Origin of the sequence: Micromonospora trifolii, assembly GCF_022229005.1 — a bacterium.
Lineage (GTDB): Bacteria > Actinomycetota > Actinomycetes > Mycobacteriales > Micromonosporaceae > Micromonospora > Micromonospora trifolii.
This window is the reverse complement of sequence record NZ_JAKKFD010000018.1, coordinates 1-40,577: the sequence shown is the minus strand read 5'-3', so window position 1 is coordinate 40,577 and position 40,577 is coordinate 1. Positions and strand designations below refer to the sequence as shown.

Here is a 40,577-nt window from a genome sequence, read left to right as displayed (position 1 = left end):
CGCAGCGTTCGAGCCAGGCGCGGCTGGTGGGGCGCTCGTCGGGCCGGCGGCGGCAGTCGCGGCGTTCGTCGTGGCGGCGGGCGTGTCCGACGTGACTGGCGGCGCGGCGGGTCGGGCCGGTGCGGTCTGCTGCGTGCGCGGTGAGCCGGACAGCGACACGCCACCGCGCTCGCCGGCCACCTCGCACCGGATCTGCCAGCGCCCGCCCAACTCCTCGTAGAGCGCGTCGGTGAGCACCGCCGCGTGGTCGGCCATCATCTTGGCCAGCACTGTGGACTTCACAGTCAGCACCAGCATGTCGCCGTCGAGTTCGCGGACGACAGCGTCCCGCATCAGGGCGGCGATCCGCTTGTTGGTGCGGTTGACCTTGCCGACCACATCGGGCCAGACGCGGCGGACCGCTACCGCGTCCAGCGCGGCGGCCGGAGCTCCCGGTCGGGGCGGCGCGGGCGTGGCCGGGTCGGGAAGCACCGCCGACGGCGGCACCACACGACGCGGGGCCGGCCCGGCGGGCGAGACGGGTGCGGCCTGGTCAGCGGTTGACGCACCGGGGGACGCCGGGATCGGCGAGTCGGCTGCCGAGACGTACGAGGCCGGTGCACCGGAGGTCGGAGCGGGTGCCTCGGTGACCGAAGCAGCCGGGGCGGGGGCACCCGCAGCGCTCCGGGTCGGGGGCGCTGCCGGGTCGACCGCCCACGGCGGTGCGGAGGTAGGGGCGTTCGCGGGTGCCGGGGTGGCGGCAGCCGGGACCGGGGTGGCTGGCTGTGGGCGTACCCCTTGGTGGTTGGTTGGCGCGGAGCCGGCGGCGGCCGACGGCGCGTCGGTGGCACCCACTGTGAGCCGGCGTTCCATCCGCTCCAGGCGCTGGAGCAGGCCGCCGGTGGAGTCGTCAGCGCCGGGCAGCAGCATCCGGGCGCAGATCAGCTCCAGCAGCAGGCGGGGCGCTGTGGTGCCGCGCATCTCGACCAGCCCGTTGTGCACGATGTCGGCGCAGCGGGACAGCGTGGCCGAGCCGAGCTGCGACGCCTGGGCTGCCATTCGCTCGATCTGGTCGGCCGGGCCGTCGATCAGACCCTTCGCGGCGGCGTCCGGCACCTGCTGGATCACGATCAGGTCGCGGAGCCGTTCCAGCAGGTCGGAAGCGAACCGGCGCATGTCGTGCCCGGCCTCGGCGACCCGGTCGACTGTGGCGTACGCAGCCGCGCCGTCCCCGGCGGCCAGCGCGTCGCACATCTCGTCGATCAGCGCCGAGTCGGTGACCCCGAGCAGCGCGACGGCCCGGGCGTAGCTGACCCCCTCCGCGCCGGCGCCGGCGATGAGCTGGTCGAGCACCGAGAGGCTGTCCCGCATGCTGCCGCCACCGGCGCGAACCACCAGCGGAAAGACCGCCGGCTCGACGGCGACACCCTCGGCCTGGGTGAGCTGCTCCAGGTACGGGCGGACCACCTTCGGCGGAAACAGCCGGAACGGGTAGTGGTGGGTCCGCGACCGGATCGTGCCGAGGACCTTCTCCGGCTCGGTGGTGGCGAAGATGAACTTGACGTACTCCGGGGGCTCCTCGACCAGCTTGAGCAGGGCGTTGAAGCCCTGGGTCGAGACCATGTGCGCCTCGTCGATGATGTAGATCTTGAAGCGGCTGCTGGCCGGCGCGAAGAAGGCGCGCTCGCGCAGCTCGCGGGCGTCGTCGACACCGCCGTGGCTGGCCGCGTCGATCTCGATCACGTCGATCGAGCCGGCACCGTCGGCGGCCAGTGAGCGGCAGGAGTCACACTTGCCGCACGGCTCGGGAGTGGGGCCCTGCTCACAGTTGAGCGAGCGGGCCATGATCCGGGCGCTGGTGGTCTTGCCGCAGCCACGGGGCCCGGAGAAGAGGTAGGCGTGGTTGAGTCGTCCGCTGCGCAGCGCCTGCGACAGCGGCTCGGTCACGTGCTCCTGACCGATGACCTCAGCGAAGGTACGCGGCCGGTACTTGCGGTAGAGCGCCAGCGTCACTCGTCCCGCCTCCTCTCGACCGAGCCATTCTGCGCCGGTCGGGCGCGGGTGACCACCCACCACCCCGGGGGCGCTTGGGCCTGCGGGCTCGGCTTCCAGGCCGCCGGGCTTGATCGACTCGGCTTCCTGGAAACCGCGGTGTCCGTGTGGCCGGGACACCGCGACATCACGGATGCCGAGTGGATCAACCGGCCCACAGACAAAAAGGCCTCCCGTGCACCCGGCAGAGCTCGCTTATCCTTGCTGCCTTCCGGCCCTGGGGAGGTTCACGAGATACCGCCGCACGGGAGGTGCCGCCCAGCCTACCCGACCGCCCGTCGATCTTCAGGGGGTGGTGGGGTGGCCCGGCCGACACGGGCCTGTATCCTGGCTCGCGGAGGATTCGCCTAGAGGCCTAGGGCGCACGCTTGGAAAGCGTGTTGGGTTTACACCCTCACGAGTTCGAATCTCGTATCCTCCGCTCGCCTGAGCAGCACCAACGACAGGGCCGGCCCCAACGGGGACCGGCCCTGAATCGTTTGTGCTGTGGCGTCAGCCCACCACCTGGACGTGCTCCGCGCCCTGCGCCGAGAACCACGCCTCCAACTCGGCACCCCCGAGAACCCTGTCGCTTCCTCGTCGACGAGGACCGGGCCGACGACGACACCCTTCGCGCCCTCGAACTGGCAGCCGAACATCCTCGCGCCGGTCAGCACCGTCGGCATGCCCGTCCCGCCGAGCGTGCACCAGCGCAGGCTGGCCCGCTCAAGATTGGCGTCGCGCAGATCGGTCCTGTAGAGCTTGGCGGAATTGAGAATCGCGTGGCGAAGATCCGCCCCTTCCAGAACGGCGTCGTCGAGCTGCACCGCGAACAACCGAGCCGACCGGAACAACGCCTTACCGGCCGAGCAACCGACCATTTCCGCCTTGGCCAGATCGGCGAAGGAGAAATCCGCGCCGCGTTGGTCAGGTTGGCGTCGAACACCACCTTGCCGTCCCACTCCGGTCGATCAGCGACCCGCGCCCTGAGGTCGGCCAACGCACTCGGCGACAGGCTCCGGGTGTTGCGAATGACGTTCTGTCCACCAGCGACCTCATCGGCGAGTTTCTGCTCGAACTCCTCGCCATCGTAGCGGCCCTTCATAACCTCGGGCATCGGCTCACCAGCCCGCCGTCCGGCGGGGAACAAATCATTCGGCGACTTGACGTCCCAGTTCTCCCCGTTGGAATCGAGGAACTCACCCTGGAACTTCTGGAATGCGGGATCGGAGTTGTCGAGTTCGGCCCGGCGATCTTCCCGTCCGCCTCGACCGCGAGCCCTACCTCGGCCTCGATCCGGGACTTCGCGCTGATGTTGCCGTTGTGGGCCGGGTCGGCGGCGAGTTCCTCCAGCCGCCGGTCGTACTCCGGGGTGCCGGGCCTGGGGGTCTGGTATCCGTCGTCCCCGCCGGACGGGCGGCCCGGCGGGTCGCCGGAGTCGCCGCCGGGCCGACCGAGCTTGAACTCCGCGTCGGCGAAGTCCTGCCCCTCAACTCGGTCGAGATCTTGGACAGTTTCCGTTCGCGCTGAACGGAAACTGTCCAAGATCTGAGGGCTTGACCGGCCGACGGGCCGCGCACGGCCGGTGTTCGCACAAACGCCCGGCCGGTCCACTACAGACCGACCGGGCGTTGCTGGGCACCACTTAGAAAATCGTGCCGCCACTCTGCGGCCCAGCGATCCGGAGACCGTAACGCTGGGGCCAGACGATCCCCGTCCGGTCGGCCAGACCGCTCCACGTCTTGTTCTGCGGCACCAGCCCGCCGGCGGAGCCGTAGAACGGGTTGATGACCCCGGACGGATATCCGCCGAAGTCACCCTTCACCTCTTCACCGGGGGACGCCACGACGGCGTCGAGCCCGCTGGCGCGGCTGAGGTTCAGCAGGGCGATGGCCGTACCGAACTTGTCGCCGTTCTCGGACCCGTCCGGGACGGCCGAGTGGTTCTGGTCGAACGCCTGCGCACCGGCCCCCGTCAGCCCGGCGGCGGAGCCCTTGAGCAGGGTGATCATGCCGGCGTCGACCCGCGAGCCGATGTCCTCGCCGGGGGTACCGACCAGCACGTCCGCTCTGCCGTCACCGGTCACGTCGCCCACCGCCAGCACGCCACCGAAGCGGTCTTCATCCTCGGGGTTGTCCGGCACGCCGGCCGTACGCTGGGTGATGATCTGCACCGCGCTGCTGGACAGGCCTGCGGAGCGGCCGGCGAAGGCCGCGATGAGGCCACCGTTGATGTGCGGGGTCTGCGCGCCGGGGGCGCCGACGACCACCTCGCCCAGCCCGTCGCCGTTCAGGTCGCCGATTGCCAGCGCATCGCCCAGGTACCAGGCGACGGTGCCGGTCCCATCGGTGGGTTCGATCGCCGCACCGGTGACCGAGGTGGCACCGGTGGATGACACACCACCCGCCGAGCCCCACATCAGGGTGACCATGCCGGTGCCGCCCCAGCTCGCGCCGTCATTTTCCCGAGGGGCGCCAATGACCAGGTCCTGGTACCGGTTGTTGTCGACCTTGCCGATCGCGAGCGTGAAGCCGAACTGGTCGTTGCTCTCGGCCCCTCCGGGTACCGCGGCCTGGTCCTGCTGAAGGTGCTGAGCCCCGGTGGCCGTGAGGCCGGCCGGCGCACCGAAGAGGACGGTGACCGCGCCGGCGATCGCCTTGCTTCCGATCGACTCTCCCCAGGCGCCGATGGCGAGATCGTCCCGGCCATCCCCGTTGATGTCACCGGCCGCGAGCGAACCCCCGAACTGGTCGAATTCCTCCGGGCTATCTGGAACGCCCGGCGAGTCCTGGTTGAAGTGGATTGCTGAATTGACCACCAGGCCGCGGTAACTGCCCGGAATGACCCAGACCCCGCCGGCGTGTGTCTTGTTCCGGGGGTCCGGCTCGTCAGGGTTGCCGATCGCCAGGTCGTCGTAGCGGTCGCCGTTGAAGTCCCCCGCGACGAGAGTCATGCCGAAGGCGAGGGCGCCGCCGTCCCCCGGAATGGCGCCCAAGAGGTAGTCGACCTTCGCTGCCGAGGAGTACCGCACCGTGACAACACCAGCCGGGACCAGCGGCAAGTTGTATTCGAACGGGTCGCCAGTGACCGCGATGTCGTCGATGCCGTCGCCGTCGAAGTCGGATTGGCCGACACCTGTGCCCCGCACCCGGGGCGTCGCCTTGGGAAAGGACACCTCGTGGTGCTGGAGAACGACGCCGTCCCGGGTGATGGTCCGGACGCCTTCCGCAGCCCTTGCGGGGGCACTGATTGCCAGGCTGGCCAGAACAGTTGGGAGAACTAGAAAGGATGCGCTTCGCTGCATAGATACCCCGTTTCGATGGGCGCCTGGACACCATAGGCAGCCAACTCGATCATCGAAATACGACGAACGGGCAGTGCGGGTGACGGACCATCGGCAGTGGGCAACTGAGCGTGGACGGCGGGTACCGTCCGGGGGCGACCCGGCGGACCTGGAACCGTCGTACACATGTTCTATCCACAGGCTGTGGACGGTGGAGGGCTCAATGGCGTACCAGCTCAGCGCGGTGGTCGCGGACGTTGAGCTGCTGCGCGAGCAGACCGCCGAGCTGGATCACGCGGTCCTCGGCGAGCTGCGCCAGGACTTCGCGTTGCTGCCGATCACCCCACAGTTGGTGAACGAGCTGACCGGGTCGTTGCCGGATTTCGCGACAGACGACCGGAGCGCCGCGCGCCCGTTCGGCCTGGTGTTGTCGACGGCGCTGGTCGAGGCGCTGACCCGCTGGTCACAGTCGGGGCCGGTGGCCTATGTGGAGGCGGAGTTCGGTGGTGGCGTCGGCTACCAGTCGGCAGCGGTGTGGTTGGGCGGAGCGCCATCCTGGGGCCCGTGCTTCGACGACGAGTTGAGCGCGCCGCGCGAGCAGTGGCCGATCAACGGTGCGTTGAGCCAGCTTGGCGTGGAGCCCGGCTCCTGGATCGACGCGTTCGCCGAACTGGGGTTGCACCTGGAGCGGAGCACCGAGGGTTGGCTGGCGCACGGGCGGCGCCGACTCAGCGCCGACTACTGGGACGAGCTGGTCGAACAGTGGGAAAACCAGTAATCCTGCGATCGGCAGCAACCTGAACGCTCCCATTCCGTTGGGGACTGGGGGATTACATGAAATTGCGACAATTTGCGTTTATCGCCACGCTCTTGACGGCTGCCTCGATCGCGGGCAGCGGCGTACCGCCAACCGGGTCGATTCCGAACGGCCGACCCGCCGGCAGCGTGGAGATCATCGACCTGAACGGCCTGCAGAACATCGAGTTCGGCGCCACCGAGGACGAGCTGACCCGACGCGGCATCCTGCGCACCAGCCTGGACGCCTGCGGGCCGATGCTCGCCGGCCACGACACGGTCAGCCCGGTCTTCGTGGAGGACAAACTCGTGCTGCTCTGGGTCGGCGACCCGATGCGGACACCGGAGGGCATAACGGCAGGCTCGCCCGTCGACCAGGTCTGGGACCGCTACCCGGAGGTCAGTCGGCTGCGCGCTCCACAGGGGACGCATCGCCTCGACGGGTTACTCGCCCGCAGCGGTGACCGCGCGTACCTGTTCCTGCACGACGGGCGCACTGTCCGAAAAACCATCGCCGGGTACGCGGACTGGGCCCGCCGCCTCTTCGACGAGGGTGCGGGCCCGTGCTGACCGGCGTGGACTGATCAGGACGACGTACGGCTGGCGCAGTCGAGGTCTCTGGCCGGCAACTGTACGTCGGCGAGGTAGGCGACGACCGCATCGTCCACGCAGACGTTGCCGTAGTTGCCGAAGACACCGTGAATCCGAGCGTCGTGCAGGGTGACCAGCCGGGAGCCGGTGAGCGCCCGGTGCATGGCCTGCCCATGCCGGTAGATCGCGCGAGTGTCCCCGGTGGACTGCACGATCAGTGCCGGCACCGAATTCTGCACGACTGTCGGTCGCTCCCGGGGTTGCTGAGGCCAGAACGCACACGGGCTGATCGCCCTGGTCAACTCACCGAAACGGGGTTCAGCGGTCTGATGCTGGCGGATATCGCGCCAGTAGTGCCGAGCATCACGGCGTACCGGTACGTCCCCGCAGAGGATCGCGGCCTGCACGCTGCCGGTTGCCGACTCGGCACCGGTCAACAAAAACGACAGAGTGTCCGCCAGAGACGCGGTCGCCGTCGCGGAGCCCGACACCACGGCCTGCCAGAGCACCCGAACCGTCTCCGCGAGGTCGGCCTGGGTTTCGTCCCGATCGTCGCCGAGCCGATTGAGCAGCAGGTACGGCACCACCTGCCGGTCCACCTGATAGCCACCCATACGTAGCGGGCGGCGGGTCGCGGCGGCGAGGACCCCGTCCACCACTGCCAGCACCTGCTGACCGGTGCTGCCCAGGCCGTATCGCTCGTGGTGGCGGGCCGTCCAGTCCGCCCAGTCGCGCAGGCCCGCCTCGTTGGCGGGCCCGGCCTCGCGCAGCACCCTCGCGCCGTAGCTGGCGGGGTCGACAGCGCTGTCCAGGACGACCCGATCAGCACGCTCCGGGAACATCTGGGTGTAGACCGCGCCCAGATAGGTGCCGTAGGAGTAGCCCAGGTAGGAGAGCTTCTGCTCGCCGAGCGCGGCCCGGAGCAGATCCATGTCGCGGGCCGTGTTCCGGGTGGTGACGTGCGGCAGCAGGTCGGCGTGCCGGCGGGCACATCGGGAGGCCAGGTCCCGTTCAAACGCGATCAGCCGGTCGAACGTGGCGCGGTCCGGCCCGGCGGAGCGAGTCCAGGTGCCCGTTGGCCAGTCGCAGTCCAGTGGGGTGCTGCGACCGACGAACCGAGGGTCCAGCCCGATGAGGTCGAACCTCGCCCCGACCTTGCCCAGCCACTGTCGGATCGGCAGAACGTCCGACCTCCCCGGCGCACCGGGACCGCCGGTGTTCAGCAGCAGGACGCCGAGCCGGTGCGCTGTGTCGGTCGCCGGCAGCCGGGACAGTGCCAGGGTGATGGTGCGGCCGTCCGGGCGGGCGTAGTCCAGCGGGACGGCCAGCTCGGTGCAGGAAGCGCCGGCCTGGTCCAGCTCGGCGCCAGCCGGGTCGGCCGAGCCCCGCTGGCAGGTGTGCCAGTCGAGCCGTTGCCGTTGGAGACCGGCCAGGTCGGCGGCGGCGGCCGGCACCGGCCCGGCGGCAGTGGCGGTGATCGCCAGCACGGTCAGCGCGGCCACCAATCTCAGCGCGGTCGCGGTCCATCTGCTCCAGGTCATCGTCATCTCCTCGGTTGAGAAATCGGCCCGGCGGCGGATCACCGGGCCTCACACAGGGCGGTGTGCAGGGTCGTGGACAGCGCCTGCCAGCTCTCGTACGACGCCGGCTCGTCGTTCACCACCAACTGCGCCCGGCGACCGTCGGCGGTGACCCCGCCCAGGGTGCGAAAGCCCGGCGTCGTGCCACCGTGGCCCCAGTACAGGGCCCCGCCGCAGCCGGCCAACGGCGTCGAGATGATCCCGAGCCCGTATCGGGCGTCGGGCCACAGCCGGTCCGGATCGGTCGGCACGGTGTGGGTCATCTCGGCGAGGCGGACCGGGTCCAGCAGTCGACCGTCGAGCAGCGCGGCGAAGAACCGGTTCTGGTCGGCGAGGGTCGAGACCAGCGCACCACCAGCGCCGCCGTACGACATGTCGAACTCGGTGACGTCCCGCCGCCCCTCGGCGCCGGCCAACGCGTAGCCGCGCGGATGGGGGCCCCGGATCCGCACCGAGTCGCCCGGCCAGTAGGTATCGCGCAGGCCCAACGGCCCGATGATCCGCCGGGTGATCTCCACGCTGATGTCGCGGCCGGTGACCTGCTCGACGATCAGGCCGGCGAGGACGTAGTTGGTGGTCGAGTAGTGCCAGTTGGTCGTCGGCGGTGGCTGGGCCAGCGCCATCGCGATCAGCTCCGCTGGCGCGAAGTGCCGATACCGCCAACGATCCACCCGGTCCCAGTCGAGCGCGTCGACGTGGTCGGGCAGGCCGCTGGTGTGCCGCAGCAGATCGCGGACGGTGATCCGTCGGCCGTCGTACCCGTTGCCACGGACCCGGCCTGGCAGGTACCTCTCGATCGCAGCGTCCAGGACCAGTTGGCCCTCCGCGACGAGTTGCAGCACCACTGTCGCGGTGAACGCCTTCGTCGAACTGCCGATCCGGATCCGTTCGTCGACACGCATCGGCCGACCCGTTCGCAGGTCGGCCCGGCCGCTGGCAGCAGACCACCGGCCGCACCCGGGTCCGCTCACCTCGATGGCCGCGCCGACCAACCGGTGGGTGCCGGTCAGGTCGTGCAGCGCGGCGGTCGTCGCCGGTCGGTCGGAGCACGCCGGCCCCGGTTGACCGGCCGCGGCTGGTGCTCCCACGCCGGCAAGGGTGAGCAGGACAACTCCGGCGAGCACGCCGAATGTGTGCCGTCGTCGTGTCGGTCTTCTCATGTCGTCGACGCTAGGGACGGCCACGCGGGGGCACGAGGGAGCAGAGACCCGGATCAATGGTGTAGCTGGCTACACTGCCCCGGCCGCCCCCGTGGACGGAGAATGTGACGATGCGGCGGGCTTGGTTCGCGACGACGTACCTGGTGACCGGCGGGGCCACTGCGGTGGCGTCGGCGGTCGCGGTCGGCGCGCTCGCCGGGGCACTCGGCTTGAGCATCGTCCTGGTCGGCATCGCGCTGCTGCCGCCCGCCGTGCGTGTCCTCCGGTCGATCGCTCGCCTGGAGCGGCGCCGCGCAGACCGGTTGCTGGGCCTGGCGATTCCGGCCGGGTCCCAGGTGCTGTGCGCCAGTCAGGCCGCGTGGCTACGCGCCTCCGCGGGCGATCCGGCCACCTACCGAGGTGCGCTCTGGCTGACCGTTCACGCCATCGCCGGTGTGCCGCTGGCTGCCGGTGTGCTGCTGCTCTGGCTACTCGCGCTGGGCGGGTTGATCGTGCCGCTGATGTGGTGGGCCGTGCCGGTCGAGGCGCCGCTCACCTTCGTCGTGCCGATCCGGAGCTGGGCCCAGGCATTGCTGGTGCCACCCCTGCTCGGGCTCGCCGCGCTGGCACTTCTCCGGTGGGCTGTCCCGGCCTGCGCCGTGGCGTACGCCCGGGCGGCGCGAGTGTCGTTCGCGCCGTCCTCGCGGAGCCGGTTGGAGCGGCGGGTCACTGAGCTCACCGCCACCCGGGCCGGCGCGCTCGACGCCCACGCGGGGGAGCTGCGGCGGATCGAGCGCGACCTGCACGACGGCACCCAGGCCCGGTTGGTGGCGATCGCCATCCAGCTCGGCGTCGCGCAACGTCAACGGGCAGCCGACCCGGCGCTGGCGGACCAGCTGATCGAGCGGGCACGGACCAGCGTCGAGGCAGCGCTGACCGAGCTGCGCGCCGTGGTGCGGGGCATCTACCCACCGATTCTGGTCGACCGAGGGCTGCCGGGCGCGGTGCACGCGCTCGCCGCCGACTGTCCGGTGCCGCTCACGGTCCGGGTCGCCCCACTGCGACGACTACCGGCGGCGTTGGAGAGCGCCGCCTACTTCGTCGTGGCGGAAGCGTTGGCCAACATCACTCGGCACAGCAGGGCGACCGGGGGTGACCTGCGGGTGGAGCACCAGGCGGGTCAGCTGGTGGTGAACGTGACCGACGACGGCATCGGCGGCGCACAATCGTCGACCGGCACCGGCCTGACCGGCATCCGGCGCCGGGTCGCGGCACTGGACGGCACTGTCGAGCTGAGCAGCCCGATCGGCGGGCCGACGGTGCTACGGGTGGAGTTGCCGTGCGCGTCCTGATCGCCGAAGACAACGTCCTGCTCCAGGAAGGGCTCAACCTGCTGCTCAGCACCGCCGGCTTCACGGTGACGGCAGCGGTGGACACACCGGACGACATCATCGCGGCGATCGACCGGCAGCGGCCCGACGTCGCCATCCTGGACATCCGACTGCCGCCGACGTTCCGCGACGAGGGGTTGCGCACCGCGCTGGCCGCGCGCCGGCTACACCCCGGGCTGCCGGTGCTGCTGTTGTCCCAGTATGTCGAGCGCGCGTACGCGACCGAGCTGCTCGTCGACGGGCAGGGCGGGGTCGGCTACCTGCTCAAGGACCGGGTGTCCCGGGTCGAGGAGTTCCTTGACGCCTTACGTCGGGTCGCCGCCGGAGGCACCGTGCTGGACCCGCAGGTCGTGGCCCAACTCGTCACCGCCCGGCGCAACCCGCTCACCGATCTCACCGCACGGGAACGCGAGGTGCTCGCGCTGATGGCCGGAGGCAGCACCAACACGGGCATCGCCGCCCAGCTCGTGATCACCGAGCGCGCGGTGAGCAAGCACATCGGGAACATCTTCACCAAGCTCGACCTGCCACCCGACGGTGACGTGCATCGCCGGGTCGCCGCCGTGCTGACCTTCCTCAAGGATCCGGGCCGGTGAGCGGGCCGGATCCCCCGGGACCCGGCCCACTGGCATCAGCGGCGCAGCGACCGCCAGAAGTCGTACGAGTGGGCCGCCGCGAAGTCCGTCCTGCCCGGCGGGCGAGTTTCCGCATCTGGCCCGACTCAGCCGCACGGCGGTCGACCTCAATGTCGAGAGTCTCTTCGAATTCGGCCTTCACCGTCTGCTTGATGGCATGGCGGCGCTGCTCGAACGGTGACCGCTCAGACCGGGCGGGTGGCCTGCTCCGGCAGTCGTGCCCCGGATGCGGCGGCGAAACCGGCAAGCGCGATCTCCGCGGCCTGTCGCAGGTCTTCCCTGCTGACGCCGGCGGCGGCATGCACCGCCTGCCCCTCGGTCACGATCATGATGAAGCGGGCGAGCGCGACCGGATCGGCGTGCGCGGGTAGGTCACCCTCGGCGACGGCGCGGGCGAGCCGGTCGGCAAGGGCGCCTTCACCGCCCAGGCGACTGGCGGCGAGGAACCCGGCGATGGGCGCGTTGTCGGTGGAGCAGCTGGTGCCGCCCTGGATCGACAGGCACCCGGCCGGCCGGTCGGTCCGGGTCACGGCGATCACGTTCTCGCGCAGCAGGGTGGCGACCACCTCGTAAGCGGTCGGTTGGGCAAAGGCGTCCCGCGCGTACCCCATGTCCTTTTCGGCGTAGCGGGCCACGGCCTTGCGGAACAGCTCCTCCTTGCCGCCGAAGGCCGCGTAGAGGCTGGGCTTGTTGATCCCCATCGCCTCGGTGAGGTCGGTCACCGAGGCTCCTTCGTACCCCTGACGCCAGAACACCTCGACCGCGCGCTCCAGCGCCTCGTCGACGTCGAAGCCCCGTGGTCGCCCTCGCTGCGGCACAGCCCACCACCCCTTCCCCGCCCATCCTACCGGCAGCGAAAACCGATCGGTACAGAAATTTGCGCCCCCCGCCGACGGTTGCTACGGTCGGATACGTACCGCTCGGTACAGAATGCTTGAGGCCCGGCCGGCCGCACACGACCACACCCCAACAGAGGAGATCCATCGTGGGACAGCTCGACGGCAAGACCGCTCTCGTCACCGGGGGCACCACGGGCATCGGCCTGGCCACCGCCCGCCGCTTCGCGGCCGAAGGCGCGTACGTCTTCGTCACCGGCCGTCGCAAGGGCCCGGTGGACGAGGCCGTGGCCAGCATCGGCGCGAACGTCACCGGCATCGCCAGCGATGTCAGCAAGCTCGACGACCTGGACCGGGTCATGCGGGCGATCGAGGAGCGCGGCGCCGGACTGGACGTGGTGTTCGCCAACGCCGGCGGCGGTGAGTTCCGTTCGCTCGACTCGATCACCGCCGAGCACGTGGCCAAAACCTTCGACACCAACATCTACGGCACCATCTTCACTGTGCAGAAGGCCCTGCCCCTGCTCAACGAGGGCGCGTCGATCGTGCTCACCGGCTCGACGGCCGCCAGCAACGGCACGCCGGCGTTCAGCGTCTACGCCGCGTCCAAGGCGGCCATCCGCTCGTTCGGTCGCACCTGGGCCGGCGAGCTGATCGGCCGGAAGATCCGGGTGAACACCCTGGTGCCCGGCTCGACCGAAACCCCCGGGCTCGCCGGCCTCGCGCCCAGCCCCGCGGAGGCCCCGGGGTTGCTGAAGGCCATCGCCTCGGGCGTGCCCATGCAGCGCATGGCACACCCGGACGAGATCGCCAACGCCGCGCTCTTCCTCGCCTCCGACCAGAGCAGCTTCATGACCGGCGGCGAGCTGTTCGTCGACGGTGGCGAGCAGCAGCTCTGACGCGAAACGCCCGGTCGATCCTCGCGGATCGACCGGGCGTTTCTGCACTACAGAGCGGTGGCGGAGGGATTTGAACCCTCGGAGGGCGTTAACCCTCACACGCTTTCGAGGCGTGCTCCTTAGGCCGCTCGGACACGCCACCGCCGACGAGGGTACAGGACCGCCGGTTCCGACGCCGAACCGGTATCGCCCGGGCCGGCCTGGCAGGATCTTTGCCATGAGTACGCACATCGGCGCGAAGCCGGGCGAGATCGCCGAGCGGGTCCTGATGCCGGGTGACCCCCTGCGGGCCAAGTGGATCGCGGAGACCTACCTCGAGGGCGCTACCTGCTACTCGACGGTTCGGGGCATGCTGGGCTTCACCGGCCGCTGGAACGGCGTCGAGGTTTCCGTCCAGGGCTCCGGCATGGGCATGCCGTCGGCCTCCATCTACGCCCACGAGTTGATCAACGAGTACGGCGTGAAGACGCTGATCCGGGTCGGCTCCTGTGGCGCCCTCAGCACGGACCTGCAACTGCGGGACGTGGTGGCGGCGATCGGGTCGTCCACCGACTCGAACATGAACCGGATGCGGTTCGACGGGCTGATCGACTACGCCCCGGTGGCCGATTTCGGGCTGCTGCGTACGTCGGTCGAGGTGGCCGAGCGGCGCGGCATCACCATGCACGTCGGGCCGATCCTGGCGGCGGACGCCTTCTACACCGACCGGCCGGACCTCTACGACACCCTCGCCGACTACGGCGTGCTGGCGGTGGAGATGGAGTCGGCGGCGCTCTACACGATCGCCGCCCGGTTCAAGGCCCGCGCGCTGACCGTGTTGACGGTCAGCGACCACATCAAGACCGGTGAGAAGACCACCTCGGAGGAGCGCGAGCAGACCTTCAGCCAGATGGTCGAGATCGCCCTCGACACGATCATCGCCTGAGCCGTCTGACCGGGCGGGCAACACCGCGGAGAGCGTGATGACTGTGGGGCATCAAGATGCCGCACAGTCATCACGCTCTTTCGCGTCCGACCCGCCCGACCCGTCCGCCCCGCCCGCCCGCAAAAGGCCGCACAAGTCAGACGGCCGCCGACGGCCCGGCCTCAGCGGAAGAACGCGCGCAGGACGGTGGCGGTCTCGGCCTCCAGCACCCCGCCGTAGACCTCGGGGCGGTGGTTGAGCCGACGGTCCCGCAACACGTCCCAGAGCGAACCGGCCGCGCCGGTCTTGGGTTCCCACGCGCCGAACACGACTGTGGAGACCCGGGCCAGCACCAGCGCCCCGGCGCACATGGTGCACGGTTCGAGGGTGACCACCAGGGTGCAGCCGTCCAGCCGCCACCGGCCCGTGCGCTCGGCGCCCCGGCGTAGGGCCAGCACCTCGGCGTGGGCGGTGGGGTCGCCGGTCAGCTCGCGCTCGTTGCGTCCGGTGGCCAGCTCGGTGCCGTCCGGCCCGTAGAGCACCGCCCCCACCGGCACGTCGTCGACGTCGGTGCTGACCGTGTCGTCGACCTGTGGACCGGCGACGGCGACCTCCAGGGCGCGGCGCATCCACAGCTCGTGCCGCTGCCGTCGGCCGACCTCGCCCAGGTCGGCCAGACCCTCGTGGGCGCCGGGCCCGGCGCGGCCCACCGCGCCGGGGGTCGGCTGGCCCGGTCGGATCGACTCCAAAGACGGATCGGTGGCGTCGGCCGGCTCAGACCTCACGCAGCTCCTCGACCTCGTCGGCACAGCCGAGCACCTGGCAGATCTCGGAGGTGACGTCCGCCGGCATCATCCCCTCGTGGGTGCAGAGGGTCAGCAGCTTCTGCGCGGAGATGCCCAGGTTGGCCAGCAGGTCGGCGTCACCGACCGGGTCGGCCTCCGGGTCGACGACGGGCTGTTCGCTCTCCTCGTCACCGGTGCTCACCGGGCGTGGCTCGTCGTCACCGTCGAGCCCGGTGACCGAGGTCTTCAGGTCACCGACCAGCAGCGACCCGAGCTGCGACTCCTCGGCGTACGCGGAGTCCGAACCGAACACCCGCAGGTCCTCGCCCTCGTCGAGGCGCAGGATCACCAGATACGCGTCGTCGGCCTCGACGAAGAGCAGCGACACGTCGGCCTCCAGGTCGACGTCACGCAGCCGGTCGGCAACCTCGTCGATGTCGGTGGCGCCACGCAGGCTGACCTCGGCGGCGGTCCAGCCACTGTCGTCGCGCACCACGGCCGCAGCGAAGTACGACACGGTCCCCCCAATAGCCCTCGACACAGCGTCGACTCGTTACGCGTGCACGTTAGCCGGTCGGGTCGGCAGGCGACCCGTCAACGCCCCGAAGGGCGGGTCATTCCTGACAAAGTCGGATCAGCCGACGACTCGACGGCGGGTGGCGATGAGCTGGCGCAGACGCTCGGTGCGCTGCCGCTGCGGTCGGCTGCGCTGACGGACCGCCCGGGCGCCCGCCAACTCGGCCAGCAACTGCAGTCGACGGCGATTGCGATCGGGATCCTGCCGGGGAGTGGTCCAGGCCATAGTCCCGAGCGTGCCGAGTCTCGGCGGCCACGTCAAGACGGCGTTCGCTACGCAGCCAACCGGGCACACGGTGCAGTCACCGAGCGCCGTCTCGGGGCCCCTCCGTGCCGGTCACCACAGCGGCCAGTCAGCACTGGTCGCCCAGCGGACCGCCACCACGGCGGCGGCGATGCTCCAGCCACCCGCCGTGACGATGGCGACCCCGGTGGCCACCCCTCGGTCGCCGTAGCGGACCAGCACCAGGGCGGTGACCCAGGCCAGCAGGCCGGCGATCACCGTCCACCACGCGTAGCTGGCCACGTCGGTGCCGAGCAGGCCGAACAGCAGCAGCCAACCGGCCGCCGCGCCGGCGCCGGCGGCGACACCACCGCCGGTGACCGGGTGCGGCTCGCGGTAGGTGGGCCGGGTCGGCGGCCCGGAGGGGAAGAGGCCCGACGGGGTACGCGGCACCGGGCGGACGGCACCGAAATCCGGGCCACTGTCGGGTCGGGCAATGGTCACCGTCGCTGCCCTCCCTCACGCGTGCCGCTCGTGCCCACGGTACCGGCTCTGCCAGGATGACCGGATGTCCTCGCCGACGATCAGCCGCCGGGCTCGTCCGGCGTACCCGATCCTGCTGCTGCTCGCCCCGGTGCTGGCCGCCGGCTGCGCGACCACCCGGCCGGGGGTGCCCGACGGCGCCGCGCCGACGCCGCCGGCGGTCTGGGCGACCGCCGAGCAGCCGGCGTCGCAGCCGCCCACGCCGACGGCGACCGAGCCGAGCGCCCCGGCGCCGTCGTCGGCCAGGCCGTCGGCGACGGCACCCCGCACCGGCCTGAAGCATGTCTTTCCGGTACGCGCCGACGACGTCGACTACCACCCGACGCACGGGGCGTACCCGGCGACGGACCTCTTCGCCGACTGCGGCGAGCCGTTCGTGGCGGTGACCGACGGGACCGTGCTGGAGGTGAGCCGCGTCGACAAATACCGCAAGCGTGGGCCACAGGGCCCGGACAACGGCGGCCTGTCGGTCTCCCTGCTCGGCGACGACGGGGTGCGCTACTACGGCTCGCACCTGAGCGTCGTGAGCAGCGGCGTCGACGCCGGGGTGCGGGTCCGCGCCGGGCAGCAACTCGGCAAGGTGGGCCGCACCGGCAACGCGAACAACGTGTGTCACGTGCACTTCGGCATCTCGCCGTCGTGCGCGGGCAAGGACGGTTGGTGGATCCGGCGCGGGGTGATCTGGCCGGCGCGTTACCTGGACTCCTGGCGGGGCGGTGGCAACCGGGAGCCGGCCGCCGAGGTTACGGCGTGGCAACGCCGGCGCGGCTGCCCGAAGGCGCCCTGACATGGCTCGCGCGAGAGATCCCATCGTCGATCTGCGCCGGATCGCGTTCCTGTTGGAGCGGGCGAACGAGGCCACCTACCGGGTGCGTGCGTTCCGGTCGGCGGCGAAGGCGCTGGCCGGCCTGCCTGCGGCGGAGCTGACCGAACGGGCCGGCAACGGCACGCTCACCGAACTGGCCGGGGTCGGTGATGTCACGGCCCGCTGCGTGGCGGAGTCCCTCGCCGGTGAGGAACCGGTCTACCTCCGCCGGCTGGTGGCGACCGAGGGCAGCGACCTGGACGCCGAGGCCACGGCGCTGCGCGCCGCCCTGCGCGGCGACTGCCACACCCACTCGGACTGGTCCGACGGCGGTTCGCCCATCGAGGAGATGGCGCTGGCCGCTGTGGAGTTGGGCCACGAGTACCTGGTGCTGACCGACCACTCGCCCCGGCTGACTGTGGCCCGGGGGCTGACCGCTGAGCGGCTGCGCCGGCAGCTCGACCACGTGGCGCAGGTCAACGCGGCGCTGCCCGAGGGTTTCCGGATCCTCACCGGGATCGAGGTGGACATCCTCGCCGACGGCTCCCTGGACCAGGACGACGACCTGCTGGCGCGGCTCGACGTGGTGGTCGGGTCGGTGCACAGCGGGCTGAAGGACGAGCGGTCGAAGATGACCCGGCGCATGGTGAAGGCGGTCGCCAACCCGCACCTGGACATCCTCGGTCACGTCACCGGCCGGATGGTGTCGTCCCGCCCGGCCGGCGTGACCGGGCCGGGCGATCGGGGGCACCGGGCGCGTACCCGGGCGGAGAGCGACTTCGACGCGGATGCCGTCTTCGCCGCCTGCGCCGAGCACGACACCGCCGTCGAGATCAACTCTCGGCCGGAGCGGCAGGACCCGCCGAAGCGCCTGATCCGCCGCGCCCTGGAGGCTGGCTGCCGGTTCGCCATCAACACCGACGCGCACGCGCCCGGCCAACTCGACTGGCAACGATTCGGCTGTGAACGCGCCGCCCTCTGCGGCGTCCCCGCCGACCGCGTGATCAACACCTGGTCGGCAGAGCAACTGGTGGCCTGGACGCACGACCGCGCCTGACCAGCCCTCGGCGTTGATCTGTCAGCGGCGGGCGGGTTCGGCGGCGGGTATGGCGGGTGCGCCGACGCCGACGACCGGGCTGCTCCGGCGGCGACCGAACATCCCCTGCGAGACCGCGACCCCGAGCAGCACGATCAGCGCGCCGACCGGTTGGTGCCAGTTGAGTCGTTCGCCGAGCGCCAGAGCGCCGATCAGCACCGCGAAGATCGGGATCAGGTACGTGACGGTGGACGCGGTGCTCGCCCCGGCCACCCGGATGTTGCGCATGTTGATCACGAAGGCGAGCCCGGTGCCGAGCGCGCCGAGGGTCAGCACACTTGCCACCACCCCTGCCGACAGCTCGGTGGGCAGCGGCGGCAGGCCGGCGACGAAGGGGGTCACGATGGCCAGCTGCGCGGCGGCGAGCAGCAGTTGCGCGGTGGACAGCGACAGACCCGAGTACGCGCTGCCGGCGACGAACCGCTTCTGGTACGGGATGGCCACGCCGTAGCAGGCCGCCGCACCGAAGCACATGAGCTGCCCGGTGAAGTGCGCCCCGCCGATGCCCTCCCAGACCCCGAGCACCACCAGCACCCCCACGAAGCCCAGCCCGAGCCCGACCGCACGGCGCACTGTGAGCCGCTCGGTGCGGAAGACCAGCACCGCCAGCGGCAGCACGATCAACGGCGTGGTGGCGTTCCAGATGCCGGCCAGCATCGACTCGACCCGCTGTTCGCCGTAGCCGAAGAGGGTGAACGGCACTGCCACGCCGAAGGCGGCGACCACTGTCAGGTGCGCCCAGACCCGCGGCTCGCGGGGCAGCCGGTCGCGCAGCACGGCGAGGACCACCAGGAGTGTCAACGCGCCGGCGACGACCCGGTAGAGGGTGAGTTGGACCGGGTGCAGCTCGGCCACCCCGACCTTGATGAAGAGGAAGCTGGAACCCCAGATCGCGGCGAGGGCGACGAAGCCGGGCAGCCAGGCGCGGACCGGCGCTTTGTCAGGAGTGGTATCGGTGGTCACCCCTGACACTCTGCCGCAACCGTGCGACAAAGTCGCGCGCCTTTCGGCCGTCACGCCGTGCCTGAACCCGCAGCTCCAACACGACAAACGTCGGCGACATGCGGGTGGGATGGTCACGTAGGGTCGCAGCGTGGGACGAATTGATGAACTCGCCAACCGCTACGTGGCCGAGTGGGCGCCGTTGAGCCCCACCGGCGCGACCTTCGTCGGCATCGCCGGCCACGACGACCAGCTCGACGACCTCTCGCCCGACGGCTACGCGGCGCGCGCGGACCTCACCCGGCGGACGCTCGCCGAGCTGGAGGTGACCGAGCCGGAGACCGAAGCAGAACGGACCGCCAAGGAGGCCATGCAGGAACGGCTCGGCCTGGACCTCGCCCGGTACGACGCCGGCGAGGTGACCAGCGAGGTCAGCGTGATCGCCAGCGGGCTGCACGAGATCCGCATGGTGTTCGACCTGATGCCGACCGCGACCAGTGACGAGCAGGCCAACATCGCCGCCCGGCTCAACGGCTTCGGCGCCGCCCTGGAGGGCTACAAGACCACGCTGCGGGAGGCGCTCGCCGCCGGTGAGGTCAGCTCGAAGGTGCAGCTGGTCGAGGTGGCCAAGCAGTGCGACATCTGGGTCGACCCGACCGGTGACAACTTCTTCCACGGGCTGGTCGAGCGGCTCGGGGCGGAGGGGACGCTCGGCTCGGAGCTGCGTCGGGGTGCGGCGGCGGCGACCGCGGCGACAGCCGAGTTCGGCCAGTTCCTGCGTACCGAGATGGCCCCGCACGGGCGGGACAAGCAGGCCGCCGGCCGGGAGCGCTACGAACTCGCCTCACAGTACTTCCTCGGTGCCAAGATCGACCTGGACGAGACGTACGCCTGGGGCTTCGCGGAGCTGGCCCGCCTGGAGGCGGAGATGCGGGTCGTGGCGGGGCGCATCGCCGGCTCCGGTGCCAGCATCGACGAGGCCGTGACCAAGTTGGACGCCGACCCGGCCCGCACCATCCGGGGCAAGGAGGCATTCCGGGACTGGATGCAGGCGCTGGCCGACAAGGCGATCACCGAGCTGCACGGCACCCACTTCGACATCCCGGAGCAGGTCCGCCGCATCGAGTGCTGCCTCGCCCCGACCAGCGACGGCGCCATCTACTACACCGGCCCGAGTGAGGACTTCTCCCGCCCGGGTCGGATGTGGTGGGCGGTGCCGCAGGGCATTAGTGACTTCTCCACCTGGCGGGAGGTGACCACGGTCTACCACGAGGGCGTGCCAGGTCACCACCTCCAGGTGGCGCAGACCGCCGTCCGGGCCGACCTGCTCAACCGCTGGCAGCGGCTGCTCTGCTGGGTCTCCGGGCACGGTGAGGGCTGGGCGCTCTACTCGGAGCGGCTGATGGACGAGCTGGGCTACCTGGACGACCCGGGCGACAAGCTGGGCATGCTCGACGGCCAGGCGATGCGCGCGGCACGGGTCATCGTGGACATCGGCATGCACCTGGAGCTGGAGATCCCGAAGGACAATCCCTTCGGTTTCCACCCGGGCGAGCAGTGGACGCCCGAACTGGGCTGGGAGTTCATGCGGGCGCACTGCCGGGTTCCGGACGAGAACCTGCGCTTCGAGCTGAACCGCTACCTGGGCTGGCCGGGGCAGGCGCCGTCGTACAAGGTGGGTGAGCGGATCTGGCTCCAGGCCCGCGAGGACGCCAAGGCCCGCAAGGGCGCCGATTTCGACCTGCGGGAGTTCCACCGGCAGGCGCTGGACCTGGGTGCGCTGGGTCTCGACCCGCTGCGCCGGGCGCTGGCCCGGCTCTGACCGGGCACGGCTGCGCGCGCCGACGGTACGACGGGTCCGTCGCCGCGCGCAGCCACGCACCGAGCCGGTGCTGCTCCGCCCGAGTGCCGATTCCGGGGCGGTGCGCTCAGCCGAGGGTGAGTGCCAACGCCGGGCGGGCGGTCAGCGTGTCGCTGGTGACGTACGCCAGGTCGATGGCGGGGTCGGTGAACGTGATCGGGATGGGCGAGGTGATCGGAAGGCCGTCCGGTAGCGGCAGATCCGGAGTCAGTGTGATCTTGATGCCGAGCAGTCGGCCGACGAACCTGGTCGCGTAGAAGGCCACGTCTCCCCGGACGGTCAACTGGTTGGTCGCGTACCGCTGGTTGCGCCCTGCGGGGCCGTCGGCCCGCAGCAGGAAGTCGCTGGTCACCGCCTCCCGCATGCTGAACTTCAGCACCTTGAGGTCGCCCTTCACGGTGTGCAGGTCGGTGACCCCCTCGAACCGCAGCCCGGTCATCCGCACCGACGACCCGGTGAGCTTCGACGGCGCCTGGGCCACAGTCGGCAGGGTCGGATCGGCGGCGATCCGCGGTAGCGGCCTGCCCGGCTGCACGGTTCCCGGCTTGTCCGCTGCGCCGGGCTTGCCCGGGGTCGGCTTGCCCGGTGGCTGCGCCGGGCAGTCGGTGGGGCCGGGACGGGGCGTCGCCGTGCCGGTCGGCCGGGCTGTGGGGGTGGCGGTGGGGCGCACCGAGGGCGCGGGGTCCGCTCGGCCTCCGAGGCCGAGCAGATCGCCGATTCCGTCCAGGATGTCGGTGATCACGTTGCCGCCCTGTGCCGGGCTCGGGGCGGGCGTCGGCGTGGCCGCGCTGCGGCTGGGTGACGGGGTGACGGCCCGGGGCGGCGTGGGGCAGCCGGCCGAGCCTGGTCGGCTCGGCGCGGCCTGCACCGCTCGGGGCTGGCCGGCCAGCCCGACGGCCGCCAGGCCGAGGATCACGAAAGCGACGGCGAAGGCCCGCGGATCAGCGGAACCTCCCGGCCGCTCGGACGGCACATCCTCGTCGGACACCCGGAGACGACGATCGGCACGCTCGTCACCGTCCTGGTCGACACCAGCCAGGCCGACATCAGCCAGGCCGACGTCTCCCGGCCCATCGCCGTCCTGCTCGACCTCGGCCTGCGGTGGGGTGGGTGGTGCGGGGCGGATCGGGGTCCAGGCGAAGGCGAGGGCGCTGCCGACGATGCCGAGCAGCAGACCGACGAAGAAGCCGCCGAGGTTGAGCCCGATCAGCGAGTACACAGCGGTGACCGCCGCGACGACCGAGTAGAACAGCCGCTGCGCCGGGGTGAACCAGAGCAGCAGGCCACCGGTCACCAGGATGATCGGGATCAGCAGCGAGAGCAGCCCGGTCGCGCCGCTGTGGAAGCTGAGACCGTTGAGGGTCATCCGGGTGGAGGCGAACATCTCCAGCCCGGCCAGGGCGATGAGCAGTCCGCCCCAGAACGGCCGGCTGCGCTGCCAGCGACGGAAGAGCCGCCACGCCTGGGCCGGGCCACCGGGCCGGGCGTGGGACGGGTTCGCGGTTGTCACGTACTCCTCCTGGCCGAGCGGGGACGGGACCGAGCGGGGATGGGGGCATGGGCCCGGCCCGCGGCGCTGACCACCGCGGGCCTCGGCTCAGCTCAGAAGCACTCCTTGCCCTTGGCGTCGTCACCCACGTTGACCTTGAGTCGGAGGCCGACCAGGTTGAACGTGGCCGCCGTCGTGTAGCGGGACACCTGTTGCAGGTTGGTGATGGTGACGTGGTCGGAGTTCTGGCCGAACGAGCCGGCCTGCGCCGTCGGGTTCAGGTCGGTGGCATCCCGACCGATCCTGATGTTGGTGAAGGTCGCGTTGCCGTTCAACGAGTCCATCGCGATCAGCAGGTCCTTGGCGCGGGCGGGTTCCTTGCCCTCGCCGGCGTTGATGGTGAGCACCACCGGCAGTCCCGGCAGGTCGGCGCGGACGGACTGGCAGAGGCTGTACAGCTCGGCGCTGCTGATCTCGGAGAGAGCGATCGGGTGGACCTGGCCGGACTTCCCGTCCTTGCCCTTCTCGCGGACGATGCCGCCGTACTGCTTGAAGCCGTCGCCTTCCAGGCGGTCGGCACCGATTTTGAACGTCTGTCCGGAGACGGTGATGTCGGACGCGATCGCGCCGGTCGACATTCCGAAGAGGATGGCGCCGGCAGCCGCCGTGGCGGGCACCATCATGGCGGCGAACCGCCACCATCGGGTACGACCCTGACTGTCCAACCGATCCTGCACGGGTTCCTCCTCGGGTCGATGCGCGCGAGTGGCCGGTCCCGAGCGGGCGGCCGCGCTGGGAGCCCGCGTTCTGTTACCGGCTGGTAACCATCGGGCTTGATGGTGCACCTGTTGCGGTGCAGGTCACAACCCCCTGATTACCGGGCGGTAACAGTCGGGCGACCGGACGGAGGTGAGATATCACAGAAGGTGAGTGCACTCGCCGTCGCAACCCTCCTATATGTCCACAAGTCAGGCGTGCGGTGGGGGCGGGATCAGCGCATAGTTACGCTACATTGACTAATTACAATCGAATAACAAATGTAAAGCGCGCAGGTCGTGCGGGTTGCCACACGACCGAGGGGCGGACCGCTCAGCGGTCCACCCCTCAGGTCGTACGTCCGGTCGTACGCGCGTCAGCGCTGCTCCACCTCGCCCGGAGCCGGCCGCTGGGTCGGCACCGTCGGGTCCTCCGACTTCCAGTTGGTCGAAGCCGGCGGGATCTCGTCGGACAGTGGCCCGCCGACCGGCTGCGGCCTGGGCTGCTCGACGGTGTCCGTGTCGCGCACCGGCTCCTGGTCCACCCGGGTCGGAGTCGGGTCGTCGACCGCCGGCTCGGCGCGGTGCCGGGCCGTCCCACCCTCGGGCCGGGTCACCAGCCACACACCGAAGACGACAGCGATCAGACCGAGGACACCAGCGACGATCGGACCCCAGAAACTGATCAGGCCGATCTTGAAGCGGTTGTCCTTGACCGTCTCGACACTGCGGCTGACAGTGTCGTCGGTGTAGTTGAAGTCCGCGTCCAACAGCACGGTGGGGGTGCCGGTGTTGGGGCGCAACTCCTTGTGCTGCTGCTCCCGCACGTTCACGTAGGAGCCGGTGACCGGGTCCACCCAGACCGTCCGGATGTTGCTGTAGACGATCTGACCGCTGGTGGCACCGGGGGCGAACTTGCCGACCAGCGTCTGGATGCTGCTCTCCGGGGTGGCCAGCACCTCATTGTCGATCCGCTGCTCGAAGCGGTACGTCTCGATGCCCTTGATCTTTTCGGTGCCGACGAACTTCGCCGGAGTGGCCCGCTTCAGGTCACGGTCGAAAATCTGGTAGTCGCGCTTGTCGGTGCCGAACGGGAACTTGTAGATCTGGCCGGTGTACTTCACGTTGCCGACCGGAGTCCCGTCCGCCCCGGTCTCGTTGAGCCACTGGTCCTTCCAGGAGGCGGCCGCACCGGAGATCCGGTAGAGAGCGAGTTCGGTGCTGTACTGGCTGACCACGTCCTGGTTGTCGGTGCGCCGGACCGTCTGGTAGACGTCCCAGATCACCGCGTCGCCCTTGAGGTCCTCGGGCAGCCGATCCTTGGTGTCGTCGGGTTGTGGAATGACCTCCACATTGGACATCAGATCGCCCTGCGGAACCTCGATGCTCACCGAGCTCCCGGTTGCCGTGATCTTCAGGAACCTGGCGTTCTTCGCCTCGGCGACGGACGTCGTTGGCTCAAGATCGTAGGGGAGCTTGGTCACGGCGGGGGCCACGTAAAACGGCAGCCCGGCCGCGAAGACCAGCAATAAGACGCCAAGCCCGAAGAGCGCGGCGCCCACGCGAAGCTTCACTCATCCTCCTGTAACCTGCCGCCCTACGACCTGTTGTCCGGGGCACCCGATCCTTAACATGGCGGGAGGTTACTCCCCGGTCACCTTCAAAGCGACCCCCTGGATGTCCAGATGTCCACAGCCGCCGCGCCAACAGTTTCGGAGCCTTCGGTAACCGGCCGACTCCCCGCCCTCGACGCGCTGCGAGCAATCGGCGCGGTGGCGGTCGTCGGTCACCACGTCGGGTTCCAGACCGCCGTCACCATGAACACCACCTGGGGCGGCTGGCTGGCTCGACTGGACGTCGGCGTCGCCATCTTCTTCGTACTGTCCGGGTTTCTGCTGTTTCGGCCGTGGGCGCTCAGCGCTGCGACGGGCCGCGCCCGGCCCCGCGCCAAGCGGTACCTGTGGCGGCGGGCCCTACGCATCCTGCCCGCCTACTGGTTGGCGATCGCGGTCTGCCTGATCGTCCTGCCGCAGAACGGGCAGGCGTCCGTCGGCGACTGGATCCGCCACCTCACCTTCACCCAGATCTACCAGGCCGGGCAGTTGCGCGCCGGGCTCAGCCAGACCTGGAGTCTCGCCACCGAGGTCGTGTTCTACCTGATCCTGCCGCTGGTCGCCGTGCTCGCCGTCGGCCGGTCCTGGCGTCCGGTCCGAACCATCGTGATCGTCAGCGGAAGTGCGCTGCTCACCGCCGGGTGGCTCACCCTGATGGGGTTCGGCTGGCTCGACGCCGCCCTGCACACCATGTGGTTCCCCTCGTACGCCGCCTGGTTCGGCACCGGAATGGCTCTGGCGGCGGCGCACGTCGCCCTGCGCACCGGGACCGCGCCCGCGGCCTTCCGGGTCCTGGACGACCTGGCGTCGGCGCCGGTCACCTGCTGGGCCGCCGCCGTCGGCCTGATGGCGATCGCGACGACGCCCGTCGCCGGCCCCCGCGACCTCGCCGAGCCGACGGCCGCCGAGTTCGGCGTCAAGCTGGCCCTGTACCTCGTGATCGCGGCGCTGATCCTGATCCCGGTGGCCTTCGGCGGGCCCAGCCGGGCCAAGGAGGTCTTCGGCAGCTCGTCCGCGCGGTGGCTCGGCGCGGTCTCGTACGGACTGTTCCTGTGGCACCCCATGGTCATCGAACTCATCTACCTGGTCGGCGACCGACAGCTGTTCACCGGCGGACTGCTCAGCACCTTCGCCCTCACCATGGCCTTCGGCCTGGTGTACGCCGCGGTGAGCTATTACGGCGTCGAGCGCCCCCTGCAACTGCTCGGGGCGCAGGGGCGGCGCCGATCAACCGGGTGTGGGCGGACGCCCGGGACCCCCGTCACCGACGCGGCCGCACCGGCCACCACACCGCCGACTGTCGCGGCCGGCACTCCGGTGCCCACCGTCGGCGGGTAGCTCTCAGCGCTGGCCCATCGGGGCATTGCCGGCCGGCCTACCAGCCCCTAATGTGACGCGGGTCGCTAAATTACTTGAGAGTAGGGTTCGCGTGGAGCGTCGCTTCGGCATGCCCGGACACGTGTTGTTCCTCAACTGGCGAGACACCCGCAACCCCGAGGGTGGCGGTTCCGAGGTGTACGTCGAGCGGATCGCCGCCGAGCTGGTGGCGCGCGGATTCCGCGCCACTCTCTTCTGCGCCGCCCACAGCCAGGCTCCGGCCGACGAGATCAACGAGGCGGGCGTACGGCTGGTGCGGCGCGGCGGCCGACACAGCGTCTACCTCTGGGCAGCGCTCTGTTACGTCGCGGGCGCGCTGGGCATCGGCCCGCTGGCGGCCCGACGCGGCGGTCGGCCCGATGTCCTGGTCGACGTCTGCAACGGGTTGCCGTTCCTCGCCCCACTGTGGGCACGACGCCCGGTGGTCAAGCTGATCCACCACGTGCACCGCGAGCAGTGGCCAGTGGTGCTTCCACAGTGGGCGGCCCGGTTCGGCTGGTGGATCGAATCGTCGCTCGCCGTACGCCTCTACCAGCGGTGCCGGTACGTCACCGTCTCCGAGGCGACCCGCCGAGAGTTGGCAGTGCTCGGCGTGCCACCGGAGCAGGTCTCCGTTGTGCACAACGGCACCCCGACGCTGCCCCACACCGACGCCGAGCGGGCGACGTTCCCGCTGCTCGTGACGCTGAACCGGCTGGTGCCACACAAGCGGGTGGAGGTGGCGCTGCGGGCCGTCGCGGCCCTCGCCGACGAGCTGCCCCAACTACGTCTGGTCGTCGCCGGCCAGGGCTGGTGGGAGTCGCACCTGCGTGAACTCGCCGCCGAGCTGGACATCACCGAGCGGGTGGACTTCCGGGGCTTCGTGACCGAGGAGGAGAAGGCCGCACTGCTCGCCTCCGCCTGGGTGGCCCTGACCCCGTCCCTCAAGGAGGGGTGGGGGCTCACGATCGTGGAGGCGGGTTCGGCGGGCACCCCGACGGTGGCGTTCCGGGCAGCGGGCGGAGTCGCCGAAGCTGTCGTCGACGGGCGTACCGGCCTGCTGGCCGACGACATCGACGACTACCTGATGAAGGTGCGCACGCTTCTGCACCGGGATGAGCTGCGGCGGGAGATGGGCGCCCAGGCCCGGGAGCACGCGGCCAGCTTCACCTGGCAGGCTGCGGGTGGGCGCTTCGAAGCGATCCTCAAGGGTGTGGAGTCGCCCCGCCCAGTGCAGCAGCGGGGCGAGCCGTCCTACCTGTCGCCGTAAACCGCAGGGGCGTACGGGTCCTTCTTTCCGGCCCGCTTGGCCGCCTCCGAGACGAGCTTGGCCTCACTCGCGGCCTCCTCGTCGGTGGCGGTCGCGGCGGCCGAGATCCCGCCGAGAGCCAGGATCCCCAGCAACGCCGCCACCAGGCCAGACACGACCAGGGTCAGAGCTCTACGCATGCCAATCCTCCAATGGCGAGACGTGCGAGCGGACGTTACCACGCGGTAGCTCGCCGGTGTAGTGCCGAAACGGCGGCAGCGATGACCACCAGAAGGGCAACGCTGAGGGCCGCCACCACCGCCAGTCGGGCCGGCCCGGACCCGCCCGATTCCCGCACCGTCGCCGGGTTGCGGTACAGCGTGAGGAACGGTCCGTCGTGGACGCGCACCAGGCCGCCGAGCACCTGAGGATCCACCTCGCCGGAGACCTCGTGCTGCACCAGGACCCAGCGCACCCCGGTGGTCCAGACCGGCCGCCCCTCGGCCAGCGCCTGGCGCATCTCACGGACGCGTGGGTTCTCGCCGGCCACGGCGACGTCGCCGACGCGGAGCGTGTCGTCGGTCAGCACCGTCCCCGGCAGGTAGCGGGGCGCCGGGTCCAGGACGACCCGGCCCGGGTTCCACGGGTACGCCCGGTACGCGCTCAGCGGCAACGCGAGGATCTCCCCCGGCTCCTCCTCGATGTGCTCGGCCACCCGCTGCCACTCCGCCGGGTAGCTCACCGGACGAAGCCGACCGACACCGCCGAACGCGAGGTCCGGCAGGACTGCCACCGGCAGGAACAGCAACCCGACCAGGACCACCCCGGCCACCTCCCGGTCGATCCGGGCCACCAGCCGCTCGGCCCCCAACGCCGCGCAGACCACCAGCAGCAGGGCGTACGGCGCCAGGAACTTCTGGCCGTCTCGCAACAGCCCCGCGCCCGGCAGGTGCACCACCGCCCAGCGCAGCGCGGCATCCCCGCCGGGGAGCAGCCCGAAGGCGGCGAGCAGACAACCGGTCCCGGCGAGCACCGCCAGCCGCGCCGCGACACCCGGGGGCAGCCGGCGCCGCAGCAGGCCCGCACCGACACCGGCCAGGAGCAGCAGCACCACTGTCGCCAGCGGCACCAGCGGCCCGGCGCGACTGGAGGGGGTGGCCTGCGCGCTCCAGATGCCGCCGGTGCCGGCCAGCGCCACCAGCGGGCCGGCCCAGTTCTCCGAACGCGCAGCGAACGCCGCCACCCCCGCCGGGTCCGAGGAACCCCCGGCGCCGGTGACCAGGGCCGCGACCACCCAGGGGGCGTTGAGCACTCCGACCGCCGCCAACGCCTGCCGGGACCGGTGCGGATGCATCCGCTGCGACACCAGCAGCGACCGGGGCGCGCGCATCCGGTCCGACGCCAGCACCAGCACCGTGCCCAGCGCGATCAGACCACCGGTCGGCGTAATGGCGGCGGGAGCGGCGGCGAGCACCACCCGGGCGAGCGCGCCGTCGCGCCCCGCCCGCAGGTCCAGCGCCGCCCGCACCAGCCAGGGCAGCGCGGCGTACGCGAGCAGCAACCCCCACTGCCCGATCAGCAACCGCTCGGCGAGGTACGGCGTCCACGCGTACGCCAATGCGGCGAACAGACGCACCGCGCGCCGGTCGGTCGGCACCAACCGGCCGGCGCCGACCGCCGCGAGGAAGACAGCCCCGGCCAGCGCCAACCGCTGCACCAACCAGCCCGGCACGACCTGGGTGACCAGCGAGACCAGTGCGTCCATCGGCACCGCCCGGGGCAGACTCTGCGCCGGGGCGACCAGATCCCAGGTCAACGGCTGCCGGGGTACGAACACCATGTCGTACAGCAACGCGTAGCCGGGCGCCGCCAGCGGGGCCAGCACCACCACAGTGACCGCCGCCGCGAGCGCGTACAGCGACAGCGTGTCCCGCGCCCGCCGAACCGGTGCGGCCTCGACGCCGCCGGTCGGCTCAACCATTCACGATGCCGGCACCGCCCGGCCGACGGTGATCAGCTCGGTGCACACCCCGACCCCTGGCGTCCGCACTGTGACCTCGACGGCGTCCCCCGCACCCTCCAGCAGGAAGAACAGGTCGTTCAGCCCTTTACGCAGGGTGATCTCGCGCGTGGCGTCGCCGAGCCGGAACAGCGCTGTCGAGTCACCCGAGCTGAGGTAGCCGAAGTGCACCACGTACGGCCACTCCACCAGGTACCCGTCCAACGGGATCCGAGTGGGTTGGCCGCCCTGGGCCAGGTGCCCGCAGCCGTCCACCGGACCGGGCATGATCTTCCGACCCTGGACCACCACCGGACGGATCCGGCCCAGATCATCGAAAGTCGACGGTCGCGCGGCCTCCGTCACGAAGGTGGGTCGACGCTCGGCCGGGCGGAAGAAGTGCGACTGGCGATTGTCCGGCCAGAAGTAACCGGCGACGACCCGGTCCGGGACCGCTGTGTCGAAGAAGACCGTGCCCGGCGGCGCGGCGGCGAGCTCGGCCTGCGTCGTCGCGAGATAGTCCCGCCCGTACTTGGTGCTCCAGTTGTCGCCGAAACGGGCAGTGCTCCACAGGGTGCCCACGCCGATTGTCGCCAGGACGACGATCATCGAGACCAGGCCGACCGCGAAGGCACCCGGCTCCCGCAGGACCGTCGGCACCGGCCACGCCGACACCTCGTCCTCGTCGGTGTCCTTGATCCCCAGCAGGGCCGCGCCGACACAGATCGCGGCGACCAGCACCACGTCGGCCACGTACCGGGGGACGACGCCGACCAGTGGACCGAGCGGGCCACCCAACCGGGTGACGGCGAAGAGCGTGGCGACCAGGCCGAGGTAGGAGGTGAGCAGCAGCCAGGCCCGGCCGGCCGACGGACGCCGCCGGACGGTGACCACGACCAGCGTCGCCAGCACCGCCCACGACAACCACTTGGCGATGTCGTACGGGTCGGCGAGCGGGGGACCGTCACCGGCGTAGGTCCAGCGCCACGGACCGCCGAGCAGACCCGGCACCACTGTCTTGCCGACCAGGTCACCGAGGAAGTTGAGGACCGGACCGACCGAGGTCGGATCCCGCAGTTCACCGGAGGGACGGGTCAGGTAGAACGCCAGGTATCCCCCCGACAGGGCGCTGAGTATCAACCAGGCCGGCCAGTGCCGGCGGATCGCCGTCGCAAGACTGCGCCACACGCCACCGGACGTGAACAGAAAGACGGTCAGCAGGAACAGCAACGGCACGATCAGCAGGGACTTGGTGTCGAAGAACAGGCCGAACACCAGCCAGAACGCGACCGCCACGAGGTGCCGCAGGCGACCGGTCCGCACGTACCGGACCTGGGCTGCCACCGCCATGACCAGGGCCAACTGCATCGGCAGCACGAGCAGGCCGACCAACCACAGCGACGAGACCTCAAGCGTCAGCGGGCTGAACACGAACAGGCACAGCGGAATGAGCAGGCCCCAACCGGGCCGGAGCAGATCGCGCAGCAACCGGTAGACAGCGAGCCCGGTCGCCGCCTGACCAACAGCCAGCAGCAACACCCACGGCCAGGTGGCGAAGCCCGCCGCCCGCACCATCGCCCACGCCACCAACAGGCCGCCGGGCATGAGGTGGTTGTTGAACGTACGCAGGAGATAGTCCGCGTCCAGCCCGGTGTCGAGAACCTGGGCGGCGATGACGAACTCGTCCTGCGAGAACCAGCCACGGGTGGCGAGGCCGGCGCGCCAGGCGACGGACACGGCGATGAGGGCGATCGCCACGGCGCGAACGGCGTCGGCGCGAAGCCATCGGCCGATCGGCCCCGGCCCGCCGCCATCGGACGCGACGCGTTCCGGATGCGTCTCGGCCTCAGCTTCTGGCATTGACATGGTCGGCAGCCTGCCACACGCTTACACGCCGTGGGGACGGCCGTTCTCCCGATAACGCCACCGCAGCGCCCCTGGTCGCCCGTCCGTGCCCGGTCCGGATAACGTCGCGCGACAGTCGTCGGCTGCAGGTGCGCGTCCGGCCGTGAAGACAGGAGCCGACATGCGTGCAGAGGTGGCCAGTGGCGCCGCTCCGGGGTCCAGCCGGAGCCGGCACACGGCCCGACGGTTCCGGCACCTGGTCATCTGCATCGCACTCACCGCCCTCGCCTTCCAGCAGGCCCCGGGCCAGGTCGTCCCGGACACCAAGGTCGACCTGTCCGTCAACCCGGCCGGCTGGCTGCTCCGCTCGCTGCACCTGTGGGACCCCACCGGCACGTTCGGCCAACTACAGAACCAGGCGTACGGCTATCTCTGGCCGATGGGCCCGTTCTTCCTGCTCGGGTCGGAGTCCGGCCTCGCACCATGGGTGGTGCAGCGGCTGTGGTGGGCACTGCTCTTCTGTGTCGCCTACCTGGGGGCCGTGCGCCTGGCGGGCAGGCTCACCATCGGAACGCCCGCCGGCCGCATGATCGCCGGCGTCGCCTTCGCGCTGTCACCGCGCATCCTCACCCAGCTGGGCTGGTCCTCGGTGGAAGCCTGGCCCAGCGCCGTCGCCCCCTGGGTGCTCATTCCACTTGTCGGTCTCGCCGCCGGCACGCGACTGCGACGCGCCGTCGCCGCGTCGGCCATCGCCGTCGCCTGCGCCGGTGGGGTGAACGCCACTGCCGTGTTCGCCGTGGTGCCACTGGCAGTGCTCTGGCTCGCCACCCTCCAGCCAGTACGCCGCCGGGTCACCGCCATCGCCGCCTGGTGTGCCGCTGTGGCCCTGGCCACCGCGTGGTGGCTGGTTCCGCTGCTGGTCCTCGGGCGGTACAGCCCACCCTTCCTGGACTACATCGAGACCGCCCGGAACACCACGAGCGTCACCGACGCGGCGACGACGCTGCGCGGCGCCTCGTACTGGGTCGCCTACCTGGCCTCCCCGTTCGGGCCGACAATCCCGTCCGGGGCGCGGCTCGCCAACGAGGCGGTGCTGGTCGCCGCCACCCTGGCTGTCGCCGCCCTCGGTGTGCTCGGGCTGTCCCGACGAGGGATGCCGCACCGCCGGTTCCTCATCACCGGTCTGATTCTCGGCGTCGCGCTCGTCGGGCTCGGGCACGTCGGCGACCTGCCGAACATCCTCGCCGGACCACAGCGGGAGTTCCTCGACGGCGTCGGCGCACCCCTGCGCAACGTGCACAAGTTCGACGTCCTGCTCCGCCTACCCCTGTGCCTGGGCATGGCGCACCTGATCGGGCTGGCCGTCCGGGCGGCGCGCACCGCGCCCGCCCGGCACCGCCCGCGAACCGTCGCCCGCGCCTGGCTGACCGCCGGCGCCGCCATCGTCGCCGTCACGGCGGTCGCCACACCCGCCCTCGCGGGCGGTCTCGCCACCCCGGGCAGCGTCAAGGAGGTGCCCGGTTACTGGCACGACGCCACCGACTGGCTCGACGCGAACACGGGGCGCGGGCGGGTGCTCGTCGTGCCCGGGGCACGCTTCCCGTCGTACGACTGGGGCAACACCACCGACGAGATCACCCAGCCGCTGCTCAACAGCCGGTGGGCGGTACGCAACGCCATCCCCTTCACCCCGCCGACGACGATCCGGCTGCTGGACGCGATCGAGTCGACGCTCGCCACCGGCGCCGGGTCGACCGGACTGGCGGACCTGCTGGCCCGATCCGGGATCAGTCACGTCCTGTTCCGCGCCGACCTCGACCACGGCCGCTCCGACACGGCCCGCCCAGCGGTGGTCCGGCAGGCGCTGGAACGCTCACCCGGGCTGACCCGCGTCACGTCCTTCGGCCCCCTTCGCGGCGGGCCCTCGTCTCCCGACGAGTTCCGCGACCATGGGCTCGACGTGCCCGTCCGGGCGCTGGAGGTCTACCGGGTCGACCGGCCCGTCGAGCCGGTGGTCGCCTACGACAGAACCGACGTGACAACAGTGGTGGGCGGCCCCGAGTCACTGCTCGACCTCGCCGCGGCGGGGCAGCTCGGCCCGGCGCCCACCATCCTGGCCGGCGACACGTCGACCGCCGACGTCGCCGGGCCGGTGGCGATGACCGATGGGCTGCGCAGACGCGACGTGTCGTTCGGTGGGCTGCGCGACAACACGTCCCAGACGCTGACCGCCGACGACACCTTCGAGGTCGACGCGCCCGCCCACGACTACCTGCCCGAGTGGGGTGCCCAGCACTCCACCGTCGCCCGTTTCGAGGGCATCAACGCGATCCGCACCTCCACCTCCCGCTCACAGGTGGACTCTCCGGGCGGCGCCCGCCCCGAGCACCAGCCGTACGCGGCGATGGACGGCAACCCGGCGACCTCCTGGCAGTCCGCGCCGTACTCGCCCAGCAACCAGCAGTGGATCGAGGCAGGACTCGCCAACCCGACGAAGGTGACCCGGGTCGAGGTGTGGTTCGACCTGAAGGCCGATGCCCTGCCCACCACTGTGACCGTCAGCGCCGGGTACGAGAGCAGCACCATCGAACAGTTCAGCGACCACATGGTGTTCGAACTGCCCGGCGTGCACGCCACCCGCGAGGTCCGGGTAGCGGTCGACAGCGCGTACGACCTGCGCCCGTTGGGAAACGGCTCGGTCGGCATCGCCGAGATCAAGGTTCCGGGCATCCAGACCAGCCGCACCCTGGTCCTGCCCGCCGCACCCGTCACCGACCGGCCGGCGACCGTCGTCGTGTCGGCGGCACCCACCACGCCGGCCTGCTTCTCCGTCGACGGGCACCCGCGCTGCTCCACCGACGCCGTCCGTGGTTCCGAGGACGCGTCCACAATCGACCGAACCCTGACCCTGCCGGCGGCCGGCGCGTACGACGCCGAACTGTGGGCGCGGCCCACGGCCGGCCCCGACCTGGACAACGCCCTCGACAAGGTGGTGACCGACGCGCAGCCGCTGCGCCTCGCGGCGCAGATCAGCGCCTCCTCGACGGCCGTGCCCGACCCGACCGGCCGGGCCGGGGCGGCGCTCGACGGGAACCCCGCCACCAGTTGGTCACCGGCGATCGACGACGAGGCACCGATCCTGCGACTGAAGTGGCTCAAGCCGCAGACTGTCAGCGGGCTCCGCTTCACCGTCGACGACAAGACAGCCGCCACCCGGCTCGGCAGTGTGCGGGTGGTCGGCGACGACGGCTTCCGCAGCAGCCTGCTCGGCGACGACGGGTTGCTCCGCCTGGACCCGCCGATGCGGACCGACGAGATCACCATCCAGTTCCTCGACAAGCCATCCGCCGCCAGCACCGACCCGTACAAGCTGCGGTTGCCGGAGAAGTTGCCCGTCGCGGTCGGTGAGGTGACAGTGCTACCCGGAGCGCCCACCGTCGGGCCGAGCCCCGACACACCCCTGGCGCTGGCCTGCGGGTCGGGGCCGACGCTCCAGATCGGCGCGGCGCGGGTGACCACCACGCTGCGCGGCACGCTCCGTGACCTGCTGGAAATGCGCGAGATGCCGGTGACGCCGTGCGGCCGGGCCACGCCCCGGCAGCTCGACCTGGGCCGCGGGGAACACCGCATCGTCGCCACCCCGAGCCAGTTGGCCTCACCCGTCCGGGTCGCCCTGGTGCCCCGGACGACCACGCCGGCCTCGACGGCCACCCCGCCGGCCGCCAGCGCCACCGAGATCGAATCCTGGGAGGCCACCGAGCGACGGGTACGGGTGGCCAGTCATCCCGTCAACCGGGTGCTCGCCGTGCGGGAGAACACCAACACCGGCTGGCAGGCCACCCTCGGTGGGCGAACGCTGAAACCACTGGTGGTGGACGGGTGGCAGCAGGGCTGGATCCTTCCCGCCGGCGCCTCCGGAGAGGTGCTGTTGCGTTTCGCCCCGGACACCCCGTACCGGGCGGGGCTTCTCCTCGGCGGCACCCTGCTCGCGGTGGTGGTCCTGCTCGCGGTGCTGCCCGCCCGACACCCTCGCGGGGGCGCCTCGGCGACCGTCGTACCGCGCGGCCGACGCCGGGTCACCCGCTCGCTGCCGCTGCTGGCGGTCGGGGCCGCCGCGCTGGTGCTGTGGAGCGGCCTCATCGGCGGTCTGCTGGTCGCTGCGGGTTTCATGCTGGCGGTACCCGGCCCACGTCGCCTGCCGTGGCCGGCCGACCCACGTCGGGCCAGGACGATCAGCCGGGCCGTCGAGACCTGGCTTCCCGGCGCGCTCGTCCTGCTCGCCGGGTTGCTCTACCTCGATTCGACGCGGCGGAACACCGACGCGCTGGTGCAACTCACGATCGTCGTCGCCCTGGGTGCCCTCTGGCTCTCCACCGCCGCCCGACGACGCCCGGTACGCTGGCCCACGCCGACCGCCGCGACCGCAGCCGTTGCGCCGGCCGCGCTGGTCGCGGAGGACCCGAAGCCATACCCGGCCAAGCTGGACGAGACCGAGCCGGAACCGGCCGGACCAGCCGACGGGCAGCTTCCGACCTTCTCCGAGATCACATGAGCCCCCGACTACCCGTCCGTCGGGAGAAGACGGCCCAGACGGAGCTGACACGCGGCTGGAGCACTGGCCTCGGCGCTGCCGGGGTCAGCGTCACAGTGGCCGGGGTCCTCGTCAACGGCCTTGCCTACCTGGTGCCGGTGCTGGCCGCCCGGCGACTCGACCCGGCCGACCTCAGCGCGCTCGCCGCCGCCCTCGGGCTGGTGGCCATCGTCGGTGTGCCCGGGCTCGGCCTGCAACTGGCCGTCGCCGTGCACCACTCCCGCCACGGTGCCTCCGACACCCGGCGGCTCACAGCCGTCACCGCCGCCGTGTGCGCGGGAACCCTCGTCGCGGCGACACCACTGCTGGTCACCGCCCTGGATCTCCCGGTCGAGATGCCCGCGCTGCTGGCGGTCACCACAGCGGCGATAGTGCTCTCCTCCCGGTCCCTCGGGGAGTTGCAGGGTGGCCAGCGCTTCGTACGACTCGCCATCGGGATGGCAGTGCTCGCCGCCGGCCGCTACGGCGGCGTGATCGCCGGGTTGCTGCTCGGCGCGGGACCGACCGGCGCGCTGGCGGTCGGCGCGTTGACCGCCGCCCTCACCCCGGCGGTGCTGGCCCGACTCGCCCGTGAGCCCGGACGGTCGTCCACCGCCCCACGGCTGACCGCCGCCCAGGTCGTTGCCGGCTGCGGTGCGACACTGGCGATGCTCGTCGTCTCCTACGCCGATCTGCTGCTGGCCCGACAACTGCTGTCCCCGTCGGATTCCGGGGCGTACTCGGTCGGCACCGTCCTGAGCAAGGGCGCGCTCTGGGCGCCGCAGGTCGCCGCCGTTCTCGCCCTACCTCGGCTGGCCCGCGGTGACCGGCGCAGCCGGACGGTTGCGCTCGCGGTGACGGGCGGCTGCGGCCTGGTGCTGGTCCTCGCCTCGACGCTCGCCGGAGGGCTCGCCTTCCGCCTCGCCGGTGGGCCCGACTACGACCACCTGGGCCGGTACGCGCCCCTCTTCGCGGCGGTCGGTGCGCTCTACGCGGTGACGTTCGTCCTGCTCAACGACCGCCTCGCGGCCGGCGCACGCTGGGCGGCGGCACCGCTGTGGGTGGGCGTGGTCGGCCTGGTGGCCGTCACCGCGACCCTCCGGCCGCACAGCGTCCCCGGTCTTCTCCTCGCTGCCCTGGGCACTGCCATCGTCACCACAGCGCTGATGGCGGTGACGGCCCGTCGGCCCGCGCCGGTTCCGGCGACCGAGCCGACTAGCTCTCCGCGAGCCAGTCCGTCAGCAGTCGGTGGTCGATCGAATCCACCCGACCGAGCGGACGACCCGAGGCCGCCCGGTCCCGCAGCTCCGCCCGGGTGAACCAGCGGGCCTCCAGCAGCTCCTCGCCGTCTACGCGCACCTCGTCGGAGGTGGCGGTGGCCCGGAAGCCCACCATCAGGCCGGCGGGGAACGGCCACGCCTGTGACCCCTGGTAGGTCACGTCGGTGACTGTCACGCCCGCCTCCTCGCCCATCTCCCGACGGACCGCGTCCTCCAGGCTCTCGCCGATCTCGACGAAGCCGGCCAGCGTCGAGTACGCGTCCTCGGCCGCGCCCGCGTGCCGGGCCAGCAGACAGCGCCCCGACCGACCGGGTGCCTCGACCAACACGATGATCGCCGGCTCGATCCGTGGGAACAGCAGGCGTTCGCACTCCGTCCCGGTGCAGGTCCGCAGGTGCCCGCCGCCGTCGGCGACGGCCGGCGCACCGCACGTCCCGCAGAATCGCTGCTGCCGGTGCCAGTGCAGCAGACCCCTGGCGTACGCATGAACGGCCGCGTCGCCGGGTTCGAGCCGCCCGACCAGTGCTCGCACGTCGACGGACCGCACCGCACCGGCCATCTCGACGGCGGACCGCTCGGGGAGCGCGGAGAGGTCCGCGGCGAACACGGCGGTCTCCCCGTCGAGCCCCAGGAAGACGGTCTCGCCGGCGGCGGACCGGACCAGTGCGGCCCGCTCCGCGCTGAGCCGAACCGGGCCGTGCCCGTCGACGAGACAACGGTCCCGCCACATCGGCAACAGCACTGTGGTCGACTCGGTGAGCAGCGCGCCCAACCGCGTCGGATCGGTGCGCAACGGGCCCGCCCGGTCCAGCGATCCGCCCCCGTACGCCAACACCCGCTCCGCAGTGTCCACAGGGTCACCGTGCCACGTCGGCGGTCCGCCGTCGGCACCGCCCCCGGACCGGTGCGACACGCCGAACGACACGCGGTAGCAGCGCCTGGTGGGCGCAGCCCCCGAGGACGGCCGGGCATTCGTTACCGTAGGTGCCTCCGGGAGGGAGGACCTCCCGCGGCACCCTGGCGATCGAGGTTGCAGTGACGCTGTACGGCGAAAACAGTCCACCCGCCGACGACCGGCCCACAGTGCAGGTCACCGCGGTCACCTGGCCGGACGATGGACCCGAGCCGGCCACCACAGCCGCTCCCGGCGAGCCGGACGGCGGCCCGCGCCGGCCGCGTCGGGTGCGGATGCTGCTCGCCTCCGGCATCACCGGTGGCGTCCTCGCCGCCGTGGCGGGTGCCGGAGCCTGGGCGTACGCCGGTGACGTTCCCCGTGGCACCAGCGTGCTCGGCACCGAACTGGGCGGCCGGAGCCGCGCGGACGCCGACCGGGAGTTGCGGGCTGAGCTGGACCGCCGGGCGGCAACGCTCGCCACGCCGCTGAAGGTCACCGTCGACGGGCGTACCGCCGAGATCAACCCGGCCGACGTGGGGCTGACCGTCGACGTGCCGGCGACCGTCGCGGCAGCCGCTGAGGCGGACGCGCACCCGGTCAGCCGGTTGGTCGGCTCCCGCACCGTCGAGCCGGTGGTGACAGTCGACGTGGGCCGGTTGGACGACGCGCTCCGTAAGGTGCTCGGCGACAAGGCCCAGGGCATGACGATGCCGACGATCGCCTATCAGGGCACCACGCCGAAGGTCGTACAACCCAAGCCCGGGCTGGCTCTCAACCCGGAGCGTTCCGCCGAGGTGGTCCGCACCGGCTGGTTGGCCGGCGCCCCGGTCACCGTGCCCCTGGTGGAGACCCACCCGGCGACCACCCCGGAGGAGTTGGACCGGATGGTCAGCGAGCTGGCGAAGCCGGCCGTCGCCGCGCCGGTCACCCTGCGCACGAACAAGGGCCAGGTCACGATCCCGCCCGCCGCCATCGCGAAGAGCCTCCGGTTCGGCGCCGACAAGACCGGCAAGCTCACCGCCTCGGTGGACGTCAAACGCCTGAGGACGGCGCTCGGCGACAAGCTGGCCGCCATCGAGGTGCCGCCGAAGGACGCCACCATGACGATTTCCGGTGGCCGGCCCACGGCCAAGGAGGGGCGATCCGGGCAGCAGCTGGACACGGCAGCCCTCGGTCGGGACCTGCTGGCCGTGCTACCGAAGGCGGACGGCCGCGAGGTGACCGGCGAGTTGAAGCCGACGCCGCCGCAGCTGACCGGGGAGAAGCTCGCCGGTCTGGGCATCAAGGAGCGGGTGTCGACCTTCACCACCCGGTTCACCGGCGGCATGACCTCGTCGCGCAGCCAGAACATCGCGACCATCGCGAGGAAGGTGGACGGCACCGTCGTGCTGCCCGGGAAGACGTTCTCGCTCAACGGGCACACCGGCGAGCGCGGCTACGCCCAGGGCTACCGGGACGCGCCTGTCATCCTCGACGGCAAACTGGTGCCGGGCGTGGGCGGCGGCACCTCGCAGTTCACCACCACGCTGTTCAACGCTACCTACTACGCCGGCCTGGAGGACGTCGAGCACAAGCCGCACTCGTACTGGTTCGACAGGTACCCGGCGGTCATCGAGTCGACAATCTTCTGGCCCAGTCTGGACTTCAAGTTCCGCAACAACACCGAGTACGGCGTGCTCATCGACACCTCGTACACGTCCAGCACGATCACCGTGTCCATCTGGAGCACGAAGATCTACGACAGCGTGAAGACCGAGTACGGGCCACGCCGCAACATCACGACGCCGAAGCAGATCCACCTGGCTCCCGGCCCCTCGTGCATCGAGACCAATGGCATCAACGGCTTCACCCAGGACGCCTTCCGGGTCATCAAGAAGGACGGCGCGGTGGTCAAGCGGGAGAAGTTCACCTGGCGCTACGACGCCGAGCCCCGCTACGTCTGCGGTCCGAAGACGTCCTGAAGTCCCACCCGCCCATTGCGCTTGCCGCCCTGCTGTGGCATCGGCACCGTACGACTCTCCTGAACCCGGATCTCGGCCCGGAATCTGTGCGCCGCGGGGTGCCACATCTCCTCGAACGGACCCATGACCTCGCCACCGATGCCACGACGACGGACCCGGGACGCGAGCCACCAGAGCGTGCCCAGGATCGCCGCCACGCAGCCCGCGAAGACCGCAAATATCAGGACCTCATCCACAGGCCGAGCCTAGCCCTGGGCGCCAGGCCCAGACTTGGACCTGGACCTGAACCTGGACCTGGACCTGGACCGCCTCGATCTTGCACTTTCGGTCGTCGCAAACGCCCGCCCAACCGTGGCCCGACCGCAAGATCGCGCAACATCCTGAATGTAGTGGCCTCACGACGTGCGGACACCACTACAACCAGGATCGAGCGTGACCTTGGCGGCCTCGGGCGCGTCGAACCCCTGTGCACGGCCTCACCGGTCGTCCCGTGGCCCCGCATATCAGGATCCCGGGTCGATCAACCAGACAGGGAAACGCAGATTAGGCCACCCCCCGATGGGGGTGGCCTAATCTGGAAGATTGTCCGGCGGCGTCCTACTCTCCCACACCCTCACGAGTGCAGTACCATCGGCGCTGGAGGGCTTAGCTTCCGGGTTCGGCACTTCACC

At 71.2% G+C, this 40,577-nt stretch carries 34 protein-coding genes, 2 tRNA genes, 1 rRNA gene and 1 other RNA gene; 16 read left to right on the top strand and 22 right to left on the bottom strand.

Annotation, left to right across the window (positions count from 1 at the left end):
- Nucleotides 1–1,992: DNA polymerase III subunit gamma and tau (locus tag NIE79_RS12155; protein ID WP_238678648.1), on the bottom strand; the 1,992-nt coding region annotated here is incomplete at its 3' end.
- A gap of 203 nt (nucleotides 1,993–2,195) precedes the next feature.
- An RNA gene (ffs, locus tag NIE79_RS12150) (signal recognition particle sRNA small type) lies at nucleotides 2,196–2,285 on the bottom strand.
- Nucleotides 2,286–2,367: 82 nt separating this feature from the next.
- Here ffs and NIE79_RS12145 point away from each other — a divergent pair.
- Nucleotides 2,368–2,452: transfer RNA gene (locus tag NIE79_RS12145), tRNA-Ser, on the top strand.
- Here the strand turns inward: NIE79_RS12145 and NIE79_RS12140 are convergent.
- Nucleotides 2,418–2,891 (bottom strand): pentapeptide repeat-containing protein, encoded by a 474-nt coding sequence (locus NIE79_RS12140; RefSeq protein WP_372471473.1) that lies wholly within the window; start codon nucleotides 2,889–2,891, stop codon nucleotides 2,418–2,420. The two genes, NIE79_RS12145 and NIE79_RS12140, sit on opposite strands and share 35 nt — an antisense overlap.
- 764 nt (nucleotides 2,892–3,655) lie before the next feature.
- Nucleotides 3,656–5,479: a hypothetical protein gene (locus NIE79_RS12135; RefSeq protein WP_238678646.1), complete on the bottom strand. Its 1,824-nt coding sequence runs from the start codon at nucleotides 5,477–5,479 to the stop codon at nucleotides 3,656–3,658.
- Between the two features lie 37 nt (nucleotides 5,480–5,516).
- On the opposite strand from NIE79_RS12135, the gene NIE79_RS12130 reads away from it, so the two are divergent.
- Both NIE79_RS12130 and NIE79_RS12125 read left to right on the top strand, forming a co-directional pair.
- The gene (locus NIE79_RS12130) at nucleotides 5,517–6,071 is read left to right on the top strand and encodes a hypothetical protein (protein WP_238678652.1); all 555 of its coding nucleotides are present in this window, start codon (nucleotides 5,517–5,519) and stop codon (nucleotides 6,069–6,071) included.
- A gap of 92 nt (nucleotides 6,072–6,163) precedes the next feature.
- Nucleotides 6,164–6,658 carry a hypothetical protein gene (locus NIE79_RS12125; RefSeq protein WP_238678645.1) on the top strand — a complete coding sequence of 165 codons (495 nt, stop codon included), beginning with the start codon at nucleotides 6,164–6,166 and terminating at the stop codon, nucleotides 6,656–6,658.
- 14 nt (nucleotides 6,659–6,672) lie between these two features.
- Here NIE79_RS12125 and NIE79_RS12120 read toward each other — a convergent pair whose 3' ends face one another.
- Both NIE79_RS12120 and NIE79_RS12115 read right to left on the bottom strand, forming a co-directional pair.
- A complete protein-coding gene (locus NIE79_RS12120) occupies nucleotides 6,673–8,220 on the bottom strand; it encodes an alpha/beta fold hydrolase (RefSeq protein WP_238678644.1) in 1,548 nt (515 codons plus the stop codon).
- Nucleotides 8,221–8,258: 38 nt separating this feature from the next.
- Nucleotides 8,259–9,419 carry a serine hydrolase domain-containing protein gene (locus NIE79_RS12115; protein WP_238678643.1) on the bottom strand — a complete coding sequence of 387 codons (1,161 nt, stop codon included), beginning with the start codon at nucleotides 9,417–9,419 and terminating at the stop codon, nucleotides 8,259–8,261.
- Between the two features lie 110 nt (nucleotides 9,420–9,529).
- On the opposite strand from NIE79_RS12115, the gene NIE79_RS12110 reads away from it, so the two are divergent.
- Genes NIE79_RS12110 through NIE79_RS34000 form a run of 3 tightly spaced genes read left to right on the top strand, consistent with a single transcriptional unit; the run spans nucleotide 9,530 to nucleotide 11,605 of the window.
- Nucleotides 9,530–10,750 (top strand): sensor histidine kinase, encoded by a 1,221-nt coding sequence (locus NIE79_RS12110; protein WP_238678642.1) that lies wholly within the window; start codon nucleotides 9,530–9,532, stop codon nucleotides 10,748–10,750.
- Nucleotides 10,738–11,385 (top strand): response regulator, encoded by a 648-nt coding sequence (locus NIE79_RS12105; RefSeq protein ID WP_238678641.1) that lies wholly within the window; start codon nucleotides 10,738–10,740, stop codon nucleotides 11,383–11,385. The genes NIE79_RS12110 and NIE79_RS12105 overlap by 13 nt, the downstream gene beginning before the upstream one ends.
- Nucleotides 11,372–11,605 (top strand): TetR/AcrR family transcriptional regulator C-terminal domain-containing protein, encoded by a 234-nt coding sequence (locus NIE79_RS34000; RefSeq protein WP_308193172.1) that lies wholly within the window; start codon nucleotides 11,372–11,374, stop codon nucleotides 11,603–11,605. The genes NIE79_RS12105 and NIE79_RS34000 overlap by 14 nt, the downstream gene beginning before the upstream one ends.
- 4 nt (nucleotides 11,606–11,609) lie before the next feature.
- On the opposite strand, the gene NIE79_RS12095 is transcribed toward NIE79_RS34000, so the two are convergent.
- Nucleotides 11,610–12,242, bottom strand: coding sequence for a TetR/AcrR family transcriptional regulator (locus tag NIE79_RS12095; RefSeq protein ID WP_238678640.1), 633 nt, complete (start codon nucleotides 12,240–12,242; stop codon nucleotides 11,610–11,612).
- Between the two features lie 167 nt (nucleotides 12,243–12,409).
- Between NIE79_RS12095 and NIE79_RS12090 the strand changes: the two genes are divergently transcribed.
- Nucleotides 12,410–13,159 (top strand): SDR family oxidoreductase, encoded by a 750-nt coding sequence (locus NIE79_RS12090; RefSeq protein ID WP_238678639.1) that lies wholly within the window; start codon nucleotides 12,410–12,412, stop codon nucleotides 13,157–13,159.
- 55 nt (nucleotides 13,160–13,214) lie between these two features.
- On the opposite strand, the gene NIE79_RS12085 is transcribed toward NIE79_RS12090, so the two are convergent.
- A tRNA-Ser gene (locus NIE79_RS12085) sits at nucleotides 13,215–13,301 on the bottom strand.
- Between the two features lie 75 nt (nucleotides 13,302–13,376).
- Between NIE79_RS12085 and deoD the strand changes: the two genes are divergently transcribed.
- Nucleotides 13,377–14,084, top strand: coding sequence for a purine-nucleoside phosphorylase (gene deoD / locus NIE79_RS12080; RefSeq protein ID WP_074315244.1), 708 nt, complete (start codon nucleotides 13,377–13,379; stop codon nucleotides 14,082–14,084).
- A 161-nt stretch (nucleotides 14,085–14,245) separates the two neighbouring features.
- Here deoD and NIE79_RS12075 read toward each other — a convergent pair whose 3' ends face one another.
- From NIE79_RS12075 to NIE79_RS12060, 4 genes are all read right to left on the bottom strand, one after another.
- Nucleotides 14,246–14,692 carry a nucleoside deaminase gene (locus tag NIE79_RS12075; RefSeq protein ID WP_238678650.1) on the bottom strand — a complete coding sequence of 149 codons (447 nt, stop codon included), beginning with the start codon at nucleotides 14,690–14,692 and terminating at the stop codon, nucleotides 14,246–14,248.
- A 145-nt stretch (nucleotides 14,693–14,837) separates the two neighbouring features.
- Nucleotides 14,838–15,365, bottom strand: a complete 528-nt coding sequence (locus tag NIE79_RS12070) for a tRNA adenosine deaminase-associated protein (RefSeq protein ID WP_238678638.1) — start codon at nucleotides 15,363–15,365, stop codon at nucleotides 14,838–14,840.
- Nucleotides 15,366–15,482: 117 nt separating this feature from the next.
- On the bottom strand, nucleotides 15,483–15,650 hold the full coding sequence (locus NIE79_RS12065; RefSeq protein ID WP_167362451.1) for a hypothetical protein: 168 nt from the start codon (nucleotides 15,648–15,650) through the stop codon (nucleotides 15,483–15,485).
- Nucleotides 15,651–15,761: 111 nt separating this feature from the next.
- Nucleotides 15,762–16,151, bottom strand: a complete 390-nt coding sequence (locus NIE79_RS12060; RefSeq protein WP_238678637.1) for a hypothetical protein — start codon at nucleotides 16,149–16,151, stop codon at nucleotides 15,762–15,764.
- Here NIE79_RS12060 and NIE79_RS12055 point away from each other — a divergent pair.
- Both NIE79_RS12055 and NIE79_RS12050 read left to right on the top strand, forming a co-directional pair.
- Complete coding sequence (locus tag NIE79_RS12055; protein WP_372471468.1) at nucleotides 16,144–16,977, top strand: M23 family metallopeptidase; 834 nt, start codon at nucleotides 16,144–16,146, stop codon at nucleotides 16,975–16,977. The two genes, NIE79_RS12060 and NIE79_RS12055, sit on opposite strands and share 8 nt — an antisense overlap.
- 1 nt (nucleotide 16,978) lies before the next feature.
- Nucleotides 16,979–18,052 (top strand): PHP domain-containing protein, encoded by a 1,074-nt coding sequence (locus tag NIE79_RS12050; RefSeq protein WP_238678635.1) that lies wholly within the window; start codon nucleotides 16,979–16,981, stop codon nucleotides 18,050–18,052.
- A 21-nt stretch (nucleotides 18,053–18,073) separates the two neighbouring features.
- Here NIE79_RS12050 and NIE79_RS12045 read toward each other — a convergent pair whose 3' ends face one another.
- Entirely contained in the window at nucleotides 18,074–19,054 is a 981-nt protein-coding gene (locus tag NIE79_RS12045) for a DMT family transporter (RefSeq protein ID WP_238678634.1), read from the bottom strand.
- 130 nt (nucleotides 19,055–19,184) lie between these two features.
- On the opposite strand from NIE79_RS12045, the gene NIE79_RS12040 reads away from it, so the two are divergent.
- Nucleotides 19,185–20,855, top strand: a complete 1,671-nt coding sequence (locus tag NIE79_RS12040) for a DUF885 domain-containing protein (RefSeq protein ID WP_238678633.1) — start codon at nucleotides 19,185–19,187, stop codon at nucleotides 20,853–20,855.
- A 106-nt stretch (nucleotides 20,856–20,961) separates the two neighbouring features.
- Here the strand turns inward: NIE79_RS12040 and NIE79_RS12035 are convergent, their stop codons facing one another.
- The 3 genes from NIE79_RS12035 to pgfA all read right to left on the bottom strand — a co-directional run bounded on the left by NIE79_RS12035 (nucleotide 20,962) and on the right by pgfA (nucleotide 24,712).
- Complete coding sequence (locus NIE79_RS12035; RefSeq protein WP_238678632.1) at nucleotides 20,962–22,404, bottom strand: DUF6114 domain-containing protein; 1,443 nt, start codon at nucleotides 22,402–22,404, stop codon at nucleotides 20,962–20,964.
- 92 nt (nucleotides 22,405–22,496) lie between these two features.
- Complete coding sequence (locus NIE79_RS12030) at nucleotides 22,497–23,120, bottom strand: DUF6230 family protein (protein ID WP_112700053.1); 624 nt, start codon at nucleotides 23,118–23,120, stop codon at nucleotides 22,497–22,499.
- A 395-nt stretch (nucleotides 23,121–23,515) separates the two neighbouring features.
- Nucleotides 23,516–24,712 carry a cell envelope lipid trafficking protein PgfA gene (pgfA, locus tag NIE79_RS12025; RefSeq protein ID WP_238678631.1) on the bottom strand — a complete coding sequence of 399 codons (1,197 nt, stop codon included), beginning with the start codon at nucleotides 24,710–24,712 and terminating at the stop codon, nucleotides 23,516–23,518.
- A 111-nt stretch (nucleotides 24,713–24,823) separates the two neighbouring features.
- On the opposite strand from pgfA, the gene NIE79_RS12020 reads away from it, so the two are divergent.
- Complete coding sequence (locus NIE79_RS12020) at nucleotides 24,824–26,089, top strand: acyltransferase family protein (protein WP_238678630.1); 1,266 nt, start codon at nucleotides 24,824–24,826, stop codon at nucleotides 26,087–26,089.
- A 109-nt stretch (nucleotides 26,090–26,198) separates the two neighbouring features.
- Complete coding sequence (locus NIE79_RS12015; RefSeq protein ID WP_238678649.1) at nucleotides 26,199–27,377, top strand: glycosyltransferase family 4 protein; 1,179 nt, start codon at nucleotides 26,199–26,201, stop codon at nucleotides 27,375–27,377.
- Here the strand turns inward: NIE79_RS12015 and NIE79_RS12010 are convergent.
- From NIE79_RS12010 to NIE79_RS12000, 3 genes are read right to left on the bottom strand one after another with little or no spacing between them, the layout of a single operon-like run.
- Complete coding sequence (locus NIE79_RS12010; protein WP_112589285.1) at nucleotides 27,362–27,556, bottom strand: hypothetical protein; 195 nt, start codon at nucleotides 27,554–27,556, stop codon at nucleotides 27,362–27,364. The genes NIE79_RS12015 and NIE79_RS12010 overlap by 16 nt on opposite strands.
- A gap of 35 nt (nucleotides 27,557–27,591) precedes the next feature.
- Nucleotides 27,592–29,337 carry an MmpA family trehalose lipid delivery protein gene (locus NIE79_RS12005; protein WP_238678629.1) on the bottom strand — a complete coding sequence of 582 codons (1,746 nt, stop codon included), beginning with the start codon at nucleotides 29,335–29,337 and terminating at the stop codon, nucleotides 27,592–27,594.
- Complete coding sequence (locus NIE79_RS12000; protein ID WP_372471471.1) at nucleotides 29,338–31,215, bottom strand: glycosyltransferase family protein; 1,878 nt, start codon at nucleotides 31,213–31,215, stop codon at nucleotides 29,338–29,340.
- A gap of 166 nt (nucleotides 31,216–31,381) precedes the next feature.
- On the opposite strand from NIE79_RS12000, the gene NIE79_RS11995 reads away from it, so the two are divergent.
- Entirely contained in the window at nucleotides 31,382–35,752 is a 4,371-nt protein-coding gene (locus NIE79_RS11995) for an alpha-(1->3)-arabinofuranosyltransferase (RefSeq protein ID WP_238678627.1), read from the top strand.
- Nucleotides 35,749–37,089, top strand: a complete 1,341-nt coding sequence (locus NIE79_RS11990; protein WP_238678626.1) for a lipopolysaccharide biosynthesis protein — start codon at nucleotides 35,749–35,751, stop codon at nucleotides 37,087–37,089. Before NIE79_RS11995 ends, NIE79_RS11990 begins: the two co-directional genes overlap by 4 nt.
- Here NIE79_RS11990 and nudC read toward each other — a convergent pair.
- Entirely contained in the window at nucleotides 36,986–37,903 is a 918-nt protein-coding gene (gene nudC / locus NIE79_RS11985; RefSeq protein WP_238678625.1) for an NAD(+) diphosphatase, read from the bottom strand. The genes NIE79_RS11990 and nudC overlap by 104 nt on opposite strands.
- Nucleotides 37,904–38,085: 182 nt before the next feature.
- Here nudC and NIE79_RS11980 point away from each other — a divergent pair, with 182 nt between their 5' ends.
- Nucleotides 38,086–39,906 carry a VanW family protein gene (locus NIE79_RS11980; protein WP_238678624.1) on the top strand — a complete coding sequence of 607 codons (1,821 nt, stop codon included), beginning with the start codon at nucleotides 38,086–38,088 and terminating at the stop codon, nucleotides 39,904–39,906.
- Here the strand turns inward: NIE79_RS11980 and NIE79_RS11975 are convergent.
- Nucleotides 39,879–40,142, bottom strand: a complete 264-nt coding sequence (locus NIE79_RS11975) for a hypothetical protein (RefSeq protein WP_238678623.1) — start codon at nucleotides 40,140–40,142, stop codon at nucleotides 39,879–39,881. The genes NIE79_RS11980 and NIE79_RS11975 overlap by 28 nt on opposite strands.
- Nucleotides 40,143–40,490: 348 nt before the next feature.
- Nucleotides 40,491–40,577, bottom strand: a 5S ribosomal RNA gene (rrf, locus tag NIE79_RS34270); the annotation flags it as partial.

What these genes read in the sequence shown, in the direction of transcription:
- NIE79_RS12140 (WP_372471473.1), bottom strand. Translation starts at nt 2,891, where the DNA reads ATGGTCGGTTGCTCGGCCGGTAAGGCGTTGTTCCGGTCGGCTCGGTTG.
- NIE79_RS12130 (WP_238678652.1), top strand. Translation starts at nt 5,517, where the DNA reads ATGGCGTACCAGCTCAGCGCGGTGGTCGCGGACGTTGAGCTGCTGCGC.
- NIE79_RS12120 (WP_238678644.1), bottom strand. Translation starts at nt 8,220, where the DNA reads ATGACCTGGAGCAGATGGACCGCGACCGCGCTGAGATTGGTGGCCGCG.
- NIE79_RS12115 (WP_238678643.1), bottom strand. Translation starts at nt 9,419, where the DNA reads ATGAGAAGACCGACACGACGACGGCACACATTCGGCGTGCTCGCCGGA.
- NIE79_RS12110 (WP_238678642.1), top strand. Translation starts at nt 9,530, where the DNA reads ATGCGGCGGGCTTGGTTCGCGACGACGTACCTGGTGACCGGCGGGGCC.
- deoD (WP_074315244.1), top strand. Translation starts at nt 13,377, where the DNA reads ATGAGTACGCACATCGGCGCGAAGCCGGGCGAGATCGCCGAGCGGGTC.
- NIE79_RS12075 (WP_238678650.1), bottom strand. Translation starts at nt 14,692, where the DNA reads ATGCGCCGCGCCCTGGAGGTCGCCGTCGCCGGTCCACAGGTCGACGAC.
- NIE79_RS12065 (WP_167362451.1), bottom strand. Translation starts at nt 15,650, where the DNA reads ATGGCCTGGACCACTCCCCGGCAGGATCCCGATCGCAATCGCCGTCGA.
- NIE79_RS12055 (WP_372471468.1), top strand. Translation starts at nt 16,144, where the DNA reads ATGGTCACCGTCGCTGCCCTCCCTCACGCGTGCCGCTCGTGCCCACGG.
- NIE79_RS12050 (WP_238678635.1), top strand. Translation starts at nt 16,979, where the DNA reads ATGGCTCGCGCGAGAGATCCCATCGTCGATCTGCGCCGGATCGCGTTC.
- NIE79_RS12020 (WP_238678630.1), top strand. Translation starts at nt 24,824, where the DNA reads ATGTCCACAGCCGCCGCGCCAACAGTTTCGGAGCCTTCGGTAACCGGC.
- NIE79_RS12015 (WP_238678649.1), top strand. Translation starts at nt 26,199, where the DNA reads ATGCCCGGACACGTGTTGTTCCTCAACTGGCGAGACACCCGCAACCCC.
- NIE79_RS12010 (WP_112589285.1), bottom strand. Translation starts at nt 27,556, where the DNA reads ATGCGTAGAGCTCTGACCCTGGTCGTGTCTGGCCTGGTGGCGGCGTTG.
- NIE79_RS12005 (WP_238678629.1), bottom strand. Translation starts at nt 29,337, where the DNA reads ATGGTTGAGCCGACCGGCGGCGTCGAGGCCGCACCGGTTCGGCGGGCG.
- NIE79_RS12000 (WP_372471471.1), bottom strand. Translation starts at nt 31,215, where the DNA reads ATGCCAGAAGCTGAGGCCGAGACGCATCCGGAACGCGTCGCGTCCGAT.
- NIE79_RS11995 (WP_238678627.1), top strand. Translation starts at nt 31,382, where the DNA reads ATGCGTGCAGAGGTGGCCAGTGGCGCCGCTCCGGGGTCCAGCCGGAGC.
- NIE79_RS11990 (WP_238678626.1), top strand. Translation starts at nt 35,749, where the DNA reads ATGAGCCCCCGACTACCCGTCCGTCGGGAGAAGACGGCCCAGACGGAG.